Annotated in this window: 53 protein-coding genes (1 of these 53 cut by a window edge); 29 read left to right on the top strand and 24 right to left on the bottom strand. The window is 63.0% G+C overall.

Annotated features, from left to right (window positions below; genetic code table 11):
- The 3 genes in view from FQV39_RS32800 to FQV39_RS32790 are tightly spaced (each overlapping or abutting the next) and all read left to right on the top strand, a layout consistent with a single transcriptional unit that may run on beyond the window.
- Positions 1-605, top strand: partial view of an ABC transporter permease gene (locus FQV39_RS32800; RefSeq protein ID WP_149134635.1) — the 3' portion only. Its footprint begins 184 nt before the window's first position; only the last 605 of its 789 coding nucleotides appear in the window; its start codon lies beyond the left edge, outside the window; its stop codon occupies positions 603-605.
- Positions 602-1,423, top strand: a complete 822-nt coding sequence (locus FQV39_RS32795) for an alpha/beta fold hydrolase (RefSeq protein WP_210251271.1) — start codon at positions 602-604, stop codon at positions 1,421-1,423. The genes FQV39_RS32800 and FQV39_RS32795 overlap by 4 nt, the downstream gene beginning before the upstream one ends.
- A complete protein-coding gene (locus FQV39_RS32790) occupies positions 1,420-2,055 on the top strand; it encodes a TetR/AcrR family transcriptional regulator (protein ID WP_149134634.1) in 636 nt (211 codons plus the stop codon). Before FQV39_RS32795 ends, FQV39_RS32790 begins: the two co-directional genes overlap by 4 nt.
- A 284-nt stretch (positions 2,056-2,339) precedes the next feature.
- On the opposite strand, the gene FQV39_RS32785 is transcribed toward FQV39_RS32790, so the two are convergent.
- Both FQV39_RS32785 and FQV39_RS32780 read right to left on the bottom strand, forming a co-directional pair.
- Positions 2,340-2,789 (bottom strand): nuclear transport factor 2 family protein, encoded by a 450-nt coding sequence (locus FQV39_RS32785; RefSeq protein ID WP_149134633.1) that lies wholly within the window; start codon positions 2,787-2,789, stop codon positions 2,340-2,342.
- 80 nt (positions 2,790-2,869) lie between these two features.
- Positions 2,870-3,622 (bottom strand): SDR family NAD(P)-dependent oxidoreductase, encoded by a 753-nt coding sequence (locus FQV39_RS32780; protein ID WP_149134632.1) that lies wholly within the window; start codon positions 3,620-3,622, stop codon positions 2,870-2,872.
- Positions 3,623-3,741: 119 nt separating this feature from the next.
- Here FQV39_RS32780 and FQV39_RS32775 point away from each other — a divergent pair, with 119 nt between their 5' ends.
- A complete protein-coding gene (locus tag FQV39_RS32775; protein ID WP_149134684.1) occupies positions 3,742-4,650 on the top strand; it encodes a LysR family transcriptional regulator in 909 nt (302 codons plus the stop codon).
- Positions 4,651-4,966: 316 nt separating this feature from the next.
- Here FQV39_RS32775 and FQV39_RS32770 read toward each other — a convergent pair whose 3' ends face one another.
- Positions 4,967-5,848 (bottom strand): LysR family transcriptional regulator, encoded by an 882-nt coding sequence (locus tag FQV39_RS32770; RefSeq protein WP_149134631.1) that lies wholly within the window; start codon positions 5,846-5,848, stop codon positions 4,967-4,969.
- 358 nt (positions 5,849-6,206) lie between these two features.
- Between FQV39_RS32770 and FQV39_RS32765 the strand changes: the two genes are divergently transcribed.
- The 4 genes from FQV39_RS32765 to FQV39_RS32750 all read left to right on the top strand — a co-directional run bounded on the left by FQV39_RS32765 (position 6,207) and on the right by FQV39_RS32750 (position 10,553).
- The gene (locus FQV39_RS32765; protein WP_149134683.1) at positions 6,207-7,388 is read left to right on the top strand and encodes an L-talarate/galactarate dehydratase; all 1,182 of its coding nucleotides are present in this window, start codon (positions 6,207-6,209) and stop codon (positions 7,386-7,388) included.
- A 128-nt stretch (positions 7,389-7,516) separates the two neighbouring features.
- Positions 7,517-8,476: a Bug family tripartite tricarboxylate transporter substrate binding protein gene (locus FQV39_RS32760; protein ID WP_248313570.1), complete on the top strand. Its 960-nt coding sequence runs from the start codon at positions 7,517-7,519 to the stop codon at positions 8,474-8,476.
- Positions 8,477-8,581: 105 nt separating this feature from the next.
- The gene (locus FQV39_RS32755) at positions 8,582-9,037 is read left to right on the top strand and encodes a tripartite tricarboxylate transporter TctB family protein (protein WP_149134629.1); all 456 of its coding nucleotides are present in this window, start codon (positions 8,582-8,584) and stop codon (positions 9,035-9,037) included.
- A gap of 10 nt (positions 9,038-9,047) precedes the next feature.
- Entirely contained in the window at positions 9,048-10,553 is a 1,506-nt protein-coding gene (locus FQV39_RS32750; protein WP_149134628.1) for a tripartite tricarboxylate transporter permease, read from the top strand.
- Between the two features lie 205 nt (positions 10,554-10,758).
- On the opposite strand, the gene proC is transcribed toward FQV39_RS32750, so the two are convergent.
- The 6 genes from proC to FQV39_RS32720 form a co-directional block, all read right to left on the bottom strand.
- Positions 10,759-11,598 carry a pyrroline-5-carboxylate reductase gene (gene proC, locus FQV39_RS32745; RefSeq protein WP_149134627.1) on the bottom strand — a complete coding sequence of 280 codons (840 nt, stop codon included), beginning with the start codon at positions 11,596-11,598 and terminating at the stop codon, positions 10,759-10,761.
- A gap of 270 nt (positions 11,599-11,868) precedes the next feature.
- Positions 11,869-12,984, bottom strand: a complete 1,116-nt coding sequence (locus FQV39_RS32740) for an amino acid ABC transporter permease (protein WP_149134626.1) — start codon at positions 12,982-12,984, stop codon at positions 11,869-11,871.
- Between the two features lies 1 nt (position 12,985).
- Positions 12,986-14,158 (bottom strand): amino acid ABC transporter permease, encoded by a 1,173-nt coding sequence (locus FQV39_RS32735; protein ID WP_149134625.1) that lies wholly within the window; start codon positions 14,156-14,158, stop codon positions 12,986-12,988.
- A gap of 87 nt (positions 14,159-14,245) precedes the next feature.
- Entirely contained in the window at positions 14,246-15,277 is a 1,032-nt protein-coding gene (locus FQV39_RS32730; protein WP_149134624.1) for an amino acid ABC transporter substrate-binding protein, read from the bottom strand.
- Positions 15,278-15,656: 379 nt separating this feature from the next.
- A complete protein-coding gene (locus FQV39_RS32725) occupies positions 15,657-16,043 on the bottom strand; it encodes a hypothetical protein (RefSeq protein WP_149134623.1) in 387 nt (128 codons plus the stop codon).
- A 138-nt stretch (positions 16,044-16,181) separates the two neighbouring features.
- Positions 16,182-17,114 carry a LysR family transcriptional regulator gene (locus FQV39_RS32720; RefSeq protein ID WP_187640403.1) on the bottom strand — a complete coding sequence of 311 codons (933 nt, stop codon included), beginning with the start codon at positions 17,112-17,114 and terminating at the stop codon, positions 16,182-16,184.
- Positions 17,115-17,339: 225 nt separating this feature from the next.
- Here FQV39_RS32720 and FQV39_RS32715 point away from each other — a divergent pair, with 225 nt between their 5' ends.
- The 14 genes from FQV39_RS32715 to FQV39_RS32650 all read left to right on the top strand — a co-directional run bounded on the left by FQV39_RS32715 (position 17,340) and on the right by FQV39_RS32650 (position 32,977).
- Positions 17,340-18,665 (top strand): MFS transporter, encoded by a 1,326-nt coding sequence (locus FQV39_RS32715; protein WP_149134621.1) that lies wholly within the window; start codon positions 17,340-17,342, stop codon positions 18,663-18,665.
- A gap of 86 nt (positions 18,666-18,751) precedes the next feature.
- The gene (locus tag FQV39_RS32710) at positions 18,752-19,519 is read left to right on the top strand and encodes a LamB/YcsF family protein (RefSeq protein WP_149134620.1); all 768 of its coding nucleotides are present in this window, start codon (positions 18,752-18,754) and stop codon (positions 19,517-19,519) included.
- 25 nt (positions 19,520-19,544) lie between these two features.
- Positions 19,545-19,985: a hypothetical protein gene (locus tag FQV39_RS32705; RefSeq protein WP_149134619.1), complete on the top strand. Its 441-nt coding sequence runs from the start codon at positions 19,545-19,547 to the stop codon at positions 19,983-19,985.
- Complete coding sequence (gene pxpB / locus FQV39_RS32700; RefSeq protein ID WP_149134618.1) at positions 19,966-20,625, top strand: 5-oxoprolinase subunit PxpB; 660 nt, start codon at positions 19,966-19,968, stop codon at positions 20,623-20,625. The genes FQV39_RS32705 and pxpB overlap by 20 nt, the downstream gene beginning before the upstream one ends.
- Complete coding sequence (locus FQV39_RS32695) at positions 20,622-21,602, top strand: 5-oxoprolinase subunit C family protein (RefSeq protein WP_149134617.1); 981 nt, start codon at positions 20,622-20,624, stop codon at positions 21,600-21,602. The genes pxpB and FQV39_RS32695 overlap by 4 nt, the downstream gene beginning before the upstream one ends.
- 714 nt (positions 21,603-22,316) lie before the next feature.
- Positions 22,317-23,534: a LysR family transcriptional regulator gene (locus FQV39_RS32690; RefSeq protein WP_187640402.1), complete on the top strand. Its 1,218-nt coding sequence runs from the start codon at positions 22,317-22,319 to the stop codon at positions 23,532-23,534.
- A gap of 220 nt (positions 23,535-23,754) precedes the next feature.
- On the top strand, positions 23,755-25,053 hold the full coding sequence (locus FQV39_RS32685) for an NAD(P)/FAD-dependent oxidoreductase (protein ID WP_149134615.1): 1,299 nt from the start codon (positions 23,755-23,757) through the stop codon (positions 25,051-25,053).
- A gap of 431 nt (positions 25,054-25,484) precedes the next feature.
- Positions 25,485-26,795, top strand: a complete 1,311-nt coding sequence (locus tag FQV39_RS32680; protein ID WP_149134614.1) for an NAD(P)/FAD-dependent oxidoreductase — start codon at positions 25,485-25,487, stop codon at positions 26,793-26,795.
- Between the two features lie 45 nt (positions 26,796-26,840).
- The gene (locus FQV39_RS32675; protein ID WP_149134613.1) at positions 26,841-27,851 is read left to right on the top strand and encodes an Ldh family oxidoreductase; all 1,011 of its coding nucleotides are present in this window, start codon (positions 26,841-26,843) and stop codon (positions 27,849-27,851) included.
- Positions 27,852-27,971: 120 nt separating this feature from the next.
- Positions 27,972-29,159: an NAD(P)/FAD-dependent oxidoreductase gene (locus FQV39_RS32670; RefSeq protein ID WP_149134612.1), complete on the top strand. Its 1,188-nt coding sequence runs from the start codon at positions 27,972-27,974 to the stop codon at positions 29,157-29,159.
- A 29-nt stretch (positions 29,160-29,188) separates the two neighbouring features.
- Complete coding sequence (locus FQV39_RS32665) at positions 29,189-30,562, top strand: NAD(P)/FAD-dependent oxidoreductase (protein WP_149134611.1); 1,374 nt, start codon at positions 29,189-29,191, stop codon at positions 30,560-30,562.
- A 110-nt stretch (positions 30,563-30,672) separates the two neighbouring features.
- A complete protein-coding gene (locus FQV39_RS32660; protein WP_149134610.1) occupies positions 30,673-31,023 on the top strand; it encodes a RidA family protein in 351 nt (116 codons plus the stop codon).
- Between the two features lie 197 nt (positions 31,024-31,220).
- Positions 31,221-31,982, top strand: coding sequence for a 5-oxoprolinase subunit B family protein (locus FQV39_RS32655; protein ID WP_149134609.1), 762 nt, complete (start codon positions 31,221-31,223; stop codon positions 31,980-31,982).
- Positions 31,979-32,977, top strand: coding sequence for a 5-oxoprolinase subunit C family protein (locus tag FQV39_RS32650; protein WP_149134608.1), 999 nt, complete (start codon positions 31,979-31,981; stop codon positions 32,975-32,977). Before FQV39_RS32655 ends, FQV39_RS32650 begins: the two co-directional genes overlap by 4 nt.
- A 605-nt stretch (positions 32,978-33,582) precedes the next feature.
- Here FQV39_RS32650 and FQV39_RS32645 read toward each other — a convergent pair.
- From FQV39_RS32645 to FQV39_RS32615, 7 genes are all read right to left on the bottom strand, one after another.
- Complete coding sequence (locus FQV39_RS32645) at positions 33,583-34,950, bottom strand: MmgE/PrpD family protein (protein ID WP_149134607.1); 1,368 nt, start codon at positions 34,948-34,950, stop codon at positions 33,583-33,585.
- A gap of 520 nt (positions 34,951-35,470) precedes the next feature.
- A complete protein-coding gene (locus FQV39_RS32640; protein ID WP_349238612.1) occupies positions 35,471-36,166 on the bottom strand; it encodes a GntR family transcriptional regulator in 696 nt (231 codons plus the stop codon).
- A gap of 125 nt (positions 36,167-36,291) precedes the next feature.
- Complete coding sequence (locus FQV39_RS32635) at positions 36,292-36,510, bottom strand: 4-oxalocrotonate tautomerase (RefSeq protein WP_149134606.1); 219 nt, start codon at positions 36,508-36,510, stop codon at positions 36,292-36,294.
- Positions 36,511-36,571: 61 nt separating this feature from the next.
- The gene (locus FQV39_RS32630) at positions 36,572-37,462 is read right to left on the bottom strand and encodes an ABC transporter permease (protein ID WP_149134605.1); all 891 of its coding nucleotides are present in this window, start codon (positions 37,460-37,462) and stop codon (positions 36,572-36,574) included.
- Positions 37,459-38,406, bottom strand: coding sequence for an ABC transporter permease (locus FQV39_RS32625; RefSeq protein ID WP_149134604.1), 948 nt, complete (start codon positions 38,404-38,406; stop codon positions 37,459-37,461). Before FQV39_RS32625 ends, FQV39_RS32630 begins: the two co-directional genes overlap by 4 nt.
- A gap of 18 nt (positions 38,407-38,424) precedes the next feature.
- Positions 38,425-40,068, bottom strand: a complete 1,644-nt coding sequence (locus FQV39_RS32620; protein WP_149134603.1) for a peptide ABC transporter substrate-binding protein — start codon at positions 40,066-40,068, stop codon at positions 38,425-38,427.
- A 99-nt stretch (positions 40,069-40,167) separates the two neighbouring features.
- Positions 40,168-40,935, bottom strand: a complete 768-nt coding sequence (locus FQV39_RS32615) for a LamB/YcsF family protein (RefSeq protein WP_149134602.1) — start codon at positions 40,933-40,935, stop codon at positions 40,168-40,170.
- Positions 40,936-41,479: 544 nt separating this feature from the next.
- Here FQV39_RS32615 and FQV39_RS32610 point away from each other — a divergent pair.
- Both FQV39_RS32610 and FQV39_RS32605 read left to right on the top strand, forming a co-directional pair.
- A complete protein-coding gene (locus FQV39_RS32610) occupies positions 41,480-41,686 on the top strand; it encodes a hypothetical protein (RefSeq protein WP_149134601.1) in 207 nt (68 codons plus the stop codon).
- Positions 41,683-43,134 (top strand): amidase, encoded by a 1,452-nt coding sequence (locus tag FQV39_RS32605; protein WP_248313568.1) that lies wholly within the window; start codon positions 41,683-41,685, stop codon positions 43,132-43,134. The genes FQV39_RS32610 and FQV39_RS32605 overlap by 4 nt, the downstream gene beginning before the upstream one ends.
- A 41-nt stretch (positions 43,135-43,175) precedes the next feature.
- Here FQV39_RS32605 and FQV39_RS32600 read toward each other — a convergent pair whose 3' ends face one another.
- The 4 genes from FQV39_RS32600 to FQV39_RS32585 form a co-directional block, all read right to left on the bottom strand.
- A complete protein-coding gene (locus tag FQV39_RS32600) occupies positions 43,176-43,994 on the bottom strand; it encodes an alpha/beta fold hydrolase (RefSeq protein WP_149134600.1) in 819 nt (272 codons plus the stop codon).
- A complete protein-coding gene (locus FQV39_RS32595; protein WP_248313567.1) occupies positions 43,991-45,295 on the bottom strand; it encodes an aspartate aminotransferase type Ic in 1,305 nt (434 codons plus the stop codon). Before FQV39_RS32595 ends, FQV39_RS32600 begins: the two co-directional genes overlap by 4 nt.
- 106 nt (positions 45,296-45,401) lie before the next feature.
- Positions 45,402-46,085: an RraA family protein gene (locus tag FQV39_RS32590; RefSeq protein WP_149134598.1), complete on the bottom strand. Its 684-nt coding sequence runs from the start codon at positions 46,083-46,085 to the stop codon at positions 45,402-45,404.
- 25 nt (positions 46,086-46,110) lie between these two features.
- Positions 46,111-46,770, bottom strand: a complete 660-nt coding sequence (locus tag FQV39_RS32585) for an RraA family protein (RefSeq protein WP_149134680.1) — start codon at positions 46,768-46,770, stop codon at positions 46,111-46,113.
- Positions 46,771-46,954: 184 nt separating this feature from the next.
- Between FQV39_RS32585 and FQV39_RS32580 the strand changes: the two genes are divergently transcribed.
- The 5 genes from FQV39_RS32580 to FQV39_RS32560 all read left to right on the top strand — a co-directional run bounded on the left by FQV39_RS32580 (position 46,955) and on the right by FQV39_RS32560 (position 51,256).
- Entirely contained in the window at positions 46,955-47,830 is an 876-nt protein-coding gene (locus FQV39_RS32580) for a LysR substrate-binding domain-containing protein (RefSeq protein ID WP_248313581.1), read from the top strand.
- Between the two features lie 523 nt (positions 47,831-48,353).
- Complete coding sequence (locus FQV39_RS34195; protein ID WP_149134679.1) at positions 48,354-48,461, top strand: ABC transporter ATP-binding protein C-terminal domain-containing protein; 108 nt, start codon at positions 48,354-48,356, stop codon at positions 48,459-48,461.
- Positions 48,462-48,716: 255 nt separating this feature from the next.
- Positions 48,717-49,184 (top strand): acetyl-CoA carboxylase biotin carboxyl carrier protein, encoded by a 468-nt coding sequence (locus FQV39_RS32570; RefSeq protein WP_149134596.1) that lies wholly within the window; start codon positions 48,717-48,719, stop codon positions 49,182-49,184.
- Positions 49,185-49,203: 19 nt separating this feature from the next.
- Positions 49,204-50,550 carry an acetyl-CoA carboxylase biotin carboxylase subunit gene (gene accC / locus FQV39_RS32565; protein WP_149134595.1) on the top strand — a complete coding sequence of 449 codons (1,347 nt, stop codon included), beginning with the start codon at positions 49,204-49,206 and terminating at the stop codon, positions 50,548-50,550.
- 319 nt (positions 50,551-50,869) lie between these two features.
- Positions 50,870-51,256 (top strand): acetyl-CoA carboxylase biotin carboxyl carrier protein, encoded by a 387-nt coding sequence (locus FQV39_RS32560; protein WP_149134594.1) that lies wholly within the window; start codon positions 50,870-50,872, stop codon positions 51,254-51,256.
- A 339-nt stretch (positions 51,257-51,595) separates the two neighbouring features.
- Here FQV39_RS32560 and FQV39_RS32555 read toward each other — a convergent pair whose 3' ends face one another.
- The 4 genes from FQV39_RS32555 to FQV39_RS32540 all read right to left on the bottom strand — a co-directional run bounded on the left by FQV39_RS32555 (position 51,596) and on the right by FQV39_RS32540 (position 55,713).
- Complete coding sequence (locus FQV39_RS32555; RefSeq protein WP_149134678.1) at positions 51,596-52,849, bottom strand: aminotransferase-like domain-containing protein; 1,254 nt, start codon at positions 52,847-52,849, stop codon at positions 51,596-51,598.
- A gap of 152 nt (positions 52,850-53,001) precedes the next feature.
- Complete coding sequence (locus FQV39_RS32550) at positions 53,002-53,883, bottom strand: ABC transporter permease (protein WP_149134593.1); 882 nt, start codon at positions 53,881-53,883, stop codon at positions 53,002-53,004.
- On the bottom strand, positions 53,876-54,685 hold the full coding sequence (locus tag FQV39_RS32545) for an ABC transporter ATP-binding protein (RefSeq protein ID WP_149134592.1): 810 nt from the start codon (positions 54,683-54,685) through the stop codon (positions 53,876-53,878). The genes FQV39_RS32550 and FQV39_RS32545 overlap by 8 nt, the downstream gene beginning before the upstream one ends.
- A complete protein-coding gene (locus FQV39_RS32540) occupies positions 54,685-55,713 on the bottom strand; it encodes an ABC transporter substrate-binding protein (RefSeq protein WP_187640400.1) in 1,029 nt (342 codons plus the stop codon). Before FQV39_RS32540 ends, FQV39_RS32545 begins: the two co-directional genes overlap by 1 nt.
- Positions 55,714-55,917 lie beyond the last annotated feature (204 nt).

Raw genomic sequence — 55,917 nt, 5'->3', positions numbered from 1 at the left:
TCATCCATGTCGGCGTCAGCTTCGCCCGGATCACGGCGGCGCTTATGCTCACCATGGCGCTCGCGATCGGGCTCGGACTGGCGGCGCGGGCCTCCGAGCTCTTCTCCCTCGTGCTGGAAGCGCGCATCCTGCTTGTACTGAATTCGTTTCCCGGCGTCGGCTGGGCGATCCTTGGCGTGATGTGGTTCGGCGTCTCGAACGGCACCGTTATCTTCATCCAGGTGGCGATCGTGCTTCCGTTCTGCCTCATCGCCGTGCTCGAAGGCTTTCGCCAGATCGATGCCGAACTGGAGGAGATGGGCCGTAGCTTCACGCGGAGGCGTTGGCTAAGTTTTACCAACGTCACGCTGCCGCTGCTCGCGCCGTTCCTGATCTCGGGCCTGCGCGTGGCAACAGGCATCGCGTGGAAGATCGCGCTCGTCGCCGAACTTTTTGGAGCCCAAACCGGGCTGGGCTACTTGCTCGTTCAGGCGCAGTCCAACGCCAACGCTGCGATGGTTTTCGCCATCTGCCTCGTCATCGTCGTCATCGTCTTCGCGCTGGACCGGCTGCTGCTGCGTCCGCTGGCGCAGGCCTATTCGCGCAATCAGGGAGGAACCTCATGACAGCCTGGACCACGACGCGCATCGGGCCTGCGCCCTTCATCGCCGTCGATCATGCAGGCCGGGGCGAGCTCGTCGTCTTCATGCACGGCATCGGCGGCAACAAGCGCAACTGGCACGACAATCTGCCAGCTTTTTCCGAGCGGTTCCACGCCGTCGCCTGGGATGCGCGTGGCTATGGCGAAAGCGACGATTACGAGGGGGACCTGATTTTCCGCGATTTTTCGCATGATCTGGCGCGTGTGCTGGACCATTTCGGCGCCGCGAAGGCGCATATTGTCGGCCTGTCCATGGGCGGTCGCATCGCCATGGATTTCGTCGAAACCTACCCCGAACGCGCGCTGACGCTTTCGCTATGCGATACGCATCGCGGCTTCTCGCATTTCAGCGAGGAGAAGAAGGCTGAGTTCATCCGACTCAGGAAGGAGCCGCTAGTCAACGGCGGCGAGCCCAAGGACATCGCCGGTCCGGTGGCGAAGACGCTGGTCAGCGCCAATGCCAGCCAGGAAGCGCTCGACAAGCTGATCGACAGCATGACCCGCCTACACAAGGCGAGTTACATCAAGAGCATCGAATCGACGGTGCGTACCGATACCCATGACAGGCTCGGCGAGATCGCGGTGCCGACCCATGTCGTGTGCGGCGGCGAGGACCGGCTGACCACGCCCGAGATGGCGCGCGAGATCGCCGGCATGATCCCCGGCGCGGAGCTGACGATTATTCCGGGCGCCGGCCATCTGGTGAACATCGAAAAGCCGCGCGAATTCGACAAAGCGGTGATTGGCTTCATTACTAGGCATAGTAGAGCGCCCGCCGCATGATCGCGCCGGCTCCGACGAAGCGGCGACGTCCGGTTGCGACCTCGCCGCGCGATCGCGTGGCGAGGGTCGCGCGCGACCTGTTCATCGCCCATGGTTTCGCCGCCGTCAGCATCGACGAGATCGCGCGCCGCGCCCAGGTCTCGAAGCCGACGATCTATGCCCATTTCGGCGACAAGGAGCGGTTGTTCCTGCATATTCTCGAAACCGCCTGCACAAGGCTGATCGCGCCGCTAATTAGCGAGGATGCGCGGGGTCGGCCGATCGCAGAGGTGCTGCGCAACCACGCCCATCACTATGCACGTGCCGTGCTGGCGCCCGAGGTGGTGGCCCTGCACCGGCTCTGCGTAGGCGAGGCTCAGCGCTTTCCGTCCATCAGCCGGCGCTATTTCGAGCAGGGACCCGAGATGGCCCATAAGGCGTTGGCGGCCTTCCTGCAGGAGCGCGCCGATGCCGGAGAGATCGCTTGCGCCGATTGCGACCTCGCGGCCTGGCACTATGCGTCACTCGTGATCGCGACGGCACGCACGCGCCTGCTGTTCCGCGTCGAGGATGCTCCGCATTGGCCCGAGATCGATCGCATGGTGGCATCAGCCGTCGAACTTTTCCTGCGGGGTATAGCGGCCGACGCTTGATTACCGATAGGCCTCTCGTGCGTCCGCTTTTGGGCGGCGTCTCAACGTCGGCAATTGGCGCTGAGAGTTAGCGAGATCCTAGCGACATTGGCAGTTGCCGGCGAGGTTTGGATGCGATCGTTCTCTCGCGGTATCATATCAGCAGCTGGGGCGAATGCTGGCTGACAGAGTAGACCAAAGCAGTCCGTCATTCCCCTGGAAGGAATGACGGACGATTGTCGAGGTTTCTATCGTCAGCCCAGCATCCGAGACGTTTCGCCCGCGGATTTCTGGCTGCAGGGCGCTTATCCGCGATTCAACGCAGCACCCAGGTTTTCGAGAACACCGAGCTGCTGCAGGATGACCGACGGCAGGTTGTAGCAGTGGAAGGAGGTGACCTTCCCGTCCTTCAGGTGGAACACGTCGCAGCACGGCGCATCCATCCTTTTGCCGGTTGCGGGTAAGATCCCGCCGGCCATGTAGAAATCGCCCTTATGCGTGCCCTGCAGGGCCAATTCGACGATCACGACGTCGTCTTTCACGTAGAAGTCGTACAGCTCGCGATGCATGTCAGGAAACGCCGCGACCATCGCGTCGACAGGCAGGCCGATCTCCTTGCCATAGTATTTCCTGCCGCCCGGTACGTCGTAGAAATAGCCGTCCTCGGCGAACAGCGAGATGAATCTGTCCGTGTCCTTGGACGACGCCTCTGCTAGCGCGTAGAGGCTGCGGATGATGTCTTCATTGGTCAGCATGACTGGAAACGCCTGTTGGATTTAGTCTGTGAATGGAAAGGGCTGCCGCCGGATGCGGCTGTCTGATGACTGTTTGCAACTCAGATCTGGACCTGGCCGCCATCGACGAAGAGCTCGATGCCGTTGACGAAGCTCGCCTCATCGGATGCGAGGAACAGAACGGCCTTCGCAATTTCCTCGGGCTGACCGACCCTGCCTGCAGGGATCAGGCTGGCGAGATAGTCCTTGGTGCCTTTCGCCTGGTCACCGCCGCCGAAGAGCTCGTCGAGCCCTGCCGTCTCGGTCACGCCGGGGCTGATCGCGTTGACGCGGATGTGCCGATCCTTGAGATCCAGAATCCAGTTCCGGGCGAAGTTGCGCACCGCGGCCTTGGTGGCGGAATAGACGCTGAAGGCCGGCGTGCCGGAAATGCTGGTGGTCGAGCTGGTCAGGATAACCGAAGCCCCGTCCTTCAGCAGCGGAAGCGCCTTCTGGACGGTGAAGAGCACACCCTTCACGTTGGTGTCGAAGGTGCGCTGGTAATGCTCCTCGGTGATCGCGCCGAGAGGTGCCATTTCACCGCCGCCCGCATTGGCGAAGACCACGTCGATCTGCGCATGCTTCTGCTGGATGGCATCGTAGAGCCGATCGATGTCGGCGAGCTTCGACATGTCCCCGCGGACACCGGTGACCTTGCCGCCGATCTGCTTCACCGCGGCGTCGAGCGCGTCCTGCCGGCGGCCGGTGATGAACACCGAGGCACCTTCGGCGGCGAAAGCTTTGGCGGCCGCGCGGCCGATGCCGCTGGTCCCGCCCGTGACGACCACAACCTTGTTGTCGAATCTGCTGTTCATTATCGATCTCCTCGAAGTCTGTAGGCGGCGAAGCGCCGCTGCCCTTCTGACATGCGATAAGAACGATGATGCGTGTAGTCGCCGAATATGGCACTCATCGTTCCACAGACGGAACGATGATGAAGATCGACTTGAACGACTACGCCTATTTCGCCGAGGTCGTGGCTCACGGTGGCTTCGCCCCGGCCGGCCGGGCGCTGCGCGAACCCAAATCGAAGCTCAGCCGGCGCATTGCAGCGCTGGAGGAGCGGCTTGGGCTACGGCTGATCGAACGATCAAGCCGGCGCTTCCGCGTGACCGATACGGGCCTTGCCTTTTACGATCGCTGCCGGGCGATCATGGCGGAGGCGGAGCAGGCCGAGGCGCTGGTCATGCAGGCTCAGTTGGAACCGCATGGCCGCATCCGCTTCAGCTGTCCCACCGGCATGTTGGAGCCGATCTCGGGCCTGATATCGTCCTTCCTGGCCAAATATCCCAAGGTGCGTCTGCAGCTCGTTGCGACTGACCGGCCCGTCGATCTGATCGCGGAGCGGATCGATCTGGCGCTGCGGGTTCGCGCGGCCCTGACGAGCGACGCCGCCCTGACGATGCGCACGCTTGGGCTCTCGACACGCATTCTCGTCGCCGCGCCACGGCTCGCGAGCCAGGTGGCCGACGTTACCCAGTTGGCCGCGCTGCCCACCCTCGCGACCAGTGACGATGCGGACGATCTGGAATGGCAGCTCGAATCCGAAGACGGCGGCACTCGCGCCGTCCGTATCACGCCACGGATGGGTTGCGCCGATATGATGGCGGTTCGCCAGGCCGCTATCGACGGACTGGGCGTTGCGATCTTGCCCGATCATGTCTGCCGTGAAGCGCTGTCCGACGGGCGCCTCGTCCGGGTCCTGCCAGCTTGGCACGGGCTTAAAGGCATCGTGCACTTGGTCTTCACAACTCGGCGCGGGCTGCCTCCAGCGGTCCGGGGACTGATCGATCATCTCGCGGCTGGATTTCAGAGAGAGTTGGCCGCGAAGGCGTCGATGTGAGGCAGACGTTCGGCGGCGAGGCGCCACACTCCATGCGGAGACCTGGATTCTGCTGGGTCGGTCCGTCCATGGCGCAGCTCGCACATCCTCCGCCAGCCATGAAGCGGCAATGAGTTCGGGCCATTAAGCGACGTTGTCGCTTCCGGAAAAATTTGAACGTGAGACTTGGAATGGGCGTCCCCGAAGAGGCGGCCGGCTCGATAGCTTCAGCCTGTTTGGGCGCGGATACCCTCAGCGCAAGCGCCGGCAAAGACGGTCTTCGTCCGGATGCCATATGCGCGCTCTATGTCACGCCGGTCTGGCTTTGCCGATCCGGTCAGTTCAGGGCAAGCATGAGCTGTCGCAGCGATGGAAGAGCGGGATTGCGATTATCGCGACGCCAAACAACATGGAACTCCGTTGCTGCTGATTGGCCGAGCTGGATCGGCCGGAGGACGACATTGTCGAAACACGCATTGCGCGTTTCTTCTGGAACAATCGCTATACCGAGGCCGGTGCTGACGAGAGAGACGATGCCCTGGGCCTGGCTCATGAATTGTACGAAATTTGGCTGAACACCGGCTGCCCGGAACGCACCGATGAGGACATCGTGCATAAATCGGCCGGCAGTTGAATACATGATGAAGGGCTCGCGGTGAATTTGCGCGAGCTGCGGACGGCGCCTGCCGGCGAGATGATGCTCGACTGGAAGGGCGAGCGCGAAACCCGAGCGGTAGACACAAGCCGAGTCAAAATCCTCGTGGACGCTGACAGGTCTGGCGACGCCGATATCGATCCTGCCAAAGGCGAGCGCCTCCTCCTGCTCGACGGAACTGAGCTCCTCGAAGATGAGCTCGATATGGGGGAGGTCCGTCCGTGCGCGGCGCACCAAGCGCGGCAAGTAGTCATAGGTTGACGCTGCTGCGAACCCGACTCTGACGGTGCCCGCCGAGGGCTGTGCCGCCTCCCGCGCGATCTTCATAGCCACTTCGCTGCGCTGCAGGATCCCGCGCGCCTCCGCCAGGAAAGCCCGGCCAGCCGAAGTCAGCTCGACGGAGCGGCTCGTGCGATTGAACAGCGCGACCTTCAGCGTCTGTTCCAGCGTCTGAATCTGACGGCTGAGGGGAGGCTGCGTGATGTGAAGGCGTTTAGCCGCCCGTCCGAAATGGAGCTCGGACGCGACCGCGACGAAGGAGCGGAGCTGGGAAAGCTCGAACATCAATGCTCAATTGGTATTGTTTCGATCCAAAATTGAGCTTGGACGAGAATTGATTATCCGTCTACCTCCTAGCTGAGTTCACCCGCCCAGGCGGGGCATGCCCCGGAGAGGGCAGCGCAGCGGAGTTTGCTGAGCGAGGGAGGAAAGCGACGCCGGCAACACTCCGACGATATCGGCTCTGCGACACGAGGCCTGCGGCACTGCCGGCGCGATCATGGCGCGTCGGGCCGCGCAAGGCCGCTTTGCTCAGCTCTGTGACTGAATATCGCCGCTGGCCGCGCCGAGGCGACCCGCAGTCGCATCAATCGAAACATTCGGTTTTCAGCCCCATCAGGAGAGTCATTCAGTGAACGAAACGATGTCATGGACCATCGCGGCCAATCCGCTCACCGCCGGCCTCGAAGCGGGCGAGGCGACGACCGACCGAATCGCCTGGGTCAAGCTGTCACTGGTCTTCCTCCCGCTGGCGGCCCCCATAAGCGACGCGAAGGTGCTGACGGGGCGCCAAAGGCCTTTGACCGAGATCGCCTTCCTCTTTGCCGAGATCGAAACCGAGCAGGGCCATAGCGGCATTGGTTACAGCTACTCCAAGCGCGCCGGCGGCTCCGGCCAGTTCGCTCATGCCAAGGAGATCGCGCATGAGCTGATAGGCGAGGATCCGAACGACATCGCCCGGCTCTGGGATAAGCTTGTCTGGGCCGGCGCCTCGGTGGGTCGCAGCGGATTGTCGACACAGGCGATCGCCGCCTTCGACATCGCGCTCTGGGACCTGAAGGCCAAGCGCGCCCGGCTGCCGCTTGCGAAGCTGCTTGGCGCACACCGGGACTCGGTGCGCTGCTACAACACCTCCGGCGGTTACCTTTCGATGCCGATCGAGGAGGTCAAGGACCGGGTGTCGATGGCCCTCGAAAACGGCATCGGCGCGATTAAGCTCAAGGTCGGCCAGCCCGATCCGAACGTCGACCTGAAGCGCATCGAAGCTGTTCGCGAGCATATCGGCGACGTGCCGCTGGCCATCGACGCGAACCAGCAATGGGACCGCACGACGGCTCTGCGGTTCGGCCGCATCGCCGAACAGTTCAACCTGACTTGGATCGAGGAGCCGCTCGACGCCTACGACTACGAAGGACATGCCGCGCTCGCGGCCGAACTCGCAACTCCCATCGCCACGGGCGAGATGCTGACCAGCGTCGACGAACATTACGAGCTGATCCGGCACAACTCGGTCGACTTCATCCAGCCCGATGCTCCGCGCGTCGGCGGCGTCACACCGTTTCTGAAGATTCTCGCCCTCGCTGACCACCGCAAGCTGCAGCTCGCACCGCATTACTGCATGGAGATCCACCTCCATCTCACAGCCGCCTATGGCCGCGAGCCATGGGTCGAGCATTTCGAATGGTCGGAAGCGATGTTCAACGAGACGCTCGAGATCAGGAACGGCCGCATGATCGTGCCTAACCGGCCCGGCCTCGGCTTCAGCCTTAGCGAGCAGGCCCGCAGTTGGACCCAGGAACAGGCCGAGGTCGGCAAGCGGAGGTGAGCCTTCACCGAGCCCAGGCTCGTTCGCATGAGGCTGCGCCGAATGCCGGGATACGGCACGCGAAAAATCAAAGGAAACGCCACAATCCCAGGGGATACGCCATGAAAATAAACTTATCGAAGTGCTTCATGCTTGCGACCGCGGCGCTAGGCATCGGCGGGCTGGCCTCGTCTATGCCTGTCGCGGCCCAGAGCTATCCTACCAAGCCAATTACCTTCATCGTTCCTTTCCCCCCGGGAGGAACCAGTGACACCATGGGACGACTTGTCGCCCAGGAGCTCGGTAAATCCCTTGGACATACGGTCGTGGTGGAAAACCGCGCTGGCGCGAACGGCAACATCGGTTCTGCCGCGGCCGCGCGCGCGGCACCGGATGGCTATACGCTGATCCTTTCGGGTGTCGGATCGCATGCCATCAACGCCGGCATCTATAAAAACCTGCTGGCCGATCCCATAACCGACTTCACGCATATCACCCTGATCGCATCGGGTGCGAACGCCATCGCCGTCAATTCGGCCTTCCCCGCCAAGACATTGAAGGAGCTGATCGATCTGGCGAAGAAGGAGCCGGGCAAGTACAACTACGCCAGCTCAGGCGTCGGCTCTTCCGGCCATATGGCGATGGAGCTGTTTAAGATGAAGGCCGGCGTCAAGATCGACCACATCCCCTATCGCGGAGGTGCACCGGCGATGACCGATGTCATGGGCGGGCAGGTGCCGATCCTGATCACCAATGCCGATGCGATTCTGCCCCATGTCAAGACCGGCAAGCTGCGCATTCTCGCGGTGACCAGTGCCGAACGGAACGCGATGTATCCGGACACGCCGACGATCGCAGAAAGCGGTTTTCCCGACGTCGTAGCGGTGTCATGGACGGGCATCTCGGCTCCGGCAAAGCTGCCGGCCGAAATCGTCGCTCGCTTGCAGCAAGAGACGGCCAAGGCGGTAAAGGGGCCGATCGAGAAAAGGCTCGAGGCTGTCGGTCTCGTGTCGGGCGGGATTAGTTCGGCGGACTTCAATAAGTTCGTCGCCGGCGAGGTCGCCAAGTGGAAGGCGGTAGCTGAGAGCGCGGGCATCACGGCCGAATAGCGGACCGGCTGCTAGTCGTCGGGCGGCACGAACTTCGCAGTGTGTCGCGGACCTTGCCGTTGGCTGGTCAACCATTGCGCCGATGGGCGCCCTGACAGGAGGGGAATGATGCTTCGTAGCCCGAAGGATTTTGGGGCGGGCCTTCTGTATGTTGGGCTGGGCCTTGCAGCGTTGTGGTTCGGGCGGGACTATTCGGTCGGCTCGGCCGGGCGGATGGGTCCCGGCTATTTCCCGCTGGTGCTCGGTAGCCTGATGGTGCTGATCGGGATCGCCAGCTTGGTGCGCTCCTTCCTCGTCGCCGGCTCGCCGATCGGCGCCGTCGCCTGGAAGGCGCTCGTCCTGATCGTCGGGGCGACCTCCCTGTTCGGCTGGCTGCTGCCGCGGGCGGGGACGATCGTCGCGCTGATGGCGCTGATCCTGGTCAGTGGCACCGCCAGCCGGCACTTCCGCCTCGACTGGCGCAACCTCGCCATCGCGCTTGCTATGACGCTCGCCTGCGTCCTCGTCTTCATCAAGGGGCTGGGCGTACCGATGCCGATCCTCGGCTCGTTCTTCGGTTAGGCGGCGGCACATGGACATCCTTGGCAATCTCTGGCTCGGCTTGACCACGGCCGGCACCTTCGCGAACCTGCTCTATTGCTTCATCGGCGTCTTCCTCGGCACCGCGATCGGGGTGCTGCCAGGGCTGGGGCCGACTGCCACCATCGCCATGCTGCTGCCAATCACCTTCGGCCTGCCGCCGGAATCGGCCCTGATCATGCTGGCGGGCATCTATTACGGCGCCCAGTACGGCGGCTCGACCACCGCCATCCTGGTCAACCTGCCCGGTGAGAGCTCATCCGTCGTCACCGCGCTCGACGGCTACCAGATGGCCCGCCAGGGCAAGGCAGGACGCGCGCTCGCCACTGCGGCCATCGGCTCCTTCTTCGCCGGCACCGTCTCGACGATCCTGGTCGCGCTGTTCGCGCCGCCGCTGGCCGAACTCGCCCTCAAATTCGGTCCGGCCGAGTACTTCTCCCTGATGGTGCTCGGCCTCGTCGCCTCGATCGTGCTGGCCAATGGCTCGCTTCTGCACGCCGTCGGCATGATCGTGCTCGGCCTGCTGCTCGGACTGATCGGTGCCGATATCAACTCCGGCACCGCGCGCTACACCTTCGGCCTCCCCGAACTCCAGGACGGCATCGGCTTCGTGATCGTCGCCATGGGTGCTTTCGCGCTTGGCGAGATTGTCTCAAATCTCGAGGACGAGACTGGCCGATCGGTGATGCTGGAGAAGGTCACCGAGCTGATGCCGACGCGCGAGGACTGGGGACGGATCTGGGCGCCGATCCTGCGCGGGACCGGCTTGGGTTCGGTGCTCGGCATCCTGCCCGGCGGCGGCGCCATGCTCGCATCTTTCGCTGCCTACTCGCTGGAGAAGAAGGTCTCGCGGACGCCTCAAGCGTTCGGCAAGGGCGCGATCGAGGGCGTGGCCGGCCCCGAAAGCGCCAACAACGCCGGGGCCCAGACCTCCTTCATCCCGATGCTGACGCTGGGCATTCCCTCGAACCCGGTGATGGCATTGATGATCGGCGCCATGATCATCCAGGGCATCCAGCCCGGCCCGTCGGTGATGACCGAGCAGCCGAGGCTGTTCTGGGGCATCATCGCCTCAATGTGGCTCGGCAACCTGATGCTGCTCGTGCTGAACTTGCCGCTGATCGGAATCTGGGTGCGGATGATCCGCGTGCCCTATCATAACCTATTCCCGGCGATCCTGGTGTTCTGCGCGATTGGCGTCTTCAGCCTGAACAACACCACATTCGACGTATATCTGATGGGGCTGTTCGGCGTGCTCGGCTACGTTTTCCGCAAGTTCGACTGTGAGCCGGCGCCGATGCTGCTGGGCTTCATCCTCGGCCCTATGATGGAAGAGCATCTGCGCCGCGCCCTGCTGATCTCCAGGGGCGACCCACTCATCTTCGTCACCCGCCCAATCAGCGCCGCTATGCTGGTCGGCGCCGCAATCCTCCTCGCCACCGTCCTCGCGCCCGCAATCCGAAAAAGCCGCCAGGAAGCATTCCAGGAAGATGGGTGACCGAGATGACGCCTGACGATGAGCCGAAAAAGGGACCGGAGAACCTGCGCAGCGTTCGGTGGGGTGCGAAGGACGATTTTGCCGCGACGGTGCAGGAGAGAAAACTAATCGATCGTATATCGAACCACATAATAGGCGTACAGAGCCGTTTCTGAAGTATTGTTATAAATTCTATGTATAATAATCCGTCAGCATTCACGTGGGTTCAGCCCGAAAGCTCTCCAGCGCGTAATTTGGCAGCGGCCACGGCCTTGCGCATCAGCGGTTTCATGCCGTCCTCGGCCATCAGCACCTCGAGCGCAGCAGCGGTGGTCCCGCCGGGCGAGGTCACGTTCTGGCGCAGCGTGCCGGGCGGCAGCGGCGACTGGAACAGCAATTCGCCGGCCCCCTCCACCGTTGCCCGCGCCAACCGCTCCGCGACATCGGCCGGCAGGCCGGCGTCCTTGCCGGCAGCGGCCAGGCATTCGACGAGGTGGAAGACATAGGCCGGTCCCGACCCCGATATCGCGGTCACCGCATCGATCAGCCCCTCGTCGTCGAGCCATTCGACCTTGCCGATGCTGCCGAGCAAGGCATCAGCGGTGGCACGCTGCGCCGCGCTGACACCCTTGCCGGGTGCGGCCGCAGTGGCGCCGCGCTGCACTGCGGCCGGCAGGTTCGGCATGGCTCGGATGATCGCGTTGGCGTTAGGCAGGCGCGCCGAAAGATCGCCCAGCGTCTTGCCGGCAAGGATCGAGATCAGCAGCGTCTTGGGATGGATGAAGGCCTGCACGGCCGGCGCCGCGGTATCGAGCATCTGCGGCTTGGTCGCGAGCACGACGACCTCGGCGGCGGGGATGTCCTTGGCGGAAGGGTTGACCCGCATGCCCTTCTCTTGGGCGAGCGCGAACATCTCTTCCGACGGCTTGGGATCGATCAGGCTGATACCCCTCGGATCGATACCGATGCGCAGCCAGCCCTCCAGCATTGCGCCACCCATTTTGCCGGCGCCGATCAGCACCAGCGATTGCGCGCAACAAACTGCGGGGGATTTTGTGTGTACCATGGGGCCTCCCGGAGTGAGATAAATAACATGGCGCCCGGATAAACGAGTTAATCAATTTTCGCTAGGATATAGCGAATTTATCCGAGTTTGAGTAGTATAGCTCAGCGGATTGCGCAAACTATGAATAGATTTCCTGATTTTAGGGCGGTTAACTGTATTGCTGGCGCGCCGGAGAGATGAATATTGCTTTCGACTTTTCCCGCCGAATAGGCCAAAGTATCCTCAGTGTGCAGGACGGAAATTGTGGGGCCCGAAAATTCTTCATCAGTCCTAATGGTGATGCACGGTTTTCAGGCGTCTTTCGATGAAGCGGCTATAGGAGCCCATGCCGTAGCTGAACACGGCATAGACCAGCGCCGCGAAGATATAGCCCTCCAGCACGGCGATGCCCTGCCAGACCGGATCGCGCATCGCCGAGCGGACTGTGTCGAGGAAGTCGAGCAGGCCGATGATGGTGACCAGCGTCGTGTCCTGGAAGAAGCCGATGAAGATGTTGACCAGCGGCGGGATCACGATCTTCAGCGCCTGCGGCAGCACGATCTTGCGCATCGACAGCCAGTAGCCGAGGCCAAGCGAGGCCGCCGCCTCGTGCTGGCCCTTCGGCACGGCCTGCAGGCCGCCGCGCACGGTTTCGGCGATATAGGCGCCGGCGAAGATGATGATCGCGACCTGGGCTCGCAGCAATTTGTCGATGGTCACGCCATCCGGCATGAACAGCGGCAGCATCACCGAGGCCATGAACAGGATCGAGACCAGCGGCACGCCGCGCACCATCTCGATGAAGACGACGGCGATGACCTGGATCGCCGGCAGCTTCGAGGAGCGCGCCAGCGCCAAGAGCACGCCGAGGACGAAGCCGAAGGCGAGGCCGACCGAGGAGAGCATGAAGGAGAGCGGCAGGCCGCCCCAGTTCGTGGTGTTGACCACGGTGAGGCCGAAGACCCCGCCATACATCAGCACGCCGCAGGTGATGACGACGGCGAGCCAGAGCCAGAGCAGGCGGCGCGACCAGAAGCGCGGGATCATCGAATAGATCATCGCACCCAGGAAGAGCAGCACCGCCAGTGCCGGCCGCCAGTGCTCGTCATAGGGGTAGAAGCCGAAGATCATGAAGCGCAGCTTCGCCGCCAGGAACGGCCAGCAGGCGCCGGCTCCGGCCGCAGCCTTGCAGGTCTGCGGGCCGCCCTCGACGATGGCGCGGGTGACGAGCCAGCCCCAGGCGCCGGTGATCAGACGATAGATCAGCCAGAGGCAGGCGAAGGTGACGACGGCGTTGAAGGGCGAGCCGATATAGGGCTTGAGCAGGGCGAACCAGCTTTGCGCTGGCCGCGTCGGACGCTCGTCGGGGACGGATGCGAGGGTGTTGAGCTGAGCGGTGTCGGTCATCTCAACGCTCCACCAGTGCGACGCGGGCGTTGTACCAGTTCATCAGCATGGAGATCGTGATCGACATGCCCAGATAGACCATCATGAAGATGGCAATGCCCTCGATCGCCTGCCCGGTCTGGTTCATTGTGGTGTTCGAGACCATCACGAGGTCGGGATAGCCGATGGCGATGGCCAGCGACGAGTTCTTGAAGGTCGAGAGATAGGAGCTGGTCAGCGGCGGAATGATCACGCGCAGCGCCTGCGGGAGGACCACGAGCCGCATGGTCTGGCGGTCATGCAGGCCGACCGAGCGCGCGGCCTCCCACTGCCCGCGCCCGACCGAGAGGATGCCGGCGCGGACGATTTCGGCGATGCCCGCGGAAGCCGAGAGGCCGAGCCCGACCAAGAGCGCGGTAAATTCAGGCGTGACCTGCACGCCACCGGTGATGCGGAAGCGGCCCTTTTCCGGCCAGTTCACCACCATGTCCGGCTGGAAGACCAGCATGGCCAGGAGGACCGGGACGACGAGCGCGGCCAGGACATAGGGCCAGGCCATGCGGCTCTGGCCGGTGGCGACGCGCTTGCGGCGGAAGGCCGACGCGACGATGCAAGCCAGCACGATGCCGAGGACGGCGGCCGCGAGCACGCCAGAATGTGCCGATGACCAGCGCAGCGAGGGCACGATCAGGCCGCCATTGCTGAGAAAGACATCGGGCAGGATCTGCCAGGCTTCGCGCACCGGCGGGAAGACCGCGACGATGAGCGCATACCAGAGGAAGAGATAGAGCAGCAGCGGCACGTTACGCAGCGCCTCGACATAGAGAAGGGCCAGCGTTGAGAGGATCGGATTGCGCGACAGCCGGGCGATGCCGACGGCGAGGCCCAGCACGGTCGACAGGGCGACCGCGAAGACCGAGACCCAGACCGTGTTGAGCAGGCCGACCAGGATGGCGCGGCCATAGGTGTCGCCGGAATCGTAGGAGATGAAGGACTGGCTGATGACGAAGCCGGCGGGCCGGGAGAGATAGGCGAAGCCCGTTGCGATGTTCTGGTCCGCCAGCTTCCGCGAGACGGTGCTGAAGAGATAGAAGCCGATGCCGACGACGAGCGCGACCGCGACGACCTGGTAGAGTACGGCGCGGACGCGCACGTCATAGAGCAGCCGCACCGGGCTGGAATCGGAGGTGGCCATCGGGCTGTTCCGGGCTGGGGACGCATCGGCCGCGCGGCGGCGGCCGATGGTCTCAGGTCAATCGAGGGAACGCACGTCAGGCCGGGATCACCGGAACGGCGGGGAATAGAGCAGGCCGCCCTTGTTCCAGAGCTGGTTGGGGCCGCGCGAGAGGCCGAGCGGGGTCTTCTCGCCGAGGTTGCGCTCGAAGATTTCGCCGTAATTGCCGAGCTGCTTGATGGCGTTATAGGCCCATTTGTTGTCGAGGTTCAGCATCTTGCCGAGATCGCCGCTGACGCCGAGCAGGCGCTGGATCTCGGGATCCTTGCTCTTGAGCTGCTCGTCGATATTGCCCTTGGTGATGCCATATTCCTCGGCCGCGATCAGGGCGTTGACCGTCCAGGAGACGATATCGCGCCAGTTGCTGTCGTTCTGGCGGACGACGGGGGCAAGCGGCTCCTTGGAGATCGTCTCGGGCAGGATCACGTATTGCTTGGGGTCATTGGCGATGGCGCGAACCGAGGCCAGATCTGAGCGGTCGGAGGTAATCACGTCGCAGCGGCCGGAGAAGAAGGCGTTACGCCACTCGTCGGGATTCTCGAAGACCACCGCCTCGTACTTGATGTTGCGCGGCTTGAAGTAGTCCTCGAGGTTCTGCTGGGTCGTGGTCCCCGGCTGCACGCAAATTGCCGCTTGCGACAACTCCGCCGCGCTCTTCACGCCGAGCTTGGCTGTGGCCATCAGGCCCTGGCCGTCGTAGAAAACGACCGGCGCAAAATCGAGGCCGAGCGAAGCGTCGCGCGAGAAGGTGGCCGTGGTCTGGCGCGAGAGCAGATCGACCTCGCCGGACTGAAGGCCCTGGAAGCGCACATTGGTGTTGAGCGGAACGAAGTCGACCTTGTCGGGCACGCCGAAGATGGCGGAGGAGACGGCACGGCAGACATCGGCGTCGAAGCCCTGGCGAACGCCCTTGTCATCGGCATAGGAGAAGCCTGCAGAACTTGGAGATACCCCGCAGAGAATCCGACCCCGCTTTTTGACGGCCTCCAACGTCGCTTGTGCGGAGGCAGGCGAAATAAATGCGGAAAAGGCCGCAGCGGCGAGGCCCATCGCAAGAAGGGTCTTGGGAAGCTGGTTCATGGAATCCCCTTTGCTTTACATTATTTGTTATGTTGCGTCATCACGCGGTCGTGGCGACCAATGGCGACCGTAATACTCAGCCAACGAGCGCGGTATTCGTTCGATTTTATATCAGTAATGTGCACCCATTATGCTTTTCAAATTTTTGCTGCGGGCTTGCTGCCCGCCGGATTGGGTGGGTAATTTACAATAAGCGCTCGAATTATTTTTCCCGAAAGAAAATAAGGTTCGGCGACATTTAGGTGTCGCCGTTGGACAAATTTAGGATGTATTGAAGCGGTGTGCTGGAAAATCTGAGGCTGTATATTTGAAATAATTATAAATCAATGTTTTGACAAATCGAGTATCTGCATCTGTTGGTTATATTAATAAAATACAGTTAGTACGTTATCGTGTGTAATATTGAAAATTCGCGCTCGGACGGGGATATTTTGTAGATGTGGTGTTTCCTGTTGCGCGTATGTTGTCGAATTTCGCTCGCCCAGCGGCCTGCTTCGCAAGCTTCGGCCCAGGCCTCACTCTCCAAAACCTTTGGATCATCGATTTCGTAAATGGCGGTGTAAATCGGGTCGGGCTCAGGCATAGGGACCAGCTCACCCCCAATGCGGATCCGAAAAGGCTGACCCTTCATCCGGGTGACCTTCCGAACGCCGGGAACCGAGGCCAGATGAGCGGCGTGCTCATCGTAGATTTCATTGAATAAACGCTCGTGTTCGAGAGCCACGTCCATGGAAGCGATCAAGACATACGGAGCCGAGAACGGCATTCGGTCATCCTTCCGTTTGCATCACCACCGGGGATGCGTGGGCGAGCACATTCATTAAGTCATACCCTGGTGCATCGCGCTCGACCCTTGCCGTTTGAACAAACCAGCATTTCCTTCCAGTTTAGCGGGCAGTTGGCCTCATGGGACCTCCACGATCGCTCCACAATCATGTGTGCTCCGAAATTCGCTTAATATACCTCGCATCAAATCGATAACTGCACGCCCAAGACGCTCGGGCGGACGGTCCTTTTGGTAGACGAGATGAGTGGTGCTATGAACTTCGGGATCGACAATTGGAACCGCCGCCATCAGGCCATGCTCGACTTCTCTTTGCACCGCCCCATAAGGCAGTACCCCGATCGACATTCCATCCATGACCAAATCCTTCATGAGAGTAACAGAATCCACATCCATGAGGGGAGTGATGGTCAAAGACGAGCGATTTGCGTAGTCGACAAGCAGCCGGTGGATTGAATTTTGAGGTGATGGGAGTAGTATAGGTTGGTCCAGCAATGATTTTAAAGGTATTCCGCTTGCGTACTTGGCCATAATCTCACGCGTACCAATCGCAAACAGCCTCTCGGTTGCGATGTGCTCAGTCATCAACCTTGGCCCAGCATCAGACGATCCGTTGACGAACGCAAAATCAACTGTTCCAGCTCGAGCCCAGTTCAATAAGTAGCCGCTATATCCTTCAACTAAACAAGGTTGGATTTTCGGGAAAATCTCGCGGCATCGGCGCACTAGCGAGAGGCCGCAGACTGAGATTAATGAGGGAGTTGCGCCTATCGTAACGTCGCCGCTTAGCTGCGCGCCGCTAGAGGCAACCTCGCGACGCGCTAGTTCGGCATCGCGGAGAAGGTTGGTGGCATGGTCAAGGAGGAGGCGCCCTGAGTCCGTGAGCTGCATACCACGACCGTCGCGATTGAAAAGCCGTACTCCGAGTTCATCCTCCAATCCCTTGACAACTCGGCTGATTGCTGGGCTGGCGACGTGCAGGCGCGTTGAAGCCTGAGCAATACTCTGGCCTTCTGATACGGCGACGAAATAGCGCAACTGCCAGAGTTCCATACTAGCCGTCTCCAGGCCGCAGAGAGCCGGTATCTTTAGCCGGGCCCAGCAGGCTTTCCAGCTGGAATACGAACAATCGTCACATTTCCAGCAATGCTGATTTGCCGACACGGTCCTTTTCGAGCACCCGTCGCCACGCTCCCTATTCATGCTCGAGGCAGAGATGCGGCCCGCCCGGCATCCCAGCGTCGACAAGTTCTATTAAGAACGACAAAGAGGGGTTCAATGCAAACTATCTCAGCCGTGTCGCCGAGGGTTTCGCCTGTCGCGACGGTCCAAGCTGATCGCACCAAGATGCGCAAGCTCGCGATGGCGAGCATGATCGGCACGTCACTCGAATGGTATGAATTCACAATTTACAACTCGATGGCGGCGCTCGTCTTTAACAAGCTATTCTTTCCGACGTTTGATCCGATCGTGGGGACGATTCTCGCTTTCTCAACCTATGCCGTCGGCTATGTTTCGCGGCCCGTCGGAGGCGTCGTCTTCGGTCGCCTAGGTGACAAGATCGGCCGCCGCTACATCCTGATCCTCACGCTCGGCCTCATGGGTCTGACGACGCTGGCGATGGGGTTGCTGCCCACCTATGCGGCCATCGGTATCGCCGCGCCGCTGCTGCTCGTAGCGCTGCGCTTTCTGCAAGGCGTGGCGCTCGGCGGAGAATGGGCCGGAGCCGTCTTGCTCTCGCTTGAGCACGGTAAGCCGGAAGATCGCGGTATGAATGCCGCCTGGACGCAGGTCGGCCCCTCCGCAGGCACTCTGCTGGCGGCTGGGGTGATCGCGATAATCACTTGGATTCAAACCGAGGAACAGTTTCTGTCCTGGGGCTGGCGAATTCCGTTCCTGGTGAGCATCGCGCTGATCGCGTTCGGCTTCTGGATTCGACGGTCTGTCGATGAATCCCCGCTCTTCAACGAAATGGAAGCAGAAAACGCCACGCCGAAGGCTCCGATCAGGGAAGTATTGAACTCTCACTCCAGGAATCTCGTCATTGCCGGGGCCTGTCGGATCGGCTCCGACGTTGTCTACGGGTTGCTCGCGGTCTTCACGCTGACCTATGTGACGCAGCGCCTCGGAGTCGGGCGTGCCGTAGCGTTGACCGCGGTGCTCATCGGTGCTGCCGTGCACGTGCTGTTTGTGCCGGTCTTTGCGCGCCTGTCTGACAAATGGGGCCGCCGCCCGGTCTATGGATTCGGCGCGCTTGCCTCGATCGTCTGGGCCGTCGCCTTCTTCTATCTGCTCGATACGAAGGAGCCTCTGCTGATCGTCCTGGCGGTCTCGATCGGCATGGTCTTTCAGGCGGCCATGTACGGGCCTCAGGGCGCCTTCATCACTGAGCAGTTCACCACGCGCGTACGCTACACGGGCTCGTCGCTGGCCTACACCTTCGCGGGAGTTCTCGGCGGAGCGTTCGCGCCGCTCATCTTCGCGACCTTGCTCCAGCAGTATTCCGGGACGTTCGCCCTGACGGCATATGTCTGGGCCGCCTTGGCCGTCACGCTCGCGGCAATTATCGCCGCGAGGGAGACGGCCGGCCGGCACCTCGACTGACACAGCGCGGCACGCCGCCTGGCGGCTCTGTCCGAAGAATGGCCAAGCGGCGAGCTCATTTCCACTCACTTCGCGAGAACACGGCAATGACCTTGAGCATCGATCTCAACTGCGACATGGGCGAGGGCTACGGCGCCTACGACATCGGCAACGATGCCGAGATGCTCAAGGTAGCAACGTCGGCGAACGTCGCCTGCGGCTTCCACGGCGGCGACTTCTCGGTGATGGCGCGCGCATTTCGCGCCGCCAAGGTGAACGGCGTGGCGGCCGGTTGCCATCCGGGCTATCCGGACCTCTGGGGCTTCGGCCGGCGCGAGATGTCCTTCTCGTGCCAGGAGCTTCAGGAATTGACGGCCTATCAAATCGGCGCCGCAGCCGCGGTGGCCAAACTGGCCGGTCATCGCCTCACCCATGTCAAGGTGCATGGCGCGATGGGGCATCTGCTAATGCACGACGTCGCAGCATGCGAGGCGGTAGCGGCCGCCATCAAGGCGGTGGATGCCGAGCTGATCGTCACGGTGCTCGTAGCGACCCGTTTCGAGGAGGTGGGCGAGGCAGCCGGCCTGCGGCTCGCCCGCGAGATTTTCGCCGATCGAGCCTATATGGACGACGGCCGGCTCGTTTCGCGCAAATTGCCAGGCGCCGTCATCCACGATCCTGACGTGGCGGCCGAGCGGATGGCCCAGATGGTACAGGAGGGCGCCGTCATCACTCAGTCTGGCAAGCGCATCAAAGGGAAGATCGACACCATCTGTATCCACGGCGACACACCGGGCGCTGTCGCTATCGCCAAGGCGGTCAAGGCGAAAATGATCGCGCTCGGAATCGATGTGCGCCCCTTCGCCAGCACCTGAGTGACTGCGAGACGTGGGAAGCATTGTGGATATTGAGAAGATCAAGGCGCTGATCGATTTGGTCAGCTCCTCGGCGGTCATGGAACTCGATCTGTCTCAAGACGCGACGCGGTTCGGGGTCGCGCGTCCGATCCCGAGACCTTCAGGCCTTCACCCGGCAAGATCACGCTTTGGCATGCGCCCGGCGCGCCGCGGGGGTCGCGTCGACCGCCATGTCATCACTGGCTACACGGTGCCTTCCGCCGACGACTCGATGATCGCGGAGTTGATCGCGCTGGGCGCGACCGGGGAGGGGACCTTCGCGGGGCTGCGGGGCGCCCTCGCCGAAGCGCGGGTCGATTTCATTCGCACCAACATACCGCTGCATCGTGCGCTGCTCGACGACCCGACTTGCGCCGCGGCGGCACGAGTATTCACCATCTGGAGCAGTGGCCGGGGAGGCTGCAATGACCGAGACGGACCCTGACGAGCCGACCTTCAGCGCGATGGGCGAAAGCGCCTATCTCTGCGAGTCGCGTCGACCGCTAAATGACGCCGATCAGCACCGCATGTGGGCTCTCGCGGAGACGGTGGGCGCATGGCCGGTGGTTCGCGAGGTCGTCATCGGTGTCAACAACATTTTGGTCATGCTGACGCCGGACGCTCCGCCTTCGATAGTCAAAGCGTTGCGAGAGGCCTGGCTTTCGGCCGGCAGCGCCCGCGCCGCCGGGAAGCTGGTGACAATTCGCGTCGATTATGGCGGGCCGGACGCACTCGATTTGTCGATGCTGGTCGAAGCGACAGGCTTTTCGGCCGAGGAACTGTTCCGGCGCCATGCCGCACCGGAATACACCGTCTCAACGGTCGGCTCGATGCCGGGCTTCGGCTATCTCTCAGGCCTCGACCCCGCCCTCGCCACGCCTCGCCGTGAGGCTCCGCGGACACGCATCGAGGCCGGTAGCGTCATCATCGGCGGGGTCCAGTCCGGCATCATGCCAATTGCCGCCCCTTCCGGCTGGCATGTTCTCGGCCGGACAGATGTACCGCTGTTCTCGCCGCAAGCCGAGTCGCCCGTTCTACTAAAGCCCGGAGACAGGGTTCGTTTCGAAATCAGGACGCTCAAATGATTGAGATCCTGTCTTGCGGGGCGTTAGCGACCGTCCAGGACCTTGGGCGCTTCGGGCACCGGCGGCTCGGCGTCGGGACGGCCGGGGCAATGGACGTGCTCGCGCTTCAGATCGGCAACCTTATGCTTGGAAACGGGCCTGGCGACGCGGCCATCGAGATTACCGCTTCGGGCATGCGCGTCCGGCTCGAAACCGATACCGCTTTCGCTCTGACGGGCGCGGAAGCCGTGGCAGATCTCGACGGCCTGGCGATCCCGCCCTGGTGGGCTCATGCCGCGAAAGCGGGCAGCGAGCTGACGATCCGCTCTCCGAAGGTCGGGCTGCGGACCTATCTGGCCCTGCGCGGCGGGATCGCCGTTCCCGAGATCCTTGGCTCGCGGAGCACAGACCTTAAGAGCGGCTTTGGCGGTCATGAGGGGCGTTCCCTGAAGGCGGGCGACCGACTGCCCTGCGGGCTCGCGGAACCCCTGAACCTACCGTATCGCGGCTTCGGCGTGAAAGCGCCGATGCAATCTCTCGGACCCATCGGCCCGGAGGATGAAGCGACCGTCGTCAGAGCCATCCCGGCCGCGCAACACGAGTCGTTCACCGCAGACGCCCGAGCGGCTTTCTGGTCGGCGCCCTGGAAGCTTCGACCAGACAGTAATCGCATCGGTTTCCGGTTCGAGGGGCCCGAACTGGTCGCCGGTCACCGCAGGGAACTTCTATCGCACGGGATTCTTCCCGGAGTCGTGCAGGTGCCCCCGGGCGGCCAACCCATCGTGCAGATGCGGGACGGCAACACGGCCGGCGGATATCCTAAGATTGCCGTCGTGATCGAGGCCGACCTCTGGAGACTTGCGCAAATCCGGCTCGGAGGGAGGGTGCGTTTCCTCGAGGTCGATCGTGACGCAGGGCTGGCGGCAGAGGCCGAGATCAGCGGATATCTCGGGCGGATCAAGCATGATGCGCGATTGGCTTCGGGGTACCGGCCATGAGCGCGGCACCTGCCTTCTCCGCCGCCGAATTCAACAGATGTGGCGCTTTGCCTCGAGCAGAATAGCCTAAACGAACTGGAGATCCAGACGGACGAGACCCGTCTGCATCTAGTCGTCCAACCACGTGCGCTCTTACCTATTGCCGCTGGGCGTGCGTCGCGGCCAATTGCGGATACCGACGGTTCCGGCATTGTCGTCTCCACGGCGATTGGGTGACTTCGCCATGGAAGCCCAGGCTCAGGCGAGGAGCTGCTGGGCGCCAGCGACGTGGTGTCCACCGGGCAAATCCTGGCTGTCCTCGAAGCGGTTGAATTGCGGTTTCCTGTCGTTGCAACTGCGCACCGGTTCGTCGATAGCTGACTTGTCGAGGAGGCGGCGATCGTAGGTTGCGGCGACGCGATTTAATCGTGAAGTCTCGACCTCGAAACGGATCCCGGAGGATGGCCGTGGTCACGGACTAGCGCGGCGATTTCTGTGACGCGAAGCCCATTGCTGTCGACGCACAGGCCAGTGTCGGTGGCGAGCCATTGCGGCGGTTTGGCCCGAGTCATTCGTCGTGCGGAAGATATCAGTGTCTTCGGCGTTGATGGCTGATCGAATCCGCGCTGATTTATTTACCCTTGAGCCCCGGCCCTGGGCGACGTTCTCGCGCGCTCGCTTCGAATGTATAGAGTGAGGCGGGCTCATCATATCGGCTACACACATCGCGATCCCATGGATTTGCAGACCACTCGACCGCCGAATCTGCGGCAGCTGCGATTGTTCAAACTGCTGCACGAGGGTGCGAGCATTAGGGCCGCAGGACGCCAGTTGAGCATCAGCCAGCCTGCCGCGACGCTGAGGCTGGCATCACTCGAAAAGTACTACCAACGAACCTTGTTCGAGCGCCGTCCCGACGGGCTGGCCGCGACGCGCCATGCGGATGCCCTCTATGCGAGGATTAGGGCGGCCTTCGGATTAATCGACGAGGCGGTCGCAGTCGCGCGGGGCGCACGTATGCCGCTGGCAAGTCTTTCCACGACCTTGAACCGGCTGACGGTCTCGCAACTGCTGTCCCTGGTGAGCATCGACCGATACGAGGGATTCTCCAACGCGGCTGGGCACAGCGGATTGAACAAGTCCTCGATCCACCGATCCCTCGCGGAGCTGGAGGCAGCGCTTGGCATCGAGCTCGTTCACCGCGAAGGCGCGCGCGCCACCACCACGCCGCAGGGCAAGCTGGTCGCTCGGCTGTTTAATCTGGCTCTGGGCGAGATCAGGCTCGGGGAGGCGGCCGTCCACGAGGTCGACGGCGTTCTGGCTGCGCCGATCAATGTCGGCGCGGCGCGCATCGTGTCCCAGGAGGTGCTGCCGCGGGCGATACTGCGATGCTCTCGGGAGATGCCGTCGGTGCGGTTCGAGGTCCGGCTGGAGGATCACGAGACGCTACTCCATGAGCTGCGCAGTGGCGCCCTCGACCTGGTATTCACAACATTCCGGCCGCTTGACTCGCCTGACCTTGTCGTCGAGCAGTTGTTCGAAAGCAATTTGCGCATCATATGTCGTGCCGGACATCCGCTCGCTGGACTCGGCGCTGTCTCGGCTGCGCATCTCGCCCGCTTTCCGTGGATTCTTGGCATGGATCCCGCCAGTTCTGCGGCGCGGCATTGGCGCGATCTGTTCGAGCGCGAAGATCTCGCGCCGCCCGTTCCCTGGGTCCGGACAAGCTTGCCCGCCATGGTTCAGGCTCTGCTGCGAGAGACTGACGGGCTGGCTCTGGAAATCCGCTCTGTCCGGCATGCGGAGCGAGGAACTTGCGACCTGGTCGCGCTTTCGAAATCCATACCGGATTCCGAGCGACATGTCTGGCTTGCTTATCGCCGCCACTGGCAATCGACCAAGGCGCATGAAGCCTTTCTGGAGGCTGTTCGCGCGATCGCGGCAAAGGTCTGAGACCGGCTAGCCGCGGCTGCGCCGCCAACATCCAAGGCCCGCTACTCCGATCGCATTGTTACTGCATCACCCGCGTGACGGAGATGCATGCAACAGGCCTTGATCCTTCGGAAGACCATATAGGATGCAATGTTGCCATTTTGGATAATATCAGCTTATGATCGTTTAACGTAAGTGGCGGCTTCACCTGCTGGCCGCTCTTTTCTCCGCCGGATGGTGCATGGCTGTGGCAGACTCCCAACCCGAACTCCCTGAAGCCGTCGACACAGTCGTCATCGGCGGCGGCATCATCGGTGCCGCCACGGCCTACTATCTCGCCGACCGCGGCTATTCGGTCGCGTTGTGCGAGAAGGGCCGGATCGGCGCCGAGCAGTCCGGCCGCAATCAGGGCTGGTGCCGCGTGCAGAAGCGCGCGCCGGGCGAGCTTCCGCTGATTCTGGAAAGCATGCGTATCTGGAAGGGGCTGGATGCCGAGCTTCAGGAAAACACCGGTTTCACCGAAAGCGGCATTCTGACGCTCTACCGCAACGAGCACGAGGCCGCCGAGGCGCAGGAATGGCTGGCGAAAGCGCAGCCCTATCAGCTCGACATACGCATGGTTTCCGGCAAGGAGCTCGCCGCGCTCGTGCCCGGCGCAGCGACGCAATGGAAGCTCGGCCTCTACTCGCCCGGCGACGGGCGGGCCGAGCCAGCCCTGGCAGCGCCGGCCTACGCCAAAGCCGCGGCTCGCAAAGGTGCCAGCATCCTGACGAACTGTGCGGTGCGCGGCATCGAGACGACCGGCGGCCGAGTCTCCGGCGCCGTTACGGAGCGGGGCACCATTCGCTGCTCTTCGATTGTCCTGGCCGGCGGCGTCTGGTCGACCATGTTCTGCCGCACGCTCGGCATCCGGCTGCCGCAGCTCAAGACGATGTCGAGCCTGATCCGAACAGGCCCGATCGAAGGGGGGCCGAGCGTCTCAATCAAGGGACCCGATTTCTCTATCCGCAAGCGCCTGGACGGCGGCTACACGATAGGCTTCGGCGCCTGGAACCGCTCGGAGATTGTGCCCGACAGCTTCCGCTATTTCTTCGATTATCTCCCGATGCTTATCAAAGGAGAGAATAGCCTCAAGCTGCGGGTTTGGCGGCGGTCGCTTGCCGAGACTTTGCAGCGCACGAGCTGGGCGCTCGACGAGGTTTCGCCCTTCGAGAAGGTCCGCGTGCTGGACCCGACTCCGTCTAACTCTGATATCGCAAGCGCCATCCGCAACATTCGGCGCGAGTTCCCGATCTTCGACAGGATGACCATCGCGCATCGCTGGGCCGGGCTGATCGATGTCATGCCGGACACGCAGCCGGTGATCTCCCAGGTGGCGTCACTGCCGGGCTTCTACATCTCCAGCGGCTATTCGGGGCATGGGTTCGGCATCGGTCCCGCAGCGGGGCGCCTAACGGCCGATCTCGTCGACGGCACGAAGCCGCTGGTCGATCTTAGCACCTTTCGTCTGCAGCGCTTTCGCAAGGCGGAAGCCGCCTGAACCATCGAAGCGCGTCCAACGACCTCAAGACCGAAGAAACGTTATGAGCAAGCTCCAGTCCGTCCTACGCACGGCGGCCTTCGTTACCTCGAGGGGCCTACACCATCGTCAAGGAGGAATCGGGAAGGATGGCAGGTCTTTGATCGCAACAGCGACAACGACGGCTCGCTGAAGCTCGATAGTGGCCGCACCGCCCTGCTACGCGACGCCGGCGTCATGTTGCCGCTGGCGTTCGACTGAGCGCGCAAGCCGAGTTCCGCGAGGGCCTAGCCGAGAAGGCTGCGCAGCCGTGGATTTTACCAGGCCCGAAACGGCCTGGATTCAGATTAGCCGTGGCGAGCGTTCCAATCGGCGTAGCGCCAGAGCGAAAGCACATTGAGATCGCAAATGTTTCGGCCGCTCCGTTCGTGGCATGTCATGAGGGTACCATCGTGAAGCGCGTCATCTATCCGGACTATCTCGGCCGAAGCGGCTGGAACGCGATGCTGCCGCCGCGGCAACCCAACGGCGCGGCCCAAGGGCGGCTCGCCGTACGCTATGCGGTGATAGGCGCCGGCGTCACCGGGCTCGCCGCCGCCCGCCGCCTGGCCGAACTCGCCCCCAACAGCCAGGTCGCGCTCATCGACGCGAAGGTTGTGGAGGAAAGCGCCTCGGGCCGGAATTCGGGCTTCATCGGTTCCGGACTTCCAGCGGTGGGCCACGGCAAGGCCGCCGATGCCGCCGCGGCCCTGGAAAAGCAGGACATCGCGGCGAAGATCGACCAGGAGGGGCTCGCATGGCTGAAGGAATTGTCGGAGCGTCACGGCTTCGAATGCGGCCTGACCCGCATCGGCTCGTTCAAGGCGGCAGCCACGGATCGCGGCCTGGAAATGCTGCGCGGCGTCAGCGCGGCGGCCGCGGCGCAGGGCCGCATCCTGCCGATTCTTTCCGAGAACGAGGTCTTCGCCCGCACCGGCATGCGCTTCTACAAAGGTGCCATCTTCTCGGACAACACCCATCTGATCCAGCCCGCCGCCCTGGTACGGGGCCTGGCTGGCAGCCTGCCGGGCAATGTCACCCTGTACGAGAACACCCGCATCGACGGGCTGGAGAAGGTTGGGGCGGACTGGATCCTCTCTGGCGACGGGCTGCGGATCGCGGCGAGGAGCGTCGTCCTGGCGAGCAATGCCTCGACCAAGTCCTTCGGACTGCTCAACGACCGCCTGGCGACGCTCTACACCTATGTGGGCATTACGCCGAAGCTTTCGGACCCGGCCGTGCTCGGTAGCGACGAGCGCTGGGGCATGACCTCGGCCCAGCGCGCCGGCGGCAGCACGCTGCGCAAGCTCGCCGACAACCGCTTCATGATCCGCAGCCTTTATACCTATGAGCGCGAGCTGCGAAACGACCGCGTCCGCGAGCTCCTGCTCGAGAAGTTCCACCGGCGCTATCCGCAGCTCGTAGGTGTCGATTTTGAATATGTCTGGGGCGGCTTCACAGACATGACGCGCAACGGCAAGCCGTTCTGGGGCCGCCTGGACGACAACCTTTATGTGTCGGCGGGCTATAACGGCTCGGGCGTCGCCAAGGGAACGGCGCTCGGGCGGCGCCTGGCGGAGCTCGTGCTCGCGCCCGGGCGCGAGCACGAGATGACCACCGCCATCGGGCGCGCCAGCTGGATGCCGCCCGAGCCTTTCCGGAAGATCGGCCTTTCCGCGATCGTGAAGTACGAGGAGCACCAGGCCGGGCGCGACGCGCTCTGACCGCAATCCGGCTGCCGGCCTTCCCGGCGCGTCCACGGAGAGATCATGGCTGCCCTTCCGCGAATGATGGAGCTTCCAGAGCTCGACGCGCTCGTGCGCCGCGCGCTGGTGCGCGCCGGGATGGCCGAGGCCCATGCCGGCCATGTGGCACGCGGGATCGTCGCCTGCGAACGCGACGGCGCGCGCAGCCACGGCCTCCTGCGCCTTCCCGGCTTCGTCCATTCCCTACAGATCGGCTGGGCGGACGGACGGGCCGAGCCCGTCTGCACCTGCGAGACCGAGAGCCAGCTCCGCTTCGACGCGCGCAACGGCTTCGCGCAGGTCGTGCTGGCGCAGGCCCGCGCGCGGTTGGTCGAGAAGGCCCGGCGCAACGGCGTGGCGACGCTGCTCTCCGGAAATTCGCACCATTTCGCTGCGCTCTGGCCCGATATCGAGGATTTCGCGGCGGAAGGGCTCGTGGCCTTCGCCTGCGTCAATTCGAAGAAGCGCATGGCCGCCTGGGGCGGCGGTCGGCCCGTTTTGGGCACGAACGCCATGGCCTTCGCCGCGCCGCGGCCGGACGGCCCGCCGCTGGTCTGGGACCAGTCGTCAAGCGTGCTTTCGCAGGGCGACGTGCTCCTCGCCGCCAAGGAGGGGCGGGAGGTCGCGCCGGGCATCGGCTGCGACGCACAGGGCCGTCCGACCACCTCGCCCGAAGCCATCCTCGGAGGCGGGGCGCTGCTGCCCTTCGCCGGGCCCAAGGGGGCGTCGCTGGCGGTGATGGTCGAGGTGCTCGCGGCAGCGCTGACTGGCGGACCCTTCGGCTTTGAGGACCGTTCGCCGGCCGGTGGCGCGACGACGTCGCTTGGCGGTCAGTTCCTGCTCGTTGTCGATCCCGGCGTCGGTGGAAGCGATTTCGCCGGGCGGATGCAGGCTCTGACGGCGGCGCTGCTGGAAGCCGGGGCCGAGCGCATGCCGGGGGACCGGCGCTATGCTGCGCGCCGACGAGCGCTCGCCGAGGGCGTCGCGCTCGATGTCGGCCCCCTCGAGATGTTGATCACCTTGGCCGGCGGTTGAGCCATCCGCAGGCGCATGGGGTTGATCGCTTCAAGATATTATACAATTGACATTTTAATGTATCCATATGACTAAGTTTAAATCCACTGTCGGCGCGACAGTCGTTCGTGCGAGGGCCAAATGACAATGCCACAAACGGAGCTGCTTCGTGCGGACGTGACCATCGTCGGAGGCGGAGCGATTGGCCTCGCCACAGCCTATTTCCTCGCCGTGCACCCGAAGCCGTGCTCGGTCCTCGTTGTGGAGCGCGACTCGACCTATTCGCTGGCCTCCACGCCGCGTGCGTCGGGCGGCATCCGGCGCCAGTTCACCCTCGAGGAGAATGTGCACCTCTCGAATTTCAGCATTCCGTTCTTCGACGACTTCGCGCGGCTCATGGAGGTCGACGGCGAGAGGCCTGAGATCAACCTGCGCAAGAACGGCTATCTCTTCATCGTCCCGCCCGAGAAGATGAAGGGGCTCGAAGCCAACTATCTGCGCCAGAAGTCGCTTGGCGCCAATGTCGAGCTCCATGACGCCGCCGAGCTGAAGGCGCTCTACCCGTCGATGAATGTCGAGGATCTCGGCGGAGGCGTGCGTTCGCCGGACGATGGCTGGATGGACCCCCATTCGGTCCTGATGGGCCTGCGCAGGAAGGTAAAGTCGCTCGGCGTGCGCATCGTCGAGGACGAGATCGTCGGCTTTGGGACCGGCGGCGGACTGGTCCGTACGGTCGATCTGAAGTCCGGCGGCACCGTCGAGACCGATTTCGTGGTCAACGCGGCCGGCGCCTGGTCGGCGCAGATCGCCGAGATGGCGGGGCTGAGCATCCCGGTGACGCCGCTGCGCCGGTTCGAGCACTATTTCGAATCGGCCGAGCCGATCGAGCCGCTACCGTATCTCAAGGACATCCATCGGCTCGCCTTCCGGCCGGAGGGCAAGGGCTATTCCGGCGGCGTCCCGACGCTGGACGAGCCGCGCGGTTTCAATTTCGAGGCCGATCACGACTACTTCGAGCGCGTCGTCTGGCCGGCCCTCGCGCATCGCTTCCCCCAATTCGAGCGGACAAAATGCAAAGCGACGCTGCCCGGTCTCTACGACCAGAACGACTTCGACGGGAACCCGATTATCGGGGCCTGGTCGGAGGGTTGTTCGAATTTCCTGCTGAACTGCGGCTATTCCGGCCACGGCCTCATGCACGCGCCGGGCGCCGGGCGCGGCATTTCCGAGCTGATCCTCGACGGCGCCTTCCAAACGCTCGACCTGACCCGGCTAGGCTGGGAGCGGATCGTCCGTAACGAGCCTCGGCCGGAAACCGGCATCCTCTGAACGCGGCGGCAAACCATCCGGAGACGACATTGAGCGAACCCAAGCAGCATTTCGACACCGTGATCGTCGGTGCGGGCAATGCCGGAATCGCGGTGGCATATTATCTGGCGGTCAACCACGGCGTCACCAATGTCGCCATCGTCGACGAGCGCCAGCCCCTCAGCTACACCTCGGCGCAGTCAGGCGAGAACTACCGCAACTGGTGGCCGAACGGGGTTATGGCCAGCTTCACCAACCACAGCATCGATCTGCTGGAGGAGGTGGCGCGGGCCAGCGGCGACCGGATCAAAATGACCCGCCGCGGCTATGCGCTCGTCACCCGGCGCAGCCATCCCGAGGATCTGATCGCGGAGCTGACCCACAGCTTCGGGCAGTCTTCCGACGGGCTCATCCGCTTCGTCGACGGCGACACCTCGGGCTATCGCTCGCCGGATGTCGACGACTGGCGCACGGCCCCGGCCGGCGTCGACGTCATCACCAACCGCGACCTGATCCGCAAGACCTTCCCAGGCTATGCCGACGACGTCGCGACGGTGCTGCACATCCGCCGCGGCGGTTCCATCAGCGGCCAGCAGCTCGGCCAGTTCATGCTTGAGACGGCGACGGCGGCCGGCGCCCGCCTCCTGCCCGGCAAGGTTGTCGGGATCGAGGCCGCCGGCTCCGGCTTCCGACTGTCGGTCGCTAAGGGCGAGCGCACGATGACGATCGCCGCCGACCGCATCGTCAATTCGGCCGGCCCGTTCGTCGGCGAGATCGGCGCCATGCTGGGCGAGAAGCTCCCGGTTTCGAACATCTATCACCAGAAAATCTCCTTCGAGGACAATGCCGGGGCGATCGACCGGCGGATGCCCTTCACCATCGACCTCGATCCGCAGCAACTTGCCTGGACCGACGAGGAGAAGGCGATCCTCGCCGAGGACCCGGCGACGGCCCGCCTCCTGGAGGGCATGCCGGGCGCGATCCATTGTCGCCCGGACGGCGCCGAGAGTGGCAAGTGGATCAAGCTCGGCTGGGCCTATAATCACGATGTCGGCGACCCCCATGGCGAGGAGCCGCGCGATCCGCAATTTCCCGATACGGTTGTGCGGGGCGCCAGCCGCCTGCACCCGAAGCTCGCCGGCTATCTCGGCAGGCTACCGCGCGGCACGCATCACTACGGCGGCTACTACACGATGACGAACGAGAACTGGCCGCTGATCGGCCCGATGGCGACGCCTGGCGCCTATATCGCCGGCGCGCTTTCGGGCTTCGGCACTATGGCCGCCTGCGCGACCGGCGCGCTCTGCGCCGCCTGGATCACCGGCAACGCGATCCCTGACTATGCTGGCGTCCTCAGCCTCGGCCGCTATGACGACGCGGAGCTGATGTCGCGCCTCGCCGAGGACAAGAAGGGGCATCTCTGAGCAGATTTTGGCGGTGCGGCAACCTGTCCGAACGCATCCATGCCGGCGCCAGCGGGGTAACAAGCGGAGTTGGATACGTACTTCACCACTACATAACCAGGAGAAACGCAATGGAAATCGTTCACGTCGGCTCCAAGCCGCGCGCCAGCGAATACATCGAGTTCAACAACGTCGTCTACGTCTCCGGGCTGACCGCACCGAACCGCGATGTCGGCATCGAGGGGCAGACCCAGCAGGTACTCGACAGGATCGACGCCGTCCTGGCTAAGGCGGGAACGCACAAGGGCAAAATACTCGCCGTGCAGGTCTTCTTGGCCAATATCGATCGCGACTTCGACGCCATGAACACGGTCTGGGACAAGTGGACCGACCCCGACCATGCCCCGACTCGGGCCACCGTGCAGGCGCCCATGGCGCGCAAGCCGATCTTGATCGAGATGGTTGTGCAGGCGGCGAAATAGCTGCAGGTCAGCAGCTCGCACGAGGGCGTGCTTGAGAGAGTGGGAACCCGCTTCCGCCTTCGACCGCCCCGTCTCGTCTCCCAGTTCTTATCTCCCGGCCCGTTGTTCCTATCATTTGCCTCGGGACGGGCGGGAACAGGATGATAAGCACCGAATGACAGGTTCGGGCTGCGGTGGGCAGCCGGGGCCACAGACCGATGACCCCCCGTCCGGCATGCCGAAGCAAGCCGGACGACCGGCCGAGTATCACGCGCATGTCGACGTCCCTCATGAATCTGGCGGCGCCCCGCGTCAGCCTTTGCGGAGCATCCGCAGTGTTGCTCGATGCAGAAGGACCGCTGTCTCTCCCGACGCAGGAGCGGATCTGGTCGTTGAGCGAGCGCGTCCGCGACCTTAGCGGCGTCCTTGACACGCATCCCGGCATGAACAGTCTTCTCGTGCTCCTGGACCCGCTTGCTGTCGATGCCGACGCCTTTGCCGCGGAACTTCTCAAGCGTTGGGCCGATACGCGGCCGGGACGCGTGCGGGGACGGACGATCGAGATGGGGGTCGTCTATGGCGGCGAGCGCGGCATCGACATGCCGGATTTCGCAGCTTTTCACGGTCTGTCGCCGAAGGAGGTCGCGGAGCTTCACGCGGCGCCCGAATACGTGGTGTTCGCGCCCGGCACCGGGCCGGGCTTCGGGTTCCTTTTCGGGCTCGACCCGCGCCTGTTCACACCGCGCCGGCAGGTGCCGGTCATGCGGCCGGTCGGCAGCAACATCAGCATCGGTGGAGGGCAGGCGGGACTTGGGACACCACAACGGCCGGGCGTACCCGCGGCGACCGCTCCGACCGGCTGGCATGTCATCGGCCATGTGCCCGATGCGCCAGTGCCGTTCGACCTGAACCGAGAGCCGCCGTTCCTGCTGGCCCTGGGGGACCGAATCCGCTTCCGCATCGAAAGCGTCGTCGCATGATCGAAATCGTGCAGACGGCCGCGCTGAATTCGGTGCAAGACCTCGGACGCTTCGGCTATCGCCGCTACGGCATCAATGCCTCGGGAGCGATGGACGCGCTGGCGCTCGCCGCCGGGAACGCGCTTCTCGGCAACGAGCCGGGCGCCGCGGGGATCGAGGTCCAGCTATTTCCGTTCGTTGTGCGCTTCCATGTGCCGACGCGTCTTGCCGTTACCGGCGCCGCTTGCGACGCGACGCTCGACGGGCGCCGGCTCCCGCCCTGGTGGAGCGTGCCCGTCAATGCAGGGCAGACGCTGACGCTGGGCTTCCCGCGCTTGGGCGTCAGGTCCTACGTTGCGGTGACAGGCGGCATCGACGTGCCGGAGGTGCTGGGATCGCGCAGCACCTATGGCCGCCTCGCGATCGGCGGCCATGAGGGGCGGAACCTGGCCCTGGGCGACCGGCTACCGATCCGGTCCTGCGAGGGGGCTCCGCAATCGAGTGCGGCCGGGTTCGGCGCGTTCCCGCCGGCCGCTTTCATGAAGCTGCCGCCTCATACCGCTGCCCGGCCGGGCGATCTCGTGCTGCGTGTCATCCCGGCAGCGGAATACGAGCAGTTCACCGAAGAATCGCTTCGCGAGTTCTGGTCGGCCGCCTGGTCGGTCACCCCGCAGAGCAACCGCATGGGATACCGTCTTTCGGGCACGAACCCCTTGATGCGGCTCGAGGCTACCGAGATGCGCTCGCATGGCCTTGTACCGGGGGTAATCCAGGTGCCTCCTTCGGGGCAGCCGATCATCCAGCTCGCCGACGGCAATTCGTCGGGAGGCTATCCAAAGCTCGGTTACGTCATAGCAGCGGATCTATGGCGTTTGGCCCAAGCGCGTCCGGGTACGGCGCTGCGTTTCGTGCGCTGCGACGTCGCGGCGGCGCGGGAAGCCGATCGGCTGGCGGCATTCTATCTCGGTCAGTTGCGGGCAATGGCGGAGGCACAACTCAGGGCCATGGCGTCATGAGCATACACGCGGCGGAACTGGCTGAGTTAGTGAGGCGGATGCGCGAGGCCGGCCTGGCATCGGCGATTTTGGACCGTGCTTCTCTCCGCCTTGTCATTTCTGGCCGCGGACCGCATCGTGTGGAAACGGCTCTCGGCCGTGTTCGGGACGGCACCGAGCTCCTGCGTTCCCCGGGGGTGGGACGGCTTTGGTTGCGCCACCCCGCGCAGGAGCGCGACCTGCCTATGACGGGTGGTGGTGTGGCGAACGGAGATACCGTCGCCTTCGTTGTAGCCGGCATGCTCGTTCTTCCCGTCGTGGCGGGCGTAATTGCGCGATCTCTTCGCTTCCTGGTGGAGCAGGGCGCACAGGTCGATTACGGCAGACCTCTGGCGGAGCTAGACGGGGTTGCATGATGGCAGCGGCACCATTGCCGATGGTCTGAGCGGAACAGCGCGGATAATCCGGCTCAATAGCGAGCTGGCCGCTTAATCGCGATGCGATCTCATCCGCGTTCTCGGACGGCGTGACCCGGTCTGCGGCAAAACCGACATGCTCTTGCCTCCCCATAGAGTCTGTCGCTCCATGGGGAGGTCGGCACAGCCGCATTCCCGCACTGGTCTCGGTCAGGTCGGCCGGAACAACTTGGTGATGTCCGTAATCTGGGGCGCCTCCTCGAGGCTCATCAGCAAGTCCAGCGCTTGCGTTGCTTTCGCATCCCCGATCACGGGCGAAGCCAGGTCGAGGAATTTCTCTTCGACCTTTTTCGGCGCCCAGTTCCCGGGCCCGTCCGGCGGGAAGGACTGGCGTTCGTTGAAAGTCGTCCCATTCTTCAATTTGACGTTCAGGATCACGCCGAGCTTTCTGGGATCTTCGATGTGCTCCTGGCGAACCTCCGGGTCCGTATAGCGCGTCACTTTCCTGGCGAAGGCCTTGACCTCCTCACGCGAAACATTGTCCATCGTGAACTCGCCGGCGCTGACCTTCCTTTCGAATGCGGCGATGGCCAGCGAAATCGGCAAGCTCATTTGCGCGTCGTAGAGATCAACCGGATCATAAGGGTGGGTCGCCGAGAAATCCGAGCCCACACCCGCCTTGATCTCCTCGACATCCTCCGCATTGAACCGGTGCTTTTCCATCAAGGTCAGGAGGACATCGATCGGAGACTGGAACGTTCCGCAGCAGGCATAGAGCTTGATCTGCGTGTTCATGACCTCGAAGACATCCCCGAGCTCCTTGTCGAGCTCGTGAGGCCGCGGGTTGGTGGTGAAACCGCGGAGGAAGCCCCGCTTCCCTTCGATGATCGTACGCGGTCCCGTATAGCCGAGCCGTGCGAGCTTCGCGGCCAGCGAGCCATGATAGGCGGCCAATCCGGAATGGAAACGTTCGGTCCAGGTGCCGTCCTCTACGACTTCTTCCAGGCCGGACGAGGTGCTCCCAGCGATTCCTAGGGCATTGACCATCTTGCCGTGATCGAGCCCGTAGAGCTTTCCCACCGTGACCGCCGAGCCGAACGGACCCGTGGTACAGGTGGGATGGAAACCTTGGGCGTAATGCGCCACGGGGTCCAGAGCCATTCCGATACGATGCTGGACATCAAAGCCGGCTGCAAAAGCCGTGATGATGTCTTTTCCGGTACTCCCAAGCTTTTCGGCTGTCGCGATTGCTGCCGGGGCGATCACGCCGGCGATATGCAGTGCGGAGCTGTGGTGGACATCGTCGAAGTCCAGCGAGTGTGCCAGCGCTCCGTTCGCCATCATCGCGTAGTCGGCTGGTACCTTCTGGCCTTCGCATATGACGGTGGCTTCGGCAGATCCGCCTTCGTCCAGGACGAATTGGGTCGATACCCGGGACCAGGGCGTCGACGCGCCGCCGATACAACAGCCGATCGTATCCAGAATAAGCTTCTTGACTTGTGTTCTGACTTCGCCAGGGAGGCGATCATAAGTTAATCTCGTGGCGAATTCGGAGAATTTTTCTGTCGCTGTCCTCATGTGGTATTTTTCTCCTGTTGGTGTATTGAGTAAGGAAAAATGTCGTATCGAGTATTGGATGCCGATACGATAATTTAGATCGGTTGATTATTGTGCCGGGCTGTGAACTCCGCGCATTTGGACGGTTAGGCAATTCGAGCCGTCTGGTTCCATCCAAGCGGGTCCAACACGCGAGTTTCAGTTCAGCCCCGGTGAGGTGATGCCATCGACAACGCTACTACGGAAAATGTATCCAGAGAATGGTATAAGAATGCAGTTTGGAGAGAATGGATAATGAGAATGGTGAGTGTGGCTCTGGGAAAGAGTTCCACCACCGCCACCAAGCCCATGATCTTCCGGAAATGACAGTCCGTCCTGGAAGGAGCCGATCTGTCGACAGCTGTCGCACTTCTCCCGGGCGGAAGCGCGCCCCTGAGCCGGACAGGGCGACTGCCAGTGACGGCCCCTGCTCCCCATTTGCAGCGGATCGATCGAGAGCGTTTTGTCGATCTAATCGCGGAGCCGTCAGATCGGAACGGTCCTAAGCCGAACGCTTTCGACGGGCGGCCGCCATCAGCGATTTCTGTGTGTGGACGATGTGCTGCTCCAATAGCTTCACGGCTTCGTCCGCAGCGCCCCTGCGGCAGGCGTCGAGAATCGCGAAATGCTCCTGCTGGGGGATGTCCTTGCCGGATGCCTTCGACACCTGCGTCCTGTCGTACAGGCTAAGCTGGCCATAATTCCCCTCGATCAGCGCGATCAGCCTGGGCAGGTTGCAAGGCAGATAGAGCGTCTCGTGGAAGCGCCAGTTCATCTGGCTCCACAGCACCGGGCTGATCTCGGAATCGTAGGTCGCGAGGATTTCCGCGGCCTGCTCGAAATCGGCCTGGATCATGTTCGGGATTGCGAGCCTGAGCGCCCGGCATTCCAGCCCGATCCTGATTTCCAACAATTCGTTCACGTCCGACCACGATAGCGCGGCGACCGTGGCCCCCTTGTTGGGCAGCAGCTTGATCAAGCCCTCTGCCTCGAGTTGCCGGAACGCCTCCCGCACCGGAATCCGGCTGGTGCCGAAGCGTTCCGCGAGCTCCTCCTGACGCAGTTGAGTGCCGGCCGGATAGCCCCCGTCTAGGATGGCTTGTCGCAGCCGGTCGCGTACATCCTCGGCTGCGGACCGACGTGCTTCCGCTTGACTGTCCACGTTCAACCCGCGCTCACCAGAAATTATCCATTCCACAATTCTAGTATCCAACGGCTCCGGTCGCAAGGCGAAGTGTCTACCTCGCCATCCCCAGCCGACATTGACGATCGCCCTGCCTCAGCCGTTGCAAGGGGCGCCGTCATGGGCCGGCGTTGCGCGCGTCAGGACGCGGCTTCCGAACGGGCCGCGGCCGGCCGGGGCTGGGCAAAGAACCTGCCTCCACGCGCCCAGTTCGACCCTTCAATCTCGACGAATACCACGTCGACCGACTCGACTGGGCATTTCAGGATCTCGGAGGTCAGTTTCGTGACCTGCTCGACATAGGCGGATTTCTGTTCGTGGCTTCGGCCGGGAGATAGTTCGATACGCAGCGTCGGCATGAGGTCCTCGTTCGGGTCGGCGTAGGATGGCGGGGTTCCGGCTCGGAGCCCGGCATCGGGGTTAGAGTTGGGTCGATGTTTCCTGCTTGGGGTCGAGCGCGTCGCGCAGGCCGTCGCCAATGAAGTTAAAGCCGATGACGGCGATCGTGATCATCGAGCCGGGCAGCAGGGCGAGCCAAGCATAGCTCGTCAGATAGGTCTGCGCGTTATTGAGCATGTTGCCCCAGCTCGGCGTCGGCGGCTGGATGCCGAAGCCGAGGAAGCTGATATAGGATTCCGACAGGATCGCGCCTGCCACCTTCAGCGACGACGCTACGATGATCGGCGAGAAAACGTTGGGCAGCACGGAGCGGAAGATGATCCGCCCGTTCGAGGCTCCCATGGCGCGCGCGGCATAAACATAATCGAGATCGCGGACGGCCCTGACCTGCGCCTCGACGATGCGGGCGATCTCCATCCAGGTCGTGCAGGCGATCAGCAAGACGATCGTCGTCACGCCCGGCTTCAGGAAGGCGGAGACGGCCAGCAAGAGGAAGATGCTGGGAAAGCACAGGAAGCTGTCGACAATGCGCATCAGCACCGCGCCGACGACGCCGCGGTAATAGCCGGCGATCAGCCCGATCGTCGAGCCGATCACGATACTGAATAGCATCGAGAGAACGCCGACGCCGAGCGATACGCGGCCCGCCATCAGTAACCTGGCGAGCACGTCGCGGCCGAGCTGGTCTGTTCCCAGGATATGGCTCCCGGTCAGCGGCGCCGTGAAGCGGCCGCGCATATCGATCTGCGTGTCCCCGTAAGGCAGCAGCGCTGGCCCGAAGATGCAGGCGATCGTCAGTGCCGCGATGGCGAGCGAACCAACGACCGCGCGTCGATTGCCGAGAAAAATCCTGAGCGCGGTCTTCCGGCCCGGTGCTGCCGCCGCGAAGGGCTCCGTGGAGATCAGCGTCATAATTGGATCCTCGGATCGGCAACGGCGTAGAGGATGTCGGCAATGAGGCTGCCGATCAGGACGGCGATGGCCGTGAAGACGAGCAGGCCCATCACCACCGGGAAGTCCGAATACTGGATCGCGTCGTAGAAGAGGCGGCCGATGCCCGGCCAGGTGAAGATCGTCTCTGTTACCAGTGCTCCGCCGAAGAGCTGCGGCAAGTGCAGTCCGATCAGCGAGATCATCGGAAGCAGTGCGTTCCTCGCCACGTGGCGGTACAGGATGCGCCGCGCCGACAAACCCTTGGAGCGGGCGGTGCGCACGAAATCCTGCCCCAGCACGTCGATCACCGAGGCGCGCATGTAGCGGCTCCACGTCGCCACGCTGACCAGGCTCAGCACGACGGCCGGACCGATCAAATGGTGGAGATAGTCCAAAAGCGATTCGTCGCCGACCGTGAACCTGTCGCCGGAGGGGATCCAGCCCAGGTTCAGGGAGAATACGATGATGACGATGAAGCCGAAGAAGAAGGTCGGCACGGATACGGCTATCATCGACAGGGTCGTCGCAACATTGTCGAAGGTGCCGTAGCGCCGCAGCCCGCTGACGATGCCGATCCAGCCACCGAGCAAGATCGATATCGTCATGGCAGCCGCCATCAGCTGAAGCGTTGCGCCGAGGCTGGCGCCGATCACCGTCAGGACGGGCTCGTTCGAGCGAAGGGAATTACCCCAATCGCCCCGCAGCATCCGCAGCAGCCAGTCGAGATACTGGGCGATGAACGGACGATCGAGACCCATCTGCTTCTCTAGCCGCAGCACGTCTTCGGGGGACATGCCGCCCTCGGCGACGTATTGCGAGAGCGGGCCGCCCGGCGCGAGATGCAGGATCAGGAAGCCGAGGAGGCTGACGCAGAACAGCACTCCGAGCGATTGCAGGCCTCTGCGCACAAGAAAGCTCATCATGAGGGTCGACTCCCGCGTTCAGCCGACCAGCCGCCAAGTTCCAACGTTCCAGACGTTGTTCGGCATGTTGGGATTGTCCACATAACCGGTTAGGTTGGCCTTTGTGCCTTCGATCACGGCTGGACGGTAGATCGGCAGGATCGGCAGGTCCTCGCGCAGCAATTCCTGCACGCGGGCATAGATTGCTTTCCGCTCCCCCCGGTCGAAGGTCACGACGCCCTTGGCGAGGAGCTGATCGGCTTCCGCGTTCTCATAGTAATAATAGTTGCTGCCGCTGCCGGTCTTGTTCGGGATGCTACTGGCCGAAAAACGGGCGCTGCAGTCCGGATCCTCGCCGAGGAAGTAATTGGCCGTCGTGAGCATCGCCTCGAACTGCGATTTCTGCAGGAAGGAGCCGAAAAGGAATGCGGCGGCCTTGTTGTCCACCTTGAGCGAGACGCCGATCTTCTGCCAATCCTGAACCAATATCTGTTCGATCTGCTCGCGTATTTCGTCTCCCGACGTGGAGGAGACGGCAAATTCGAGGCGTTTCCCACCTTTTGAGCGAATGCCGTCCGCGCCACGCACCCAGCCGGCCTGGTCGAGCAATGCGTTAGCTCGCGCGAGGTCGAACTGGTGAGGGGGAATCTTGTCGTTATAGGCCCAGCTGCTGGACGGGTAGACGCTTTCAGCCGGCAAGGCCGTGCCTTCCGTCACGATGTCGATGATGACCGATTTGTTGATTGCAAAGTAGAGCGCCTGCCGCACCGCCTTGTCCGCGAGCACGGGGTTGGACAGGTTGAACGCGATGCCTTCGACCGAAGCTCCGGCGTTCGATGTGACCTTGCGGCCGGGGAGGGCCTTGGCCTCCGCATACAGGTTGGGAAGGATGCCGCGAATGCCGATATAGTCAATCTGGCCGCCTTTGAACTGAGCGTACATCGCCGTAGCGTCGGGAATGTATTTGAAGACGAGGCGTTCGAGGTACGGGCCCTCGCCCCAGTACTCGGTGTTCGCCCGCAGCAGGATCTGGTTGCCCGCCACCTTCTCGCCCCAACGGAATGGCCCCGTGCCGATCGGCGCGTTGTTGAACGGCGCCTCGTTCGGGTCGACGCCGTCGAAGGCGTGCTTGGGGACCAGGAAGACCCAGGCCATTAGCGAGAGATAGGGCGCAAAGGGCTGTGACATCGTCCACGACACCTCGTGCGGACCGAGAACCTTGATCTCTTTGATCAGCTCGTGCCCGCGCCTCGACATCGCCTTGAAATTGGGCGCGTTGAGCAGTTCGAGATTGAACTTGACGTCGTCGGCGGTGAACGGCTTGCCGTCATGCCATTTGATGTTCTCACGCAGCTTTACCGTCCAGGTCAGCCCGTCCTTGGAAATGCCGCCGTTCTCTAGCGAGGGCACCTCTTTCGCCAGCTTCGGGACGTAATTGCCCTTCGCGTCGATCTCCCAGAGCTGGTCATACAGCGCCGGCCAGATAGCGCGATCGACGATCAGGGCGAAGGCGTGCGGGTTGAGGACCTTGATCTCTTGCGAGAAGCCAAGGATCGCTTGCCCCTTTGGAGCGGGTTTCGCCCCAGTCTGCGCCAGGGCAGGGCCGGTCCCGCCGGCGACGATCGCGGCGGCCGCCCCGGCCATGATGAGTTCGCGGCGCGAAATGTCGAACTTGCTGTTCATGATAATCCCCTCGATTTTTGATTGGTTCGGAAACCGCCGTTTTGCGCGCTTCCCATGAGCCGGCACCCGTTCCGGCGCCAGGTATTCTCGACCGCCGCTTTACTCCGCAAGCTCGGTCAAAGGCACGATCTCTCCTCCCCCGGCCTCGACGGTCTCCCGAATGGTCCTGGCGATTGCAACAGCGCCGGGCGTGTCGGAATGAACCAGAACGCATTTTGCATCGACCTTGAGCCGCTTTCCGGACTGCGCGGTGATGGTGCCGTCGTGCAAAAACTGCTCGATACGGGTCCGCACTTCATGGAGGTCGGTAATGACCGCGCCCGGCTTTGCCCGGCTGACCAGGTGCCCGTCGTCGGTATAAGCGCGGTCGGCGAAGATCCGGCCAACTGTGCGCAGGCCGATCGATCGGGCATAGGCTTGCCAGGGGCTGTTGGGTTCGGCCGGAATGATGATGTCCTTGTCGAATGCGGCGAACACGTCGAAGATCAGTTGCAGATATTCGGGATGCTCGCGCGACATTTCACCGAAAACGCCATGGGTGCCCGCATGGGTCACCGAATAGCCGGCGACCTTGGCGATGGCCGAGAGCGCGCCAAGTTGATAGAGCGCGTGCTTCTGCATGTCGCGCGGATCGATCTTCATCTGCACGCGCCCGAACCCGAGCAGGTCGGGCAGGCCTATATGGGCTCCCAGAGCCAGGCCGTATTGCTTCGAGGCCTCCGCCATCCGCGTCATGATGACGGCGTCGCCGGCATGGAAGCCACATGCGACGTTAGCGGAGGAGACGATCTTGACGAGCTCTTCGTCGTCGCCCAGGCGCCAGCGGCCGAAGCCTTCGCCGAGATCGGAGTTAATGTCGATGCGCATTACGATAGTCCCGTGACGTTATCCAACGACCGTTGGTGAATTGAGTTCAGCCGGCTCAATTGCTGAAGATGATGTTCAACAACCGTAATTGAGTAGCAATATGATATGCGCTCGAAGTGATCATTTTTTGTCAACGATCTGCAAAAAATGAACCATAACTCCTGTATTACGGGCAATTTATTCCAGATATGATATATCAATAGGCGTAATAGTTGATTCATTTGCGCCTCTAAAACGATGGTATACACTAATTCCACGTTCTGAGCTTGGAGTTAGTTTGGCGTTTCATTAGCAGAGGTAGCCGCCACTCTCGGTCACGCCCAACGCCTCCGACCTACCGAGATCGTTCGCTGCGATAATTCCTGCGATGCTCGCAAGTCCGGAAACCGGCACTTTAGGGCCTCAAGGAGATGCAGTTCACATTACGTGTATCCATTCATACTCTGATTGGATATAATTTTCTAGGCCAGCCTGTTGGTTTTTCTCGCGCGGGGCAGGCTGACCGTGTCCCGGGTGACCGCACGAAAGATTGGAAAGCCGAGTCATGCCTCCCGACATTAAGACGCTTAGCGGCGGTTACGTTGCCGCCTGGTTCGATGTGACATCGCCAAATCGCATCGGAGACGAGCTGGCCGGCAGCCTCAGCAGTTTGATCGACGGCATGGCCTCTCTGCGAGGCCAGCTTTCGTTCGAGGACGAGCCGGCGACCTTCGAGGCCGTTCTACATGAAGAGAAGGAGCGCAACGCATGAATGCGGCGATGGAAGTTTCGGGCGACCTGACGTCACTGGGTCTCGTCCAAGCCGCCGCCGCGATCGCCGCAGGCGAGGTGACCTCAGTCGATCTCACTCAAGCCGTGCTAGCGGCTATCCGGACGCACGCGAAAGCGCTGAACGCTTTCCTGTGGTTGGATGAGGAAAGGGCGCTGGAGACCGCCGCGTCGCTAGACAAGGCGCCGAGATCGGAACGGGGCAAGCTGCACGGTGTGCCCCTCGCCCACAAGGACATGTTCTACAGCAAGGGTCGGATCTCAACCTGCGGCTCCAGGCTTCGAGAGGATTTCAGGCCGTCCTATACGGCGACCGTGATCGAGCGCCTCGAGGGGGAGGGTGCTTTCGCGATCGGTGGGCTGAACATGGCTGAGTTCGCCATGAACGCCACGGGTCACAACGAGTATTTCGGGCATTGCCGCAACCCGTGGAATCGCGATTACTGCCCTGGCGGATCCTCCTCGGGTTCCGGAGCGGCCGTCGCAGCGCGCCTTGTCTATGCGTCCCTGGGCTCCGATACCGGCGGTTCCGTCCGACTGCCGTCTTCCATGTGCGGGGTCACCGGGCTCAAGCCGACGCAGACGCGAGTTTCGCGCCATGGCGTCATGCCCCTGGCGTTCTCCGCCGACAATGTCGGTCCTCTGGCGCGAAGCGCGCAGGATTGCGCGCGCATGCTGTCGGTTGTCGCCGGCGCCGACCCCCGCGATACAACCAGCAGCTCCGAACCGGTGCCCGATTATGAGGAGGCTCTGGACGGTGACCTGCGGGGCCTGAAGGTCGGCGTCCCCGAGAACTACTTCCTCGACGGTGTGTCCCCCGACATCATGCGGGCGTTCGAAGAGGCTCTGAAGGTACTCGAAGGCCGTGGAGCGGTTCTGCGGCGTGTCACCATCCCGGAGATGGATGCAGTCGTCGCCTATTGCAATCTGCTGTCGCGGGTGGAGGGTGCCACCATTCATGCGCAGTGGATGCGGTCGCGACCGCAGGATTACGGTGTGCCGCTGAACTCGCGGCTATATGCGAACCTGGCGGTCCCGGCCGCGGCCTATGTCGAGGCGCTCTCACGGCGCGGCCCGGTCCTGCGGTCGGTGTGCCGGGCCGTGTTCACGGAGGTCGACGTCTTCGTCGCGCCTACAATCCGCATCCAGGTACCGACGCTTGCCGCTACCGACATCGCAGCCGGGACCGGCAATGCGATGGACGTTTTCAGTCCGATGTCGCTTAACGCGGTCTCGTCCAACACGCGGCCGATGAACTATCTAGGACTGCCCTCGCTCAGCGCGCCGTGTGGCTTCGACGACAACGGCATGCCGGTCGGGCTCCAGATCCAGGGACGCCCCTTCTCGGAGGCGAGGCTCCTGAAAATCGCGGACGCTTTCCAGCGCGACACCTCACATCATCGCAAGGTGCCGCCGATGATCACCGCCTGAGGGCATTGAATGGATAACTGTGATGCGCGCTTCGTCGCGCGTCACAGCGAGCCGCTGCGGCACCGATCCTTGTGGAAGGCCGCGATGGCGTCCCACATCGCCGGTGGGTTCGAATACATCGGAAAGTGGCCGCACTCAGGTATTTCGCAGAGGATGACTCCGCCCTGGTCAAGGGCCGGAAGATAGCTGAGCCCCGCATATTCCACCCCGTACATGAACATGCGCGGGCAGGGGAGAGCGATGAATTTCTCCAGCAGTCCGGCCGTGTCGGAGAACGCGACCATCGACTCGAAGATTGGCCGCACCGAGCCGGGCCTGACTTTGTGGCGTAGGCTCGCTGCGAAAAGCGCGCTGGAATAGGCGGGCGCGAGCCGCGTGCGTGCGATAAAATCGTCGAGGAAGCGCTCGTCGTCGCTCGCAGCGTACTGGAAGATCTGGCGGCTGAGGAAGCAGTCCTCCGCGGCAAGATTTCCCTTGATGTTGACGAAGCTCAGCACCCGATCCGGCACGGCATGGGCCACCAGGGCGGCGGTGAGGCCGCCCATCGAATGGCCGATGAGGTGGAAGCGGTCATAGCCGGCCACGTCGAGCACGGCGAGCGCCGTCTCGATCAGGAAGGGCATGCTCAGCTTCGAGAGGTCGGAACAGCGGCTCTCGCCACAGCCCGGCGCGTCATAGGCGAGGAACGCGTGGCCGTCGAACGCGGAATGCCGGGCGATGTCGGCATAGTCTTCCTTGGTCGAGCCGAAGCCGTGAAGGAACAGGATCGGCTCGCGCGTGCCATTCCGGGAGATCGCGGCGATATCGAGCGCGGTGCCCTGGATCGTGAGCGGAAGCCGCTCGTAGGAGATATTCGTCATTCCGCCACCTTGTTGCGCGCGTTGTTGGTCAAGAGGGTTTCGGCCGCGGCGAGCAGGATCGACAGCCCGATGATGTCGGCGGCGGCCTTCACGTCCGCGAGGGGAGCGTAGCTCGGAGCGATGCGGATGTTGCTGTCCTGCGGGTCCTTACCATGTGGCCAGGTCGAGCCCGCTACAGTCAGGGTGACGCCGGCTTCCTGCGCGAGCTCCACCGCGCGCCGGGCGGTGCCGGGCAGCGCCTCGATGCTGATGAAGTAGCCGCCGAGCGGGTTTGACCAGGAGGCGACGCCGGTTCCGGCGAGCCGCCGGGACAGGCCGTCGAGCACGGCGGCGAATTTCGGCGCCAGCAGCGCGCGCTGCTTTTCCATATGGTCGCGCAGCCCATCCGCGTCCTTAAGGAAGCGCACATGGCGGAGCTGGTTCAGCTTGTCGGGGCCGACGCCGCGCTTGCCGTCGCGGGCCAGATACCAGGCGACGTTGGCCGGCGACGAGGCGAAGAAGCCGACGCCGGCGCTGGCGAGCGTTATCTTCGAGGTCGAGGCGAAGACGAAGGCCCGGTCGGGATGGCCGGCGGCGGCGCAGAGCGCGACGATGTTCGTCCGCGTCACGCCGTTGCCGCTGAGATGATGCACGAGATAGGCGTCGTCCCAGAATAGGCGGAAGTCGGGAGCGCCGGTCTTCATCGCGGCCAGGCGGCGCGCGGTCTCGTCGGAATAGGTCTCGCCAGTGGGGTTAGCATAGGTCGGAACGCACCATATGCCCTTGACCCGCGGATCGGCCGCCAGCGCCTCGACGGCATCCATGTCGGGTCCCGTAGGCGTCACCGCTACCGGCAGCAGCTCGATGCCGTATTCCACGCACATCGTATGATGCTTCTCATACCCCGGCGCCGGGCAGATGAAAGCCGGCTTTTCGACGCGCGACCACGGCTCCGTCGAGCCCGGCACGCCCTTCAGCAAAGCCCAGACCAGGCAGTCGTGCATCATTGCAAGGCTCGAATTGCCGCCGGCCACGATCTGCGAGGCGGGCAGGTCGAGGATCGGGCTCATCAGCGCGCGAAGCTCGGGCACGCCCTGAGGGTCGCCGCCATAGTTGCGCACGTCCTCGCCCGCTTCGGTCTTCCAGTCTCCCGGCCCCGGTAGTGATAGGATCGCGTCGGACAGCGCGAGCTGTTCCTCCGAGGGTTTGCCGCGCGCGATGTTGAGCTGCAGGCCCCGCTGCTTGAGGGCGGCGTGCTCGGCGCGAAGCGAGTCCAGCCGGGATCGAAGCAAGACTGGATCTGTAACGGTCGAAGCGGCCATGGCGGTCATCCTTGTGCAGAAACGGATCGCGGCGGCCGGCGAGGATTGCCGGCCGCCGGGGTGTGTCGAAGTTCGGTCGCGCGAAGCGATCGGACCGGGCGGGTCTTCAGCCCTTTCTCTGCAGCGTGTGGTAGCCGAGCGCGGCCCGTGCCTCAGTGATGGTGGCGCCTTGCGCCAACCGCTCGCGGATCGCAGCCTCGACGGTTTCGATCTTGCGGGCGGTTTCGGCAACTTCGCGGGCGCGGGTTCGGGGGATGATCACCACCCCGTTGGCATCGGCTACGACGATGTCTCTCGTCGCGACCCGGACCGTGCCGATCGAAACTGTCTGGTTGACCGTTTCCACCTGCACCCGGTCCTTTCCGGTGCGCATGAAGCGCCCGGCCGAGAACATCGGATAGTCGTCGGCGAGCGCCTTCGAGACGTCTCGGCAGACGCCATCGATGACGGTCGCGGCGATTCCGCGCAGCCCGGCATACTGGGTCATGATGTCGCCCCAGACCGTGCAGTCGGTCCGACCGTCATTGTCGAGAACGACCACGTCCCCCTCCGCGACGTCGTCGATGAAATCCCCGACGGTGCCGGGTGGAACCGTCGCAGGTACGTATTTGACCGTGAAGGCAGGGCCGACGACGACGCGCGCATAATCCGCGAGCGGCATGATGCCGAGAGCCTGACCGTGCAGGCCCAGCTTATCCATCGCGTCCGATACGCCGGGGGTGTCGAGCCCCTCGAACAATCCGACGAGCTCGCGGTCTTCGGCGCTCGCCTTGCGAGGGTTGTTGCTCATGTCGATCTCCTATCGCCGAGGCGCCTCAATGGGCACGGATCGCTTCGAATTCTTTGTCGTGCATGACGTCCGCGACAGAGCGGCCGGCGCGCACGGCTGCGACCATCCCGTCCTGTCGGCGGGCGATCTTCTCGGCGAGGTCCAGCACCGGCTCAATCTGCGCCGCCGCGACGAATACGGTGCCGCAACGGTCGGCGATGACGTAATCGTCCTCGCTGACGGTGACGCCCGCCATCGTCACGGGGGTCGCAGAGTCGATCTGGACGATGCGGTTGCGGGCGCTGATCATGGTGACGCCCCGGCCGTAGACGGGATAGCCGATAGACTCGCTGCCCTCGATGTCCCGGCTCATGCCGTCGATAACGGAGCCGCGGATCTTCTTCGACGTGGCGGCATTGGCGAGAATGTCTCCCCAACACGAAATACCTTCTGGCCCGCCCGCGATGACAAGCACGCGGTCGTCGCTCGCGACCGCGTCGATGACGGGCGAGATCAGGTGAACGGTGGGCTTAACGTCGGCCTTCGGGCCGAGCTGGATCGTGCTGGCCCGCCCGACGATCTTCGGGCAGTCCCAGAGGGGGCGCAGCCCGTAGGTGGCGCCTTTCAGGCCGAGGAAGTCCAGCGCGTCGGAGATGGTGTTGGTGTCGAGCGCAGCAAGGCGGTCGAGATGCGATGGTTTCGACATGGCGGTGCGATCCGGATTCGATTGCATGGCCGGACTATGGCGATGCCGCCTGATATGTATATTCTTATGTCGTTATATCTGTGATACCTTGATTGGATCAGAGGCGTGGTCTCGTCGCTTCTATCGGCTGGAGCCCTCACCATTGCACGAGGTCGTCGATTTCCGGCTCGTCAAGCAGCTCTGGATGTTCCTCGCGGTGGCGGAGGAGCAGCATTTCGCCCGGGCTGCGAAGAGGCTCGGCATGTCCCAGCCGCCGCTGACGATGCAGATCCAGATCCTTGAGCGATCGCTGGGCCTGAAGTTGTTTGATCGATCCCGGAGGGGAACCGTGCTGAGTGCGGCTGGGGCCGCGATCCTGCCGGCGGTCAGGCGCTTCGCGGCACAGGCCGAGCAACTAGAAGCTGTCATACGCGAGGTCGTCGCCGGGCAGTCCGCAGTTCTCCATATCGGCGCGATCAATTCGGCGATGCTCGATACGGTGCCGCCGCTGCTGGAGGCGCTGCGAAGCTCCCATCCGCAGCTGAGCGTCTTCGTCAAGGAAATCGACAGCGCCGATGCCGTTCCGGGGCTCGAAGCCGGCGCCTTCGATCTTGCCTTCGCCCGGCTCGAGGGCGAGGTGGCGGACGGCATCGCGACGATGCCCCTAGCAGAAGACCGTCTGGCGGTGGCGATGCCGACGCAGCATGCCCTTGCCGGTCTGCCGCGCATTCGCCTGAAGTCGCTTGATGGCGAGCATCTGGTCATGTCTTCGCGCCAAGTCAGCCCCGTGTATTTCGATATGCTCGTTTCCGTCTGCCGGGCTAACGGGTTCTCGCCGCGCATTTTCCACGAGGTGCGCTCGCTCACGTCCCAACTTGCTTATGTCAGCTGCGGGCAGGGATTGGCGCTTGTTCCGGCCTCGATGCGGAAGCTAGCCCCGCCCAACGTGGCGATCCGCCCCTTGAAGGAGAGGGTCACGGTCGTGACCGCCGCAGCGGTATGGAGTGAGCGGCGCTACCATCCGATCGTTGAGGCAGCCGTGGCATGGCTTCAGGTAGCGCATCGAAAGGTACATACGTAATCGAAGCTTAGTTGATCCGCGTCATGGGCTGGCATCCATGATGTCCCGGCACTCTTAAAAAATGCAGGATCTAGATCTGGATCGCTTGGGGCGAGTTGCCGCCGAATTGCGGGCGGGATTGGCGTTGTCATGCTCAGCGCGGATGCTGGAGGAGGCTGCTCGTGGGCGTGAAAAAAAGCGCCAGCCCTAACGTTCTTTTTGGTGTGGAAAACGATGCGGCTAATCGTGGGTTGGCAGTAAAGAGCAGGCGGCGGCGCCTTTAATGGAGCTGGTGACCATCACGGCGCGGAAAGGCTCCATCGGCCTCTATCGCTGACGTTGCCGCTGGTTCGGAAGGCGAGTTCGCATAGCCTTCTTACCTCCCATGGGCTCCAGAACGCGGTTGAAGGCAATGGCAGAGGCGCATCCCGCTCGCATCTGCGAAATCCCAAGCCAATTTCATCGCTTGAAGGAATGATTTTGTAGGAAAAAAGATCGCTATACTCCAGTCCAGAACCACTTTTCACTCGCGGAGAGCCTCGCTATCACCGACCGGGCCAAGGTCCTGCAGACCGGCAAGATCACGCGCGCCGGCACCCCCGCGGAAATCCGCGACAATCCGGATGTGCGCCGCGCCTATCTGGGTATCTGAAATCCGCGGCCGGGAGGGAGTTCCATGCCGAAAGTCGATTTAAATTCCGATCTAGCCGAGGGCGTCGGCGACTATGTCGCCCACGCCGCTATCGAGGGCAAGCGGCAGCCCGATCGACACGATCTCCGTGGACGGAGATTCCAGCGATGCCGTCGCGGTCGCGCGCTGCGTTCGCGACCGGCACGAGGCGGCCGGCATCTCCGTCGAAAGTTTCGTGCGGTCGCACCAGCGCAAGTCGCCTGACCGGGAGCCGATATGGAACTGAAGCGTATCGCCGCGCTCGCCGATCTCTTCGCCGCCTCTCCGCTGCTGGAGCTGGAAGTAGAGGACGCCGAGGGCCGTGTCAGGTTGGTGAAACGAGCTTCGACGGCGGCGCCGGCCGGGCGATCTTCGCCCGTGGCTGTGCCGCCGGTCAGAAGCCCGGCTCCTCCGGTTCCGACGGCGCAGGTTTCCGGCACAGGGTCCGGCGGCGGCGCGAGTACGTCTTCGGCGAGCATCGTCTCCTCGCCGATGTACGGCACCTTCTTCCGGGCGCAGGCTCCCGGAGAGAAGCCGTTCGTGTCCGAAGGCGATGCGGTCGAGCCGGGCCAGACGCTGGGTTTGATCGAGGCTATGAAGACACTCTGTAAGATCCCGGCGGAGAAGGCCGGGCGGGTGCGGCGCATCCTCAAGGCCGATGGCGAGCCCGTCGAAGAGGGCCAGCCGCTCTTCGAGATCGAGTGAACCGGTACCGGAAGCAATCATGTTCGACACCGTCCTCATCGCCAATCGCGGCGAGATCGCGCTGCGCATCCAGCGTGGTTGCCGTAAGCTCGGACTGCGCTGCGTCCAGGCCTTCTCCGAGGCCGACGCCGGCGCGCCCTATGTCCGCCTGGCGGATGCGGCCGTCTGCGTCGGCCCCGCTCCCTCTGCGGGAAGCTATCTCAACAAGCAGGCCTTGGTCGTCGCGGCGCGGGCATCCGGTGCGCAGGCGATCCATCCGGGCTACGGCTTCTTGTCCGAGAATGCGGATTTCGCCGAGCTCGTCGAGGAGCAGGGGCTCGTCTTCGTCGGCCCGCCGGCCTCTGCCATCCGCCTCATGGGCGACAAGATCTCCGCCAAGCGGGCAATGATCGCAGCCGGCGTTCCCTGCGTTCCCGGCTACGAGGGGGGGCTGGAGGCGAATGAGTCGAGCCTTTCGATCGCCCGGGAGGTCGGCTTTCCGATCATCGTCAAGGCGGCGGGCGGCGGCGGCGGGCGCGGCATGCGGATTGTGCACGAGGAAAGCGAGCTGATATCGGCGATTTCCATGACGCGTGAGGAAGCCGGTCGGGCCTTCGGCAATCCGACCGTCTACCTCGAGCGGTTTCTACAGACGCCCCGCCATATCGAAATTCAGATCGTGGCGGACGGCCACGGCAATTGCGTCTGGATCGGCGAACGGGACTGTTCGGTGCAGCGCCGGCATCAGAAGATCATTGAGGAGGCGCCGGCATTCGGGGTCCCACGCGACCTGCTCGCGCGCGTCGGCGAGAGCTGCGTCGCCGCTTGCCGATCGATCGGCTATCGCGGAGCGGGAACGTTCGAGTTCCTCTACGAGAACGGAGAGCTGTATTTCATCGAGATGAATACGCGCCTGCAGGTCGAACATACCGTGACGGAGATGGTCAGCGGTCTCGACATCGTCGAGTTGCAATTGCGGGTAGCGCGGGGCGAGGCGCTGCCGCTTGGGCAGCAGGACATCCGGATATTCGGCCATGCGATCGAGTGCCGGATCAATGCCGAGGACCCCGATAGCTTCATGCCGTCGGCGGGCCGGGTGACGTTCTGGCACGCGCCCGGCGGACCGGGCGTTCGCGTCGATTCCCATCTCGCGTCCGGCTATGTCGTGCCGCCCAACTACGATTCTATGATTGCCAAGGCCATCACTCATGGCCCGACACGCGCCGAAGCCATCGCCCGCATGCAGGGGGCCTTGTCCGAGATCGTCGTTGAGGGCATCAGGACTAATGTGCCGCTACACCGCGAATTGCTGACCGACCCGCAATTCACGGCCGGCGGCGTTTCGATCCATTTCCTGGAAGACCGCAAGAAGGCAAGTGCGTCATGAGTGCCGCTGCCGACCATCCTAGGATCAGCTGGATGGGCGAGACGGCCTTTCTGTGCGAGGGCCGATGCCGAGGGCATCGAGATCTCGACTGCCGCCCTTCAAGCTCCTGTTCGCGGATGGTGGCGCGATGCTCGGCGGCCGCCTGGGGCCGCCATGGTGGACCATGCCGGCGCGGGCCGGCTCGGGGGAAGCTACGCTTCGTCCAGGTCTCCTGGGAGGAAGCGCGGTGCTTTTATCGCGCAGCGGACTACCTCGACCGGCTCGCGCAGATCGTGAAGCTAGAGAAGCGCACCCAATTGCAGCCAGGAGGGCAACCGGCATGAAGCCGTCCGAAATCGCCGAGCTGGCGACGTTGATGTCAAGGCGAGGGATCGAGCTGGCGGAGGTCGAAACAGCGGCCGGCCGTTATCGGCTCGTCGTCGATATCGCGAGCGCTGCCGAGGCCGTAGCGGTCCCGTATCTCGCAGTGGCGGGGAGCTTTGTGACAGCGCCTGGGCCTGGCCTCTTTCGAGGGACGCATCCCGAACGCGGCGAAACCGAGATCAAGGTCGGGGACGAGATCGCCGTCGATCAGCTGGTGGGTTATCTGGAAGCGGGCGAAATCCTGCTACCAATCATAGCGCAGGTCGCTGGTACGGTCCGGGACGTTCTGGTGGCGGAGCGGGAGCTCGTCGGCTACGGCACTCGGCTCTTCCGGCTCGTCTGACCGCTGGACCTCCCGGTCGGCTGCTCGGGCGCGATATTGTCTCCGGTCGAATCTAGCGAAGTCTTCGAATTATCGCCGGCTTTTGCAAAGATCGGTAACCTGCGGCTTCGGGTTCGATAGTTCCGTTTGGCCTGATACCGCAGGCTGTTCCTTACCGGAAGGGCGGGCTGTACTGAAGGCCTCCCTTGGTCCTAAGCTCCTTGGGGCCGCGCTGCAGCTTCTGCGGCGAATTCGCCGCCGTTGCGAGCAGGGCCAGAAAAAATCTCTAATGAATGCCGAATGATGCGGGGTTTGGTCATGTTATTCCCTTGGGCAATTGATAACAGATCGCGCTTCTCATTAGCTAGAGCCGGGATACGCTTGAGCATTCAGGCGAGCGTATTCATTCCTGACCAAGCGAGCGAGGCGTTCGATCCCGGCCTTTGACTCGGTTTCCTCGGCGAGCGAGAAGCTCAGCCGGATGGTGCTGGTTCCCGTTCCGTCCGCGTAGAAGGCTTTCCCCGGCACGAAAGCGACACGCGCTTCGGCAATAGCGCGTTCCAGAAGCCGTGTGCCGTCGAGCCCATCCGGCAAGCGCACCCATACGAACATCCCGCCATCCGGCCGTGTCCACGTCACCGGTGGCGGCATATGCTCGTTTAGCGCGGCAAGCATGACGTCCCGGCGCCGGCGATATACGTCCCGGAGCATCCGGGTGTGCTCGGCATAGTATTTGTCGGCCACGGCATGCATGACGATCTGGTTGATCGAAGGCGAGTGCAAATCGGATGCCTGCTTCATCAGCACAAGCTTCTGGATGACCGGTCTCGCGGCACAGACCCACCCGACCCTAAGCCCCGGCGACAGAGTCTTGGAGAACGTTCCGCAGTAGATGGTCCGCGCGAGGTCGATGCCGCCGCTGCGCCGGCAATCGAGCGCGAGCAAGGCCGGCGGACTCACGCCTTCGTAACGGAGCGCTTCATATGCTGCGTCCTCGACGAGCGGCATGTCGAGTTCGTTGCAAAGGTCGAGCATACGGGTGCGCCCCGCAGGGCTGATCGTCTCTCCCGTGGGATTGGCAAAATCCGGCGTCAGATAGGCGAATGCGAGTTTGCTGCGGGAGGCGCCTGCCGCGCCGGCGTAGAGCGCCGGAGTGGCGTTCCCCACCTCCGGCTGCACGTATTCATAGCGCGGCTCGTAGGGGCTGAAGGCCTGAAGGGCCCCGAGATAGGTCGGTCGCGTGATCAGCACCGTGTCTTGCGGGCCTATGAAGAGCTTGCCCAGATAGTCCAGCGCCTGCTGCGAGCCCGAAGTGATCAGGATGTTGTCGGTTGAACATGCGACGCCCAGTCGACCCATATGTGCGACCAGCCACTGCCGCAGCGGCAGATAGCCTTCGCTGACCGAGTATTGCAGCGCTGCCCCCGCCGCCGTTCCCGTCAAGGCATCTCTGTAGGCCGCTGCGAAGGCCTCGGTCGGAAACAGGCTGGGATCGGGGATGCCGCCGGCGAAAGACGTGATGTCAGGCCGGTCGAGCAGCTTGAGCAGCTCGCGAATTTCTGATGCCTGCATCCCGTCCGCGCGGTTGGCGAAGCGCTTGAGCCATTCGTTCATCATCAATTTCTCTATGCCCCGTTGGCGTCCTGCAGACGACCCCCCGACGACAGTCCGGAGGTCCGATCGGGCGCGTTTGAGAGGCCAACCATTTGCTCAAATGTTGTTACGGAGCGAGACGCCTACCGTGCGCTGTTCGCGCACGGGGGGGTTCAGCTCTGCATGCCCCACTTGCGGACGGTGCGGTTCTCTATTGCCCTGAAGATTATCCCCTCGATCAGCAAGCCGACAAGGATCACGGTCAATAGTCCGGCGAAGACCCGCGGCGTGTCGAGCAGGGTCCTCGCCTGGAAGATGTACCAGCCGAGGCCACCCTGGCTCGACGATACGCCGAATATCAGCTCCGCCGCGATCAACGTCCGCCAAGCGAAGGCCCATCCAATCTTCAGGCCGGCGAGGATGGACGGGAATGCCGCCGGGATCAGCAGTTTCATGACATAAGGCAGACCCCGCAACCCGACGTTCTGGCCGACCATGCGCTGAGTCATACTCACGCTGAGGAAACCCGAATGCACGTTCAACGCGACGGCCCAGAGCACCGAATGAGTGATGACGAAGACAAGGCTTGGAATGCCCAGGCCGAACCAGATAAGAGCGAGTGGCAGGAGGGCGATCGCCGGGAGAGGATTGAACATCGCAGTCAAGGTCGCGAGCACGTCGGTGCCGAACCGCGACGACACGGCGACGCTGGTCAGAATCGTGGCGATGACGAGCCCTGTCAGGTACCCCAGGACGAGGACCTGTAAGGTCGACCAGAGCCGGACCGGCAGCTCGCCGCTGGCGAGATCGCTGACGAAAACGGCGGCGGTCGTGCTCAGGGGTGGAAAGGACAGGGGGTTGTCCAACCAACGCGCGTAGATCTCCCACACCGCTGCGAGCAAGAGAATGAACACGCCGCGGCGAACGCCAACCTCGTTCCAGATCAGCTCGAACGGGCCGAGTTTCTGTTCCACATTGCCGATATGCCCGACGGCTGACGCCGGGTTCTCGAAATCGGGACGCGGTTGCCCCGGCTGTATGGCGAGTTCAGACATGCAGGCCTTCATTCTCCGCGGTCGCACGGTCGCCAAACAGCAAATGGGAAATCTTGCGGTGCAATTCCTGGAATTCCCGGCTGCCCACATGGGTGTGCTCGAAGCGGCTGCAGTCGAGTTCGGCCCGCACCTGGCCGGGATGAGGACTGAGCACGAGCACGCGGGTTCCCAGCACGATCGCCTCCTCAATCGAATGCGTGACGAACAGCATCGTGAAGCTGCGATCCCGCCAGAGATGTAGGAGCTCGTCTTGCATCTGGCGTCGTGTCAGTGCGTCGAGCGCAGCGAAGGGCTCGTCCATCAGCAGCATGTCGGGCTCGAGCGCCATCGCCCGCGCAATGCCGACGCGCTGCTTCATGCCGCCGGAAAGCGTATGGGGATAGACATTGGCGAACTTCGCCAGGCCGACCCGCCCGATGATCGCGATAGCCCGCCTTTGCGCCTCTTCCCGGGAGAACTTGCCGCTCTCCACCATGCTGAACATGACGTTGCCGAGAACGGTTTTCCACGGCAAGAGCTGATCGAACTCCTGGAAGACCATCATGCGGTCCGCGCCGGGGCCGGTCACCGGTTTGCCCTGAAGCCGGATCGTCCCTTCGACGGGCTTGAGATAGCCGCCCACGGCTTTGAGGATCGTCGATTTGCCGCAGCCGGAGGGGCCGAGAAGGATAAACCGATCACCTTTCAGCACATCGAAACTTACGCGATACGAAGCCGTGACGAGCGTCGTCGGGGTCTTGTACTGCAGCGTGATGCCATCGACCTCGAGCAGGGCTGGCGGCATACTGAAATGCTCGCTCATCAGGTGTTTCTCAACGCGTGAACGGCGGGAATCATGAAATCGTCGATCGATTTCAGTTCGTTTCTCAGGAAGCCGGTCTTCTTCATGAAACCGGCATAGGTCATGATCCCGTTCGTGTTGAGGGAATAGCCCTCCTGCGGGTCCTCGATGATCCGCTGGAATTCCGCTTTCGAAAGTATAGTGGTCGGCTCGATTTGCAGGTAAATCTCGGTCGATTGCGCCGGGTTATTCTCGATGAAGGTGATCGCGTCCTGCAGCGCGGCGAGGAAAACCTTGACGATGTCGGGATTGGCCTCGGCGAAGGAGCGCGTGCCGGCCACGATCACGAAGCTCGAAAGCCCTCCGAAAACGTCACCGGAAGTAAGGATCGTCCGAGCCCGCGGATCCTTCGCGATGATTTGCACGTAGGGTGGAGAAGCGAAATGGGCGGCGACGATGCCGCCCCGCAGCAGCCCGTTCAACGCATCGGGATGCGGAAGGCTGATCATGCTCTTGTCGAGGCGAGTAGAGTCGCCGAACTGCTTCTCGCAGGCCATCTTCAGGATGAACGCCTGCGTGTTCGCCGTGGAAGGCATCGCGATCTTGTCGTTCGGGCCGAAATCGGCCAGCGACCTGATGCGCGGATCGACCGTCATCAGCATGCAGCGATTGTTCGAAATGCCTGAAAATCCGCAGATCTCGCGACTCGTGCCTCTGGTGCGATCCCAGGCGATGAGCATTCCGGCCTGGCCGGAAATGCACATGTCGATCTGGCCGGAGAGGAGCGAGTCGATGATCGGATTCTGCCCGCTGAGCTGCACGATATCGACCTTGAAATCCGAGAGGCCGAGCTTCCTGGCCTGCTCGGCGAAATAGCCATTCTGCTGTGCGATGCGGACGGGAAGGCTCGGCAGGCCGAAGCCGACGGCGATGCGCAGCCGCTTGCTATCCTGAGCCAATGCAATGCCGGGAATGGCAAGGCCATGAACCGCAGCTGTCGATGCGGCCATGGCAGCGAGGACATGGCGCCTAGATCGATGGTTCGACATCGTGGTTCTCCCTGTGGCCGCATGACTTGGGCTGGCGACCGCCATTCCCGTTGTACTAATTTTATCGTTGGCTTTCGAGGTTTTGGCGGCTATTCGAGGGCCTTTTTCTAGATTTTAAATTTAAATGGAGCTCGATTAGTGAAAATATATTCTCTTACCTCGCTGAGTGTTGCGCCTATTGTCTTTAATGATCCGTGATATGGC

The sequence above is a fragment of the Bosea sp. F3-2 genome (assembly GCF_008253865.1).
Taxonomy (GTDB): Bacteria; Pseudomonadota; Alphaproteobacteria; order Rhizobiales; family Beijerinckiaceae; genus Allobosea.
Note: the sequence above shows the minus strand (reverse complement) of the source record. Positions and strands in the feature narration are given on the sequence as shown.

Excerpts from the sequence above, each read along its gene's own strand:
- FQV39_RS32545 (WP_149134592.1), bottom strand. The coding sequence starts at position 54,685 with ATGAGCGAGCATTTCAGTATGCCGCCAGCCCTGCTCGAGGTCGATGGC.
- FQV39_RS32775 (WP_149134684.1), top strand. The coding sequence starts at position 3,742 with ATGAAGATCGACTTGAACGACTACGCCTATTTCGCCGAGGTCGTGGCT.
- FQV39_RS32650 (WP_149134608.1), top strand. The coding sequence starts at position 31,979 with ATGATCGAAATCGTGCAGACGGCCGCGCTGAATTCGGTGCAAGACCTC.
- pxpB (WP_149134618.1), top strand. The coding sequence starts at position 19,966 with ATGACCGAGACGGACCCTGACGAGCCGACCTTCAGCGCGATGGGCGAA.
- FQV39_RS32675 (WP_149134613.1), top strand. The coding sequence starts at position 26,841 with ATGGCTGCCCTTCCGCGAATGATGGAGCTTCCAGAGCTCGACGCGCTC.
- FQV39_RS32710 (WP_149134620.1), top strand. The coding sequence starts at position 18,752 with ATGACCTTGAGCATCGATCTCAACTGCGACATGGGCGAGGGCTACGGC.
- FQV39_RS32605 (WP_248313568.1), top strand. The coding sequence starts at position 41,683 with ATGAATGCGGCGATGGAAGTTTCGGGCGACCTGACGTCACTGGGTCTC.
- FQV39_RS32755 (WP_149134629.1), top strand. The coding sequence starts at position 8,582 with ATGATGCTTCGTAGCCCGAAGGATTTTGGGGCGGGCCTTCTGTATGTT.
- FQV39_RS32610 (WP_149134601.1), top strand. The coding sequence starts at position 41,480 with ATGCCTCCCGACATTAAGACGCTTAGCGGCGGTTACGTTGCCGCCTGG.
- FQV39_RS32750 (WP_149134628.1), top strand. The coding sequence starts at position 9,048 with ATGGACATCCTTGGCAATCTCTGGCTCGGCTTGACCACGGCCGGCACC.
- FQV39_RS32590 (WP_149134598.1), bottom strand. The coding sequence starts at position 46,085 with ATGAGCAACAACCCTCGCAAGGCGAGCGCCGAAGACCGCGAGCTCGTC.
- FQV39_RS32645 (WP_149134607.1), bottom strand. The coding sequence starts at position 34,950 with ATGAGGACAGCGACAGAAAAATTCTCCGAATTCGCCACGAGATTAACT.
- FQV39_RS32740 (WP_149134626.1), bottom strand. The coding sequence starts at position 12,984 with ATGACCGACACCGCTCAGCTCAACACCCTCGCATCCGTCCCCGACGAG.
- FQV39_RS32690 (WP_187640402.1), top strand. The coding sequence starts at position 22,317 with ATGGATTTGCAGACCACTCGACCGCCGAATCTGCGGCAGCTGCGATTG.
- FQV39_RS32600 (WP_149134600.1), bottom strand. The coding sequence starts at position 43,994 with ATGACGAATATCTCCTACGAGCGGCTTCCGCTCACGATCCAGGGCACC.
- FQV39_RS32655 (WP_149134609.1), top strand. The coding sequence starts at position 31,221 with ATGACCCCCCGTCCGGCATGCCGAAGCAAGCCGGACGACCGGCCGAGT.
- FQV39_RS32795 (WP_210251271.1), top strand. The coding sequence starts at position 602 with ATGACAGCCTGGACCACGACGCGCATCGGGCCTGCGCCCTTCATCGCC.
- FQV39_RS32695 (WP_149134617.1), top strand. The coding sequence starts at position 20,622 with ATGATTGAGATCCTGTCTTGCGGGGCGTTAGCGACCGTCCAGGACCTT.
- FQV39_RS32720 (WP_187640403.1), bottom strand. The coding sequence starts at position 17,114 with ATGGAACTCTGGCAGTTGCGCTATTTCGTCGCCGTATCAGAAGGCCAG.
- FQV39_RS32585 (WP_149134680.1), bottom strand. The coding sequence starts at position 46,770 with ATGTCGAAACCATCGCATCTCGACCGCCTTGCTGCGCTCGACACCAAC.
- FQV39_RS32760 (WP_248313570.1), top strand. The coding sequence starts at position 7,517 with ATGCTTGCGACCGCGGCGCTAGGCATCGGCGGGCTGGCCTCGTCTATG.
- FQV39_RS32725 (WP_149134623.1), bottom strand. The coding sequence starts at position 16,043 with ATGCCGTTCTCGGCTCCGTATGTCTTGATCGCTTCCATGGACGTGGCT.
- FQV39_RS32625 (WP_149134604.1), bottom strand. The coding sequence starts at position 38,406 with ATGATGAGCTTTCTTGTGCGCAGAGGCCTGCAATCGCTCGGAGTGCTG.
- FQV39_RS32570 (WP_149134596.1), top strand. The coding sequence starts at position 48,717 with ATGGAACTGAAGCGTATCGCCGCGCTCGCCGATCTCTTCGCCGCCTCT.
- FQV39_RS32560 (WP_149134594.1), top strand. The coding sequence starts at position 50,870 with ATGAAGCCGTCCGAAATCGCCGAGCTGGCGACGTTGATGTCAAGGCGA.
- FQV39_RS32685 (WP_149134615.1), top strand. The coding sequence starts at position 23,755 with ATGGCTGTGGCAGACTCCCAACCCGAACTCCCTGAAGCCGTCGACACA.
- FQV39_RS32670 (WP_149134612.1), top strand. The coding sequence starts at position 27,972 with ATGACAATGCCACAAACGGAGCTGCTTCGTGCGGACGTGACCATCGTC.
- FQV39_RS32770 (WP_149134631.1), bottom strand. The coding sequence starts at position 5,848 with ATGTTCGAGCTTTCCCAGCTCCGCTCCTTCGTCGCGGTCGCGTCCGAG.
- FQV39_RS32620 (WP_149134603.1), bottom strand. The coding sequence starts at position 40,068 with ATGAACAGCAAGTTCGACATTTCGCGCCGCGAACTCATCATGGCCGGG.
- FQV39_RS32715 (WP_149134621.1), top strand. The coding sequence starts at position 17,340 with ATGCAAACTATCTCAGCCGTGTCGCCGAGGGTTTCGCCTGTCGCGACG.
- FQV39_RS32785 (WP_149134633.1), bottom strand. The coding sequence starts at position 2,789 with ATGCTGACCAATGAAGACATCATCCGCAGCCTCTACGCGCTAGCAGAG.
- FQV39_RS32735 (WP_149134625.1), bottom strand. The coding sequence starts at position 14,158 with ATGGCCACCTCCGATTCCAGCCCGGTGCGGCTGCTCTATGACGTGCGC.
- FQV39_RS32615 (WP_149134602.1), bottom strand. The coding sequence starts at position 40,935 with ATGCGCATCGACATTAACTCCGATCTCGGCGAAGGCTTCGGCCGCTGG.
- FQV39_RS32595 (WP_248313567.1), bottom strand. The coding sequence starts at position 45,295 with ATGGCCGCTTCGACCGTTACAGATCCAGTCTTGCTTCGATCCCGGCTG.
- FQV39_RS32730 (WP_149134624.1), bottom strand. The coding sequence starts at position 15,277 with ATGAACCAGCTTCCCAAGACCCTTCTTGCGATGGGCCTCGCCGCTGCG.
- accC (WP_149134595.1), top strand. The coding sequence starts at position 49,204 with ATGTTCGACACCGTCCTCATCGCCAATCGCGGCGAGATCGCGCTGCGC.
- FQV39_RS32780 (WP_149134632.1), bottom strand. The coding sequence starts at position 3,622 with ATGAACAGCAGATTCGACAACAAGGTTGTGGTCGTCACGGGCGGGACC.
- FQV39_RS32580 (WP_248313581.1), top strand. The coding sequence starts at position 46,955 with ATGTTCCTCGCGGTGGCGGAGGAGCAGCATTTCGCCCGGGCTGCGAAG.
- FQV39_RS32635 (WP_149134606.1), bottom strand. The coding sequence starts at position 36,510 with ATGCCGACGCTGCGTATCGAACTATCTCCCGGCCGAAGCCACGAACAG.
- FQV39_RS32555 (WP_149134678.1), bottom strand. The coding sequence starts at position 52,849 with ATGAACGAATGGCTCAAGCGCTTCGCCAACCGCGCGGACGGGATGCAG.
- proC (WP_149134627.1), bottom strand. The coding sequence starts at position 11,598 with ATGGTACACACAAAATCCCCCGCAGTTTGTTGCGCGCAATCGCTGGTG.
- FQV39_RS32790 (WP_149134634.1), top strand. The coding sequence starts at position 1,420 with ATGATCGCGCCGGCTCCGACGAAGCGGCGACGTCCGGTTGCGACCTCG.
- FQV39_RS32630 (WP_149134605.1), bottom strand. The coding sequence starts at position 37,462 with ATGACGCTGATCTCCACGGAGCCCTTCGCGGCGGCAGCACCGGGCCGG.
- FQV39_RS32765 (WP_149134683.1), top strand. The coding sequence starts at position 6,207 with ATGTCATGGACCATCGCGGCCAATCCGCTCACCGCCGGCCTCGAAGCG.
- FQV39_RS32550 (WP_149134593.1), bottom strand. The coding sequence starts at position 53,883 with ATGTCTGAACTCGCCATACAGCCGGGGCAACCGCGTCCCGATTTCGAG.
- FQV39_RS32540 (WP_187640400.1), bottom strand. The coding sequence starts at position 55,713 with ATGTCGAACCATCGATCTAGGCGCCATGTCCTCGCTGCCATGGCCGCA.
- FQV39_RS32660 (WP_149134610.1), top strand. The coding sequence starts at position 30,673 with ATGGAAATCGTTCACGTCGGCTCCAAGCCGCGCGCCAGCGAATACATC.